The sequence below is a fragment of the Corynebacterium sp. MSK012 genome (assembly GCF_030232435.1).
Classification (GTDB): domain Bacteria; phylum Actinomycetota; class Actinomycetes; order Mycobacteriales; family Mycobacteriaceae; genus Corynebacterium; species Corynebacterium jeikeium_D.
In genome coordinates this window covers 1-57671 of the sequence record NZ_JASPJU010000012.1, presented here as the reverse complement: position 1 = coordinate 57671, position 57671 = coordinate 1, and the positions used below count along the sequence as shown (strand labels likewise).

The 57671-nt window shown below is 58.7% G+C and carries 52 protein-coding genes and 1 pseudogene; 49 read left to right on the top strand and 4 right to left on the bottom strand.

Annotation, left to right across the window (positions count from 1 at the left end; genetic code table 11):
- The first annotated feature begins 88 nt into the window (after nt 1-88).
- The 45 genes from QP977_RS09290 (at nt 89) to QP977_RS09070 (ending at nt 49437) form a co-directional block, all read left to right on the top strand.
- Nucleotides 89-1414: a replication-associated recombination protein A gene (locus QP977_RS09290; RefSeq protein WP_232250888.1), complete on the top strand. Its 1326-nt coding sequence runs from the start codon at nt 89-91 to the stop codon at nt 1412-1414.
- A 128-nt stretch (nt 1415-1542) separates the two neighbouring features.
- Nucleotides 1543-4203, top strand: a complete 2661-nt coding sequence (gene alaS, locus QP977_RS09285; protein WP_101687884.1) for an alanine--tRNA ligase — start codon at nt 1543-1545, stop codon at nt 4201-4203.
- A 37-nt stretch (nt 4204-4240) separates the two neighbouring features.
- Nucleotides 4241-4744: a Holliday junction resolvase RuvX gene (ruvX, locus tag QP977_RS09280; protein WP_070827693.1), complete on the top strand. Its 504-nt coding sequence runs from the start codon at nt 4241-4243 to the stop codon at nt 4742-4744.
- A gap of 260 nt (nt 4745-5004) precedes the next feature.
- The gene (gene mltG, locus QP977_RS09275) at nt 5005-6231 is read left to right on the top strand and encodes an endolytic transglycosylase MltG (protein ID WP_070827695.1); all 1227 of its coding nucleotides are present in this window, start codon (nt 5005-5007) and stop codon (nt 6229-6231) included.
- A gap of 14 nt (nt 6232-6245) precedes the next feature.
- Nucleotides 6246-7061, top strand: a complete 816-nt coding sequence (locus QP977_RS09270; RefSeq protein WP_070601470.1) for a shikimate dehydrogenase — start codon at nt 6246-6248, stop codon at nt 7059-7061.
- A 26-nt stretch (nt 7062-7087) separates the two neighbouring features.
- Nucleotides 7088-7699, top strand: coding sequence for a prepilin peptidase (locus QP977_RS09265; RefSeq protein ID WP_070827697.1), 612 nt, complete (start codon nt 7088-7090; stop codon nt 7697-7699).
- A 94-nt stretch (nt 7700-7793) separates the two neighbouring features.
- Complete coding sequence (gene aroC / locus QP977_RS09260) at nt 7794-8981, top strand: chorismate synthase (RefSeq protein WP_070827699.1); 1188 nt, start codon at nt 7794-7796, stop codon at nt 8979-8981.
- Between the two features lie 40 nt (nt 8982-9021).
- On the top strand, nt 9022-9543 hold the full coding sequence (locus QP977_RS09255; RefSeq protein ID WP_038628898.1) for a shikimate kinase: 522 nt from the start codon (nt 9022-9024) through the stop codon (nt 9541-9543).
- A gap of 87 nt (nt 9544-9630) precedes the next feature.
- Nucleotides 9631-10737, top strand: a complete 1107-nt coding sequence (gene aroB, locus QP977_RS09250; RefSeq protein ID WP_070827701.1) for a 3-dehydroquinate synthase — start codon at nt 9631-9633, stop codon at nt 10735-10737.
- Nucleotides 10737-11213 carry a type II 3-dehydroquinate dehydratase gene (gene aroQ, locus QP977_RS09245; RefSeq protein WP_070601466.1) on the top strand — a complete coding sequence of 159 codons (477 nt, stop codon included), beginning with the start codon at nt 10737-10739 and terminating at the stop codon, nt 11211-11213. Before aroB ends, aroQ begins: the two co-directional genes overlap by 1 nt.
- Entirely contained in the window at nt 11210-12382 is a 1173-nt protein-coding gene (locus QP977_RS09240; protein WP_070827703.1) for a M24 family metallopeptidase, read from the top strand. Before aroQ ends, QP977_RS09240 begins: the two co-directional genes overlap by 4 nt.
- Nucleotides 12383-12469: 87 nt before the next feature.
- The gene (gene efp / locus QP977_RS09235; RefSeq protein WP_016422706.1) at nt 12470-13033 is read left to right on the top strand and encodes an elongation factor P; all 564 of its coding nucleotides are present in this window, start codon (nt 12470-12472) and stop codon (nt 13031-13033) included.
- Nucleotides 13034-13081: 48 nt separating this feature from the next.
- Complete coding sequence (nusB, locus tag QP977_RS09230) at nt 13082-13786, top strand: transcription antitermination factor NusB (RefSeq protein ID WP_016422707.1); 705 nt, start codon at nt 13082-13084, stop codon at nt 13784-13786.
- Between the two features lie 251 nt (nt 13787-14037).
- Nucleotides 14038-14607, top strand: coding sequence for a bifunctional pyr operon transcriptional regulator/uracil phosphoribosyltransferase PyrR (pyrR, locus tag QP977_RS09225; RefSeq protein ID WP_016422708.1), 570 nt, complete (start codon nt 14038-14040; stop codon nt 14605-14607).
- A complete protein-coding gene (locus tag QP977_RS09220) occupies nt 14604-15557 on the top strand; it encodes an aspartate carbamoyltransferase catalytic subunit (protein ID WP_070827705.1) in 954 nt (317 codons plus the stop codon). The genes pyrR and QP977_RS09220 overlap by 4 nt, the downstream gene beginning before the upstream one ends.
- Nucleotides 15558-16919 (top strand): dihydroorotase, encoded by a 1362-nt coding sequence (locus QP977_RS09215; RefSeq protein WP_048731852.1) that lies wholly within the window; start codon nt 15558-15560, stop codon nt 16917-16919.
- 38 nt (nt 16920-16957) lie between these two features.
- Nucleotides 16958-18190 (top strand): glutamine-hydrolyzing carbamoyl-phosphate synthase small subunit, encoded by a 1233-nt coding sequence (carA, locus tag QP977_RS09210; RefSeq protein WP_255465687.1) that lies wholly within the window; start codon nt 16958-16960, stop codon nt 18188-18190.
- A 24-nt stretch (nt 18191-18214) separates the two neighbouring features.
- Nucleotides 18215-21574 (top strand): carbamoyl-phosphate synthase large subunit, encoded by a 3360-nt coding sequence (gene carB / locus QP977_RS09205; RefSeq protein WP_049193726.1) that lies wholly within the window; start codon nt 18215-18217, stop codon nt 21572-21574.
- Nucleotide 21575: 1 nt separating this feature from the next.
- The gene (gene pyrF / locus QP977_RS09200) at nt 21576-22445 is read left to right on the top strand and encodes an orotidine-5'-phosphate decarboxylase (protein WP_070438379.1); all 870 of its coding nucleotides are present in this window, start codon (nt 21576-21578) and stop codon (nt 22443-22445) included.
- Between the two features lie 421 nt (nt 22446-22866).
- On the top strand, nt 22867-23193 hold the full coding sequence (gene mihF, locus QP977_RS09195) for an integration host factor, actinobacterial type (RefSeq protein WP_016422714.1): 327 nt from the start codon (nt 22867-22869) through the stop codon (nt 23191-23193).
- Between the two features lie 5 nt (nt 23194-23198).
- A complete protein-coding gene (gmk, locus tag QP977_RS09190; protein ID WP_070438382.1) occupies nt 23199-23771 on the top strand; it encodes a guanylate kinase in 573 nt (190 codons plus the stop codon).
- A 117-nt stretch (nt 23772-23888) separates the two neighbouring features.
- The gene (gene rpoZ, locus QP977_RS09185) at nt 23889-24167 is read left to right on the top strand and encodes a DNA-directed RNA polymerase subunit omega (protein ID WP_005510796.1); all 279 of its coding nucleotides are present in this window, start codon (nt 23889-23891) and stop codon (nt 24165-24167) included.
- A 27-nt stretch (nt 24168-24194) separates the two neighbouring features.
- The gene (gene coaBC / locus QP977_RS09180; RefSeq protein ID WP_070547083.1) at nt 24195-25475 is read left to right on the top strand and encodes a bifunctional phosphopantothenoylcysteine decarboxylase/phosphopantothenate--cysteine ligase CoaBC; all 1281 of its coding nucleotides are present in this window, start codon (nt 24195-24197) and stop codon (nt 25473-25475) included.
- Between the two features lie 118 nt (nt 25476-25593).
- The gene (gene metK / locus QP977_RS09175; protein ID WP_016422717.1) at nt 25594-26811 is read left to right on the top strand and encodes a methionine adenosyltransferase; all 1218 of its coding nucleotides are present in this window, start codon (nt 25594-25596) and stop codon (nt 26809-26811) included.
- 49 nt (nt 26812-26860) lie between these two features.
- Entirely contained in the window at nt 26861-28897 is a 2037-nt protein-coding gene (locus QP977_RS09170; protein WP_070604551.1) for a primosomal protein N', read from the top strand.
- A gap of 60 nt (nt 28898-28957) precedes the next feature.
- The gene (gene def / locus QP977_RS09165; protein ID WP_016422719.1) at nt 28958-29461 is read left to right on the top strand and encodes a peptide deformylase; all 504 of its coding nucleotides are present in this window, start codon (nt 28958-28960) and stop codon (nt 29459-29461) included.
- Between the two features lie 94 nt (nt 29462-29555).
- Nucleotides 29556-30530 carry a methionyl-tRNA formyltransferase gene (fmt, locus tag QP977_RS09160; protein ID WP_016422720.1) on the top strand — a complete coding sequence of 325 codons (975 nt, stop codon included), beginning with the start codon at nt 29556-29558 and terminating at the stop codon, nt 30528-30530.
- Complete coding sequence (locus QP977_RS09155) at nt 30531-31988, top strand: RsmB/NOP family class I SAM-dependent RNA methyltransferase (protein ID WP_070653102.1); 1458 nt, start codon at nt 30531-30533, stop codon at nt 31986-31988.
- 11 nt (nt 31989-31999) lie between these two features.
- Nucleotides 32000-32668, top strand: coding sequence for a ribulose-phosphate 3-epimerase (gene rpe, locus QP977_RS09150; RefSeq protein ID WP_069358698.1), 669 nt, complete (start codon nt 32000-32002; stop codon nt 32666-32668).
- Between the two features lie 16 nt (nt 32669-32684).
- On the top strand, nt 32685-33737 hold the full coding sequence (gene ribD / locus QP977_RS09145; RefSeq protein ID WP_070653100.1) for a bifunctional diaminohydroxyphosphoribosylaminopyrimidine deaminase/5-amino-6-(5-phosphoribosylamino)uracil reductase RibD: 1053 nt from the start codon (nt 32685-32687) through the stop codon (nt 33735-33737).
- A gap of 69 nt (nt 33738-33806) precedes the next feature.
- Nucleotides 33807-34394 (top strand): riboflavin synthase, encoded by a 588-nt coding sequence (locus QP977_RS09140; RefSeq protein ID WP_070653097.1) that lies wholly within the window; start codon nt 33807-33809, stop codon nt 34392-34394.
- 11 nt (nt 34395-34405) lie between these two features.
- The gene (locus QP977_RS09135) at nt 34406-35668 is read left to right on the top strand and encodes a bifunctional 3,4-dihydroxy-2-butanone-4-phosphate synthase/GTP cyclohydrolase II (RefSeq protein WP_016422725.1); all 1263 of its coding nucleotides are present in this window, start codon (nt 34406-34408) and stop codon (nt 35666-35668) included.
- Nucleotides 35669-36151, top strand: coding sequence for a 6,7-dimethyl-8-ribityllumazine synthase (gene ribH / locus QP977_RS09130; protein WP_070653096.1), 483 nt, complete (start codon nt 35669-35671; stop codon nt 36149-36151).
- Between the two features lie 2 nt (nt 36152-36153).
- Entirely contained in the window at nt 36154-36648 is a 495-nt protein-coding gene (locus QP977_RS09125; RefSeq protein ID WP_070653095.1) for a PH domain-containing protein, read from the top strand.
- A 29-nt stretch (nt 36649-36677) separates the two neighbouring features.
- Complete coding sequence (gene uvrC / locus QP977_RS09120; protein WP_070604564.1) at nt 36678-38726, top strand: excinuclease ABC subunit UvrC; 2049 nt, start codon at nt 36678-36680, stop codon at nt 38724-38726.
- Between the two features lie 112 nt (nt 38727-38838).
- Nucleotides 38839-39729: an RNase adapter RapZ gene (rapZ, locus tag QP977_RS09115; RefSeq protein ID WP_005510809.1), complete on the top strand. Its 891-nt coding sequence runs from the start codon at nt 38839-38841 to the stop codon at nt 39727-39729.
- 23 nt (nt 39730-39752) lie between these two features.
- Nucleotides 39753-40700 carry a gluconeogenesis factor YvcK family protein gene (locus QP977_RS09110; RefSeq protein WP_048731879.1) on the top strand — a complete coding sequence of 316 codons (948 nt, stop codon included), beginning with the start codon at nt 39753-39755 and terminating at the stop codon, nt 40698-40700.
- Nucleotides 40701-40891: 191 nt separating this feature from the next.
- Nucleotides 40892-41890, top strand: a complete 999-nt coding sequence (whiA, locus tag QP977_RS09105) for a DNA-binding protein WhiA (protein ID WP_048731892.1) — start codon at nt 40892-40894, stop codon at nt 41888-41890.
- A 183-nt stretch (nt 41891-42073) separates the two neighbouring features.
- Entirely contained in the window at nt 42074-43078 is a 1005-nt protein-coding gene (gene gap, locus QP977_RS09100) for a type I glyceraldehyde-3-phosphate dehydrogenase (protein ID WP_048731894.1), read from the top strand.
- Between the two features lie 110 nt (nt 43079-43188).
- A complete protein-coding gene (locus tag QP977_RS09095) occupies nt 43189-44400 on the top strand; it encodes a phosphoglycerate kinase (protein WP_016422732.1) in 1212 nt (403 codons plus the stop codon).
- Nucleotides 44401-44469: 69 nt separating this feature from the next.
- Entirely contained in the window at nt 44470-45258 is a 789-nt protein-coding gene (tpiA, locus tag QP977_RS09090; RefSeq protein WP_049193719.1) for a triose-phosphate isomerase, read from the top strand.
- Between the two features lie 202 nt (nt 45259-45460).
- Entirely contained in the window at nt 45461-48289 is a 2829-nt protein-coding gene (gene ppc / locus QP977_RS09085) for a phosphoenolpyruvate carboxylase (RefSeq protein WP_070653094.1), read from the top strand.
- Nucleotides 48290-48390: 101 nt separating this feature from the next.
- Entirely contained in the window at nt 48391-48627 is a 237-nt protein-coding gene (secG, locus tag QP977_RS09080) for a preprotein translocase subunit SecG (protein ID WP_005510775.1), read from the top strand.
- A 148-nt stretch (nt 48628-48775) separates the two neighbouring features.
- Nucleotides 48776-49126 carry a DMT family transporter gene (locus QP977_RS09075; protein WP_035757987.1) on the top strand — a complete coding sequence of 117 codons (351 nt, stop codon included), beginning with the start codon at nt 48776-48778 and terminating at the stop codon, nt 49124-49126.
- Entirely contained in the window at nt 49123-49437 is a 315-nt protein-coding gene (locus QP977_RS09070; protein ID WP_035757985.1) for a DMT family transporter, read from the top strand. The genes QP977_RS09075 and QP977_RS09070 overlap by 4 nt, the downstream gene beginning before the upstream one ends.
- Nucleotides 49438-49440: 3 nt before the next feature.
- Here the strand turns inward: QP977_RS09070 and QP977_RS09065 are convergent.
- Nucleotides 49441-50556: pseudogene (locus QP977_RS09065) on the bottom strand (AMP-binding protein); the annotation flags it as partial.
- A 122-nt stretch (nt 50557-50678) separates the two neighbouring features.
- On the opposite strand from QP977_RS09065, the gene QP977_RS09060 reads away from it, so the two are divergent.
- Complete coding sequence (locus tag QP977_RS09060) at nt 50679-51989, top strand: ISL3 family transposase (RefSeq protein ID WP_070439683.1); 1311 nt, start codon at nt 50679-50681, stop codon at nt 51987-51989.
- A 91-nt stretch (nt 51990-52080) separates the two neighbouring features.
- Here the strand turns inward: QP977_RS09060 and pgl are convergent, their stop codons facing one another.
- Genes pgl through zwf form a run of 3 tightly spaced genes read right to left on the bottom strand, consistent with a single transcriptional unit; the run spans nt 52081 to nt 55516 of the window.
- Nucleotides 52081-52848 carry a 6-phosphogluconolactonase gene (gene pgl, locus QP977_RS09055; protein WP_070653090.1) on the bottom strand — a complete coding sequence of 256 codons (768 nt, stop codon included), beginning with the start codon at nt 52846-52848 and terminating at the stop codon, nt 52081-52083.
- The gene (locus QP977_RS09050) at nt 52845-53861 is read right to left on the bottom strand and encodes a glucose-6-phosphate dehydrogenase assembly protein OpcA (RefSeq protein ID WP_070653088.1); all 1017 of its coding nucleotides are present in this window, start codon (nt 53859-53861) and stop codon (nt 52845-52847) included. Before QP977_RS09050 ends, pgl begins: the two co-directional genes overlap by 4 nt.
- Before the next feature lie 50 nt (nt 53862-53911).
- Nucleotides 53912-55516 carry a glucose-6-phosphate dehydrogenase gene (gene zwf, locus QP977_RS09045; RefSeq protein WP_016422737.1) on the bottom strand — a complete coding sequence of 535 codons (1605 nt, stop codon included), beginning with the start codon at nt 55514-55516 and terminating at the stop codon, nt 53912-53914.
- Nucleotides 55517-55650: 134 nt separating this feature from the next.
- On the opposite strand from zwf, the gene QP977_RS09040 reads away from it, so the two are divergent.
- From QP977_RS09040 to QP977_RS09030, 3 genes are read left to right on the top strand one after another with little or no spacing between them, the layout of a single operon-like run.
- Complete coding sequence (locus tag QP977_RS09040) at nt 55651-56013, top strand: GntR family transcriptional regulator (protein ID WP_070549601.1); 363 nt, start codon at nt 55651-55653, stop codon at nt 56011-56013.
- The gene (locus QP977_RS09035; RefSeq protein WP_049193710.1) at nt 56010-56729 is read left to right on the top strand and encodes an AAA family ATPase; all 720 of its coding nucleotides are present in this window, start codon (nt 56010-56012) and stop codon (nt 56727-56729) included. Before QP977_RS09040 ends, QP977_RS09035 begins: the two co-directional genes overlap by 4 nt.
- Entirely contained in the window at nt 56726-57445 is a 720-nt protein-coding gene (locus QP977_RS09030; protein WP_284847263.1) for a hypothetical protein, read from the top strand. Before QP977_RS09035 ends, QP977_RS09030 begins: the two co-directional genes overlap by 4 nt.
- Nucleotides 57446-57671 lie beyond the last annotated feature (226 nt).

Below are 57671 nucleotides of genomic sequence, written 5' to 3'. Positions count from 1 at the left end.
CGCTCCAGGGCTTTTCGACGAGCCTTCGGTCGCCGGACCTACAGCGGCCAAGAGCCAAGGTCGGAGTGCGGGGCCAGCAAGCACTGGCCTGAACTCCGATGCGAGCGCCTATTTTCACCCAGGTGCACACGCGCCGTTGGCGGTTCGGATGCGACCGCGAAACCTCGATGAAGTCGTTGGTCAAGACCACCTGTTAGCCCCCGGAGCACCGTTGCGCCGTCTGGTCGAAGGTGGCGGCGACACCTCCGTTATTTTGTTTGGCCCTCCCGGAACTGGCAAGACCACTCTCGCCAGTTTGATTTCCGCGGCGACTGGACGACACTTTGAAGCGCTTTCCGCGCTTAATGCCGGGGTAAAGGAAGTGCGTGCGGTTATCGACACTGCTCGTCGCACGCTCGTTAACCAGGGCATTCAAACGGTGCTCTTCATCGACGAGGTGCACCGTTTTTCCAAGACCCAGCAGGATGCCCTGTTGGGTGCCGTGGAAAACCGGATTGTCCTTCTCGTCGCGGCAACGACGGAAAACCCATCCTTCTCAGTGGTGTCCCCGCTGCTCAGTCGGTCACTGCTGTTGCAGTTGCAGCCACTGGACGACGAAGCCGTCGGCACGCTCATTGATCGAGCACTTACCGATGAGCGCGGCCTGAATGGTCGCGTCAGTATGACAGACGATGCACGTAAACAACTCATTGCGCTGGCAGCTGGAGATGCCCGTCGTTCCCTCACGTACCTCGAGGCAGCCGCAGAAGCCGTAGCCGATGGTGAGCAGATTACCGCTGAGTCGCTTGCCAATTCGATCAACAGGGCTGTGGTTCGCTATGACCGCGACGGCGACCAGCATTACGACGTCACCAGCGCGTTTATTAAGTCCGTCCGCGGATCTGATGTCGATGCTGCCCTGCATTACCTGGCGCGGATGATTGAGGGTGGGGAAGACCCTCGGTTTATTGCCCGCCGAATCGTTATTCTGGCCAGCGAAGACATCGGTATGGCCGACCCGACAGCTCTGCAAACCGCCGTCGCCGCGGCGCAGGCAGTTGCCTTGATAGGGATGCCGGAAGCCCGGCTGACGCTGGCGCAGGCCACGATTCACTTGGCAACAGCACCGAAGTCGAATTCGGTCATAAGCGCAATCGACGGGGCATTGAAGGATGTTCGTTCCGGGAAGACCGGACCGGTGCCACCACATTTGCGCGACGGACATTACAGCGGGGCTAAGGACCTTGGTCACGCGGTGGACTATATCTACCCGCACAATGACCCCATGGGTGTCGTCGCCCAACAGTATCCACCAGATCAGTTAGTGGGCACTGATTATTTCGTCCCATCCAATCACGGTCGTGAAAACGGCATGGCTGAATACCTCGGACGCATTCGCCGAATTATCCGGGGGAGCCGCCGGAAATCGAAGTAGGCGAGATCGGTCGGAATCTACGGGGTGCCGGTGGGGTGGTTTTAAAGTTGCTCGAACCGAGCGGGTAGACTGCTAGTTTTGTATTAAACATCTCGGACGCTCGACGTGAAACGAGGAAGTAGAACACCGTGCAGACTCATGAAATTCGAAATCGCTTCATCCAGCATTTCGTAAAGGCGGGACACACCGAGGTCCCCAGTGCCTCCCTGGTTTTGGATGACCCGAACCTGCTGTTCGTTAATGCCGGCATGGTGCCGTTCAAGCCCTACTTCCTCGGCAATGAGACTCCGGACTTCTCCACCGCGACCTCAATTCAGAAGTGCGTGCGCACACTGGACATTGAAGAGGTGGGTATCACCACCCGCCACAACACCTTCTTCCAGATGGCGGGTAACTTCTCCTTCGGAAATTACTTCAAGGAAGGTGCCATCACTCATGCATGGAGCCTTCTGACTGGTGCTGTTGAGGACGGCGGCTTTGGCATCCCGGCTGAGAAGCTGTGGGTGACGGTTTTCCTCGATGACGATGAGGCCCATGACATCTGGCACGAGAAGGTTGGTGTGCCGGAAGAGCGCATTCAGCGCCGAGGCATGGCGGACAACTACTGGTCCATGGGTGTGCCTGGCCCGTGTGGCCCGTGTTCAGAGATTTTCTACGACCGCGGCCCGGAGTACGGTGCTGACGGTGGCCCAGAGGCGGACGAGGATCGCTACATCGAGATTTGGAACCTCGTCTTCATGGAAAACGAGCGTGGCGAAGGAACAGGCAAGGACTCTTTCGAGATTCTTGGCCCGCTGCCGAAGAAGAACATCGATACCGGTATGGGCATCGAGCGCGTTGCTTTTCTGCTGCAGGGTGTCGACAACGTCTACGAAACCGATCTGCTGCGTCCGGTTATCGACGAAGCTGAGCGGCTCACCGGTTCGAAGTACAGCTCCAACCACCAGGACAACATCCGTTTCCGCGTCATCGCTGACCACAGCCGCACCGGCTTGATGCTGATGCTCGACGGTGTCACCCCCTCGAACTCCGATCGTGGCTATATCCTGCGTCGCCTGCTGCGCCGCATCATCCGCTCTGCGCGTCTGCTCGGCGCTAACGGTCCAGTGCTGGAGAAGCTGATTGGTATTGCGGCCGAGACCATGACCCCGTCGTACCCAGAGATCGCGGAGAACTGGAACCGTATTCGCCGCGTCGCCGTCGCCGAGGAAAAGACCTTCACCAAGACTCTGTCCGCCGGTGAGGAGCTGTTCGAACGTGCTGCCACCAAGGCCAAGGCAGAGGGTAAAACCGTTCTATCCGGTCACGACGCCTTCACCCTGCATGACACCCACGGCTTCCCAATCGACCTGACCATCGAGATGGCCGAAGAGGCCGGCCTGACCATCGACCGCGAGGAATTCGATCGCGAGATGGCTGAGCAGCGTGCGCGCGCAAAGGCCGACAGCCAGGCAAAGAAGCAGTCGCACACCGACCTGCATGTCTACCGCGAGTTCATCGATGAACACCCGACGTCCTTCACTGGTTACGATCGGCTTGCCGACGAATCCACGATTCTTGGCATCATTGCCGATGGCCAGAAGCAGTCGTTTGCCGCAGAGGGCGATGAGATTGAGGTTATCCTCGATCGCACTCCGCTCTACGCCGAGGCCGGCGGTCAGCTGGCTGACCGTGGTCGTATCGTGACTGATTCCGGCGCTGTGGTCCACATCAACGATGTTCAAAAGGTGGGCAAGAAACTGTGGCTGCACAAGGGCATTGTCACCGCTGGTGAATTCACTCCGGGTGTCTCTGCTGAAGCTTTGGTCGACGAGCAGTGGCGTCACGGTGCTCGTCAGGCGCACACTGCAACTCACTTGATTCACGGTGCTCTGCGTCAGGTACTGGGGGATACTGCAACTCAGGCTGGTTCCATGAATAAGCCGGGCTACCTCCGTTTCGACTTCAAGTACGGTGAGCAGCTCACACCGGAACAGCTCCGTGAGATTGAGCAGATCACCAATGAGGCTGTCGACAACGACTGGGCTGTCAATACTGCCGAGATGCCTTTGGAAGAGGCCAAGGCAGCTGGTGCCATGGCATTGTTCAACGAGAACTACGGCGACATCGTCCGCGTTGTCGAGGTCGGTGGCCCGTTCTCAATTGAGCTGTGTGGCGGTACCCACGTTTCGCATTCTTCGCAGATTGGTCCGGTAGCTGTGCTGGGCGAGTCCTCTGTCGGATCGGGCGTGCGCCGTATTGAGGCCTACTCGGGTATCGATTCCTTCCGCTACCTGTCCACCGAGCGTCTCCTGGCTGAGCGACTGGCCACTGAATTCAAGGCTCCGTCTGCTGAGCTGCCAGACCGCATTGCAGCACTGGCTGAGAAGCTCAAGGCTGCAGAGAAGCAGCTCGCTGATTTCAAGGCCGGACAGCTGCTGGCCAATGCCGCGTCTCACCTGGAGTCCGCTCGCACCATCGGCGATGTCACCTACCTCGGACTTAAGCTTCCCGACGGTACGGAGATGAAGGACATCCGTTCGCTGGCTAATGACTTGGCGAAGCGCCTTGCGGATCGCCCAAGCGTCATTGCGTTGATCTCCAACGCCGGCGGCAAGGTTCCGTTTGTGGCCTCGGTTTCGGATGAAGCCGTCAATCGCGGTATTAAGGCCGGCGATTTGGTGAAGCTGATGGGCGCTGAGGTCGGCGGCAAGGGCGGCGGTAAACCGGCAATGGCACAGGGCTCCGGCTCTGATGCTTCCGGTATCGACGCAGCATTGGCCGCTGTTGAGGCCGAACTGTCCAAGTAGCCAATTAACGGCTGTGCTATCGGAAGAGCAGTAAACAATGGCTAAGCCCCGCATTGATACCCCCGGCCAGGATGATCCCGGTCGGGGTCGACGGCTCGGAATCGACGTCGGCGATGTCCGCGTTGGTGTCGCAGTCTCTGACCCCGACTGTATCCTGGCGACCCCGGTTGAAACAGTCACTCGAGCAACGGGGCGAAAAGATCCTGACGGGCCGGATATTGACCGGCTCGTGGAACTCGCCACTGAACTTGAGGTCGTCGAGATTGTTGTCGGCATGCCCCTTATGCTCGACGGCACGTTCGGGACTTCTGCGCGGAAAGCTACTGACGTTGGATTCCGGCTGCAGCGCCGACTCGGTGACCGAGTCGTAGTGCATTACGCCGACGAGCGTATGACGACGGTAATGGCTCAATCACGGCTGCACGCAGCAGGTATTGATGTTAAGTCCGGGCGGAAGATTATTGACCAGGCTGCGGCAGTAGAAATTCTACAATCCTGGTTGGACAGACGGGCAAAAGCTTTGGACGAAAGTACCGACTAGGGGGCACACAAAAGTTACCGAAAGGTGACAATTCACCCACCTTTGCGCAATTATTAAGTGTGTAATACCTGAGCACGTTTTCTTCGTGCATGGGATTTGAAAAGTTGAAGTGGCGATTCACACCTACAATGCAACCTAGTGCTACGACTTCGTCGTAAAGCTATGTCGCACCAGTCGTTATCAGTCGCGTGTCGTACCCAAATGGGAGGACTCCTTGCTGATACCGATGGGAGAGTGAGCTGCATTCGAGGAGATTATTGATGAGTAAAGACGCGCAGACTGCGCGCCGCACTGCTAGCGGCCGTGCCGACCGGGACCGCGCTGGTGCTCGTAGCGGTGGGACAAAGCCTCGAGTTCGTCACCGCCAAACGGCAGTGGCAATCAACGTGACTTCTGTGCTGTTATGCGTGTTGGTCCTCGGAGTGATTGGCCTCGTCTGGAATCGTGGCGGCATTGTTGACGATTACGATGGCAAAGCTGAGGGTCCATTGACGATTGTCGAAGTCAGTGAAGGCACGTCACTTACTGATTTGTCCAACCAATTGGTGGAAAGCGGCGTCGTCAAGTCTTCCCGTGCGTTCATCCAGGCCGCGAATGAGAACTCCCATTCAAGTGAATTGCAGCCGGGTTTCTACCGACTCCATCAGCGGATGAAGGCCGCCGAGACCGTCGAGGCTCTTCTGAATGTCGAAAATCAGGTCGGTACCGTTGACATTCCGACTGGCGTCCGTTTCGCCGATACCCGCATTGTGTCCTCATCGGATGTACGTAAGGGAATTTTCTCGCTTATTTCTGAGGCCACTTGTGTTGAGGACAATGACTGCGTGTCCAAGGCCGACCTCGAACGTGCTGCTGGGGAGGCCGATTTGGCCGCGCTCGGTGTTCCAGAATGGGCACGGGACGCGGTAGCTGCGCGCGGCAACGACCCCCGTCGTCTTGAGGGACTCATTACGCCGGGTATTCATCACCTTGACCCGCAGCAGACGCCCGAACAGATGCTGGCAAAATTGGTCAAGGAATCGGTGAAGAACTATGAGGACACGGGCCTCATGGCTTCGGCGGACATGGTTGGTCTATCTCCATACGAGTTGATTACCGCAGCTTCTCTGATTCAGATGGAGTCGCCAGATGGTGACTTCGATAAGGTCGCTCGCGTTATTCTCAACCGTCTCGACGAACCGATGCAGCTGCAGTTCGACTCGACAGTCAATTACGATCTGCCGGATCAGGAAATCGCAACCACGGATGAGGACCGCGCGCGAAAGACCGCATGGAACACCTACGCCAAGGAGGGGCTGCCGGAAACCCCTATTGCTTCGCCCTCCATCGAGGCGATTCGTGCCATGGAAAATCCGGCTGACGGAACCTGGCTGTATTTTGTCACGGTGGACAAGGAAGGGAATACCGTCTTTAGCACGACCTTCGAAGAGCACGAGGCCGCTATTGACGAGTCACGCAGCAATGGCGTGCTGGATTCCAACCGCTAAGAGGTAGAACTCCTATGCCTATAACTCATCGCGCAGCCGTGCTGGGAGATCCGATTGATCACTCGTACTCGCCGGCTATTCACAACGCCGGTTACCGCGCTGCGGGAATGAATGACTGGCACTATGACCGCATTCGGTGCAACGCCGAAGAGCTTGCCGACGTCGTTGGTGGCGCAGACCCCAGTTTCCAGGGGTTTTCCGTCACAATGCCAGGCAAGTTTGCCGCGCTGGACTTCGCCGATGAAGTCAGTGAGCGCGCACGGCTCATTGGTTCAGCGAACACCCTGGTCCGTCGCGATTCGGGCTGGTTTGCCGACAACACTGATGGTGACGGCGTATTGGGAGCACTGCGCGAGATTGACTGCACGAACGCACCACGTGGTCGCGCCGTTGTTGTTGGTGCCGGTGGCACGGCACGACCGGCACTTTGGGCGCTATCGCAGCTGGGTGTCAATCATGTGACTGTAGTAGCGCGCTCCAAGCGCGCATATGACATTGAACCGCTAGCTGCCGCGCTGGGGATGGAATTTGTTTGGGTGACTTTTGATGCTCCAAACCTGGCAGATATTGCTGGCAATGCCGACGTGCTGGTCTCTACGGTGCCGTCAGCCGCAATTGAATCGGTTGCTGGCTACCTCGCTCGAGCACCGAAGATTCTCGATGTCATTTACAATCCCTGGCCAACCCCACTTGTGAAAGCAGCCGAACGCGGAGGGACACAGGCGGTCGGTGGACTGTCCATGCTGCTACATCAAGCGGTGGGACAGTTTGAGCAGTTCACCGGACGCACTCCCGATGTCGAGGCGATGCGTGCAGCGCTGCCGAACTAGCTCACCCCCGTTAGAATCTCAAAGTTATGGGGTGGGACATAATTGAGATAGGGCTGTCTCCAATTGGACAGTACAGGATTGACCCGGTCTACCTTGACCGGGTTTTCTATTATCTAGTCGTGTTGCTTGTTCTCGGCTGGGGCGGTACTGGCTGCTGGTTGGATGTGACCCGGCGAAGACTGCCGAACTGGTGGTTGATGCTAGGGGGAGTGGGCCTGATAGCGATCACTGGAATGGTGCTCCAGCATAAAGGCACCTTGGCTGACAATCTCGTCACTGCGGTCGCAGCCGTAGGAATGGGGATAGGCCTCTGGTTTGGCCTCTATGTAGCAGTCTTTATGTTTAACCCACGCTCTATGGGGGCTGGAGATGTGAAGCTCGCAGCAATTCTCGGTGGCGGTGTCGGTCTGGTATCGGGCGAGCCGGTGGCGGCAGCAATCTGGATTGCAGTGGCAATTCTGTTGGCTGCGGGACTCACTCTCCTCATAGCAGGAGCCACCGCGGGAAAGCGGCGCTTGGGTGACCGTCGTAAAGCAAAAACAGCGCTTGTACCGGCGAGCGTGGCTCATGGGCCTGCGATGCTTGCAGCAACCGCCATTGTGTGGGGGATAAGCGGAGGGCACCTACAAGTCCCCTGAAGCGGTAGACCAGGGGCGATAAAATGGGGCATATTTGATACTTGTATGCCCCCAAATGCACAAGAAGTACGGCAAACGTGACATTATGATACCTATGCTTCGTTGGACTACCGCGGGTGAATCTCACGGCAAAGCGCTTATCGCTCTCGTAGAAGGTGCGCCAGCCGGACTTCCCCTGACTACAGATGACGTATCACGCCACCTCGCACGCCGCCGCCTCGGTTATGGTCGAGGCGCGCGAATGAAGTTTGAGGCTGATGAGGTCACGCTGCTGACTGGCATTCGACATGGTGAGACGCTGGGATCGCCGATTGGCATAATGGTCGGCAACTCCGAATGGCCCAAGTGGACTGAGGTCATGAGCCCGGATTCGGTTGACCCAGCTGTTCTGGATACAGCTCGTGGCGCCACCTTAACCCGCCCGCGCCCGGGGCATGCCGATTTCAACGGCATGCTGAAGTACAACCACACCGATGCTCGAAACATCCTGGAGCGTTCATCGGCTCGTGAGACTGCAGCACGTGTGGCGGCATCGGTTGTGGCCCGCTCAATTCTGCGTGAGACTCTCGGTGTGGAAGTTGTCAGCCACGTTATTTCCATCGGTCGTTCCGAACCCTTCGAGGGGCCACTGCCGACCTTCGCCGATCAGGACAAGATTGACGAGTCGCCAGTGCGTGCATTCTCCGCAGCTGCGGAGGAGTCGATGATTGACGAAATCAAGGCCGCCAAGAAGCAGGGCGACACTCTCGGTGGCATCGTTGAGGTCGTTGTCCACGGTCTGCCGGTGGGCCTGGGATCGCACATTTCCGGTGATGCCCGTCTGGATTCGCAGCTTGCAGGTGCCTTGATGGGAATTCAGTCCGTCAAGGGCGTGGAGATCGGCGACGGTTTTGAGGAAGCCCGTCGCCGTGGCACCGAGGCCCATGACGAAATGGTGCGTACCGACGACGGCGTGGATCGTGAAACTAACCGCGCCGGTGGCCTGGAGGGTGGCATGACTAATGCTCAACCTCTCGTTGTACGTGCTGCGATGAAGCCAATTTCGACCGTCCCGCGTGCGCTGAAGACCGTTGATATGGACAGCGGCGATGCAGCTACCGCAATCCACCAGCGCTCTGATGTCTGCGCGGTCCCGGCCGGTGGTGTTGTCGCAGAGGCAATGGTTGCGCTAGTACTGGCGCGTGCAGTAATGGAGAAGTTCGGCGGCGATAGCCTGGAGGAAACCAAGCGTAACGTTGAGGGCTACTTGGAGCAGACTCGACGTCGCCTTGATTGGAAATAGCGCCACTGTCGCGCACACGAAGAAGGGTAAAACGAGGGGAATGTCCGTTCCTACTATTGTCCTTGTCGGACCGCCCGGATCGGGAAAGTCCACCATCGGTCGTCGACTGTCTCGTGCATTGAGCACAAGACTCACCGATACCGATGAGATGATTGAACAGCGCATGGGCAAGACTTGTGGGGAAGTCTTTTCCGAGCTGGGAGAGCCGGAATTCCGTCGCATCGAGGAACAAGTCGTGGCAGAGGCTCTGACCCACGACGGAATCGTCTCACTTGGCGGTGGTGCCGTGATTTCGCAGGCGACCCGTGACCTGCTGGCAGACCATAACGTCGTCTACCTCGAGATCAGCATTGCAGAGGGCGTCCGCCGTACCGCGGGTAACAATTCGCGCCCGGTACTCCAGGCGGCTGACCCAGAGGCTCATTACCGCGCACTCTATGAGGCTCGCCGAGCTTTCTACGAAGATGCAGCCACTTTCAAGGTGCGTTCCGACGAACGTTCCCCGCAGCGCGTTGTAGCCGAGATCCTCAGCTACCTCGATGAAACCTGCGACGAGGCTTAACTGGCGACTATTAAATGGCGGTAGCTAATCACTGCCGCATAACCAGCAACTCCATACATTTCTTACGCTAACGACTAGGGACTGACAATGAACTCAACCCGCACAATCCGTGTTGAAGGCCCATCCCCGTACACGGTGACCATGGGGCATGGACTCACCGAGCAGATTGCGGAGGCCGCTACCTTTGCCTCCCAGGTTGCGGTGATTCACCAGGGGAGCGTTCAAGAGTTGAGCTTCGGCGTCATCAAGGCACTGGCGGACAAGGGAGTCGATGCCTTCAGCATCCAGATTCCGGATGCGGAGGAGGGTAAGACGCTCACAGTTGCTGAAACAGTTTGGGACACTTTTGGTGAACGCGGTCTGGGCCGGCGTGACGCGGTAATCGCGATTGGCGGCGGTGCAGCCACAGATTTCGGTGGATTCGTCGCCGCCGCGTGGATGCGTGGAGTGAAGGTTATCCAGGTCCCGACAACGCTGCTCGGCATGGTCGACGCAGCTGTCGGCGGTAAGACCGGTATCAACACTGCAGCCGGAAAGAACCTGGTCGGCGCCTTCCACGAGCCTGCCGCGGTGTTCTGTGACCTGGATGTCCTGCGCACCTTGCCGAAGGCTGAACTGATTGCGGGCTCGGCAGAGATCATCAAGGCTGGATTTATCGCGGACACGAAGATTCTCGATCTTTACGAGGCAAACCCGCAGACCTGCCTCGATGTTGACGGTGACTTGCCAGAACTGGTCGAGCGCGCGATTGCTGTCAAGGCACGCGTTGTCGCTGAGGATTTGAAGGAATCTGGCCTCCGCGAGATCCTGAACTATGGCCACACTTTCGGTCATGCCGTTGAGCACTTTGAAAACTACCGCTGGCGCCATGGCCACGCCGTAGCTGTAGGCATGGTTTATGTCGCCGAGCTGGCCAAGATTACCGGACATATTAATCAGGAACTTGTAGACCGCCACCGTCGCATCCTAGAGTCCATTGGGCTGCCAACGACCTACCAGGCGGGTCGTTTTACCGAGCTCTACGATGCTATGACCAGGGATAAGAAGAACCGGGATGGTGCGATCCGATTCGTTATTCTGGAACGCCCCGGTGAAACAGCCCGTCTTGAAGGTCCGGGCATGGATGACCTCGAGCGTGCATACGAACTGCTCTGCAACAATGGGCAGGCCGCATCTGAGGAGTCAACCCGCTAATGACCTCTCTTCGTGCAGCAACGGATGCCACAACGGCGATTCCGACCGTGCTTGTTCTGAACGGCCCGAACCTCGACCGTCTGGGCAAGCGTCAGCCAGAAATTTACGGTGCCACTACTTTGGCCGATGTCGAATCTGAACTTCGCACCCTAGCCAAGGAGCTTGGCGTCGTAGTGGATTGCCGCCAATCCAACTATGAAGGTCAACTCATCGAGTGGGTTCACGAAGCTGCCGATTACGGTTGGCCAGTAATTATCAACCCAGGAGGGTTGACACACACCTCCGTCGCCCTACGGGACGCGCTTGCCGAGATTGCTGACGGCGCGGGCTTCCACGAGGTTCATATTTCAAACATTCACGCCCGGGAGGAGTTTCGGCATCACTCGTATCTTTCGGCGCTTGCCGCGGGCGTTATCGTCGGATGTGGAACTGATGGCTATTCCATGGCACTGAGAAGGGTGAGTACGACACTATGACAGATATCTCCACGAACTACGCCGCCCGCCGAGCCGCTCTTATCGACGCATTGACCGACAACGACTGCGACGGTTTCCTCACAGTCGATCCGACGCATGTTGGTTGGCTTACAGGTTTCCACGGCTCGAATGCTGGTTTGATTGTTGCGGCCAGTGGGGAAGCGCTGCTTTCCACCGACGGCCGCTATACGGTTCAGGCTGGCAAACAGGCACCGGACGTGGAGTTACTCACCGCCCGCAACACCGGCGTGGCACTCGTCGGTCAATGCCGAAAGCTGGATATCTCGCGTCTTGGTGTTGAATCTGAGTTCCTCACTATGGCCGCTTATCAAGAGCTAGAGGATGCCCGGCCACAGGCACTCGAGCTGGTATCGACTACGGGCGTCGTCTCTAAACTGCGGGAGGTCAAGTCCGATACAGAACTCGTCGCTCTGCGCCACGTCGCCGACATCGCGGTCCGCGCATTCGAGGACTTGCTTCACGACGGCATCGTGGTCGCCGGCCGCACGGAGCGCGAAGTCGCCGCAGAGTTGGAGTACCGCATGCGCATGCATGGCGCCGATCGGCCAAGCTTCGACACGATTGTCGCGAGCGGCCCGAATTCCGCCAAGCCACACCACGGAGCGGAAGATCGCGTAATCGAGGCAGGTGACCTGGTCACTATTGACTTTGGCGCCTTTGCCGGGGGCTACAACTCAGATATGACACGTACCCTCTTTGCCGGTGAGGCGGGAACGTCGTCAAGCGAAAACGGTCCGAACAATACGTCGTCAGATTTGGACGGCGCGATTGTTGCCGGGGTGGAGTTCGCAGACGAGAAGGCCCGAGAGATTTACAATGTCGTGCTGGAAGCCCAGCTGGCTGGCGTAAAAGCGGCCGTGCCAGGGGCTGATGTTGTGGCTGTAGACGCAGCATGCCGGGACATTATTGAAAAGGCTGGTTATGGGGAGCACTTCGTTCATTCCACCGGCCACGGAATCGGTATTGAGGTGCATGAGGCTCCATTTGCTGCTCGCACCGGCAAGGGGAAGTTGGCAGCTGGCATGACGTTGACCATCGAGCCTGGTATTTATGTGCCGGGGTTCGGCGGTGTGCGCATCGAAGATACGTTGATTATCACCGACACCGAGCCGGAAATTATTACGCAGCTGCCGAAACCGCGGGCCTAACATCACGGCGTTTTATTTTTCTCTCGATGAGATACGGAGTATCGTGGTTTCGTCAGAGAGCTTTTTAACAATTTCAGGAGAGTTTAGTTGGCTACCACCGCAGATTTTAAAAACGGTCTAGTTATCAAGCACGACAATAAGCTTCAGCAGATCGTGGAGTTCCAGCACGTCAAGCCAGGTAAGGGTCCGGCATTCGTCCGCACCAAGCTGAAGGACGTTCTGACCGGCAAGGTTGTTGACAAGACTTTCAACGCTGGCGTCAAGATTGAGACTGCTACCGTCGACCGTCGCGACATGACGTACCTGTACCACGACGGTGAAGGATACGTCTTCATGGACGACAAGACCTACGACCAGATTTCCATCCTGGACGCTCAGATGCCGGAGGGTGCTAAGTTCCTGCTTCCGGAAACCACCTGCCAGGTGTCCTTCCATGAGGGCAACGTTCTTTTCGCTGAAATGCCTGTTTCGGTTGAACTGAAGGTTGAGCAGACCGACCCGGGTCTGCAGGGCGACCGCTCCACCGGTGGCACCAAGCCGGCAACTTTGGAGACTGGCGCTGAGATTCAGGTGCCGCTGTTCATCGAAACCGGCGACGTACTGAAGGTCGACACCCGTGACGGCTCCTACCTGTCCCGCGTCAACCACTAATTCCCTCATCTAGTTCACCCTTTTGTTGAGAGCGATACATACACATCCATGACTGAAAAGGATCACAAGTCCGTCGAGACCCCGGATGCGCAGGAGTCCGCGAAAGTTCGCGAACCTAACTACAAGCGCCACGGCGCGCGCTACCGTGCGCGCCGTCGTGCGGTAGATCTGCTATTTGAGGCCGAGCAGCGAGGCGTCGACGTCGTCAAGCTTCTTGAAGAGCGGCTGGAAATGGTCCGTAATCCAGATCTGGATGTGAATCCAATTGCGGAGTACACCGAGCAGATCGTGCGCGGTGTAGCTGCCGAAATTATCGGTATCGACTCGACGATTTCCTCGTACCTGACGGAGGAGTGGCCGCTGCGTCGCCTACCGGCAGTCGACCGTGCTATCTTGCGTCTTTCCACCTGGGAGCTGTTCTACAACTCCGACGTGCCTCCGCGTGTGGCCGTGGTGGAAGGCGTTGAGCTGGCATCGGAATACTCCACTGATGTGGCGGCACCGTACATCAACGCAGTTCTCGATGCCGAGGCCAAGATTGCCGACCAGGCACGCCTGGCAGCAGCAGCTGTTAGCACTTCGGTGGGCGAGTCCCAGTTCGACGAGGCTATTCAGGCACAGGCTGCTGCAAATGAGGAAGCTGACAAGGCACTGGCTGACTCCGATGAGATGGCTAAGATTACCGGCCTGGACATGAGCGATATTGCCAAGCTGGTGGCTGAAGACGTGGCTAAGAGCGAGAACGGGTCCTAGCCAATCAAAGCGGCCGGGCTCACTGCGAGCCGATCGCAGTCGGTTCTCGCGGATTGTCTGAAACTCCAAGTCCCTTTTTTGGGGGCTTGGAGTTTTGTTGCATTTAGAGGCAATTTAAGTGTGAGTGCTATTCTGGTCAGCGGAAGTTTGCACCGCGACCGTAGTTGCGGGTCACGCAAACTGATAATCAAATATCCACAATCAAGACATCCTTTAACGGACCGCACTGAGAGGCGGGGAAGGAGGTCACGATGAGCGAAGGAACGCCGCAAACAACCGAGCTGCTCAATGCAGACGAAGTTGCACGTACCATCGCGCGCATCGCGCACCAAATTATTGAAAAAACTGCGCTGGATAGCCCAAATGCTGGGCGCGTAGTTCTCCTCGGCATTCCATCTGGTGGCGTACCGCTGGCGGAGAAGCTAGCCGATTTGATTGAACAGTTCTCCGGCATTCGCCCGGAAACTGGATCGCTTGATATCACCCTGTACAGGGATGACTTGCGCAAGGGCCCGCACCGCGCCCTGCAGCCCACGAACATTCCAAACTCCGGAATCGACGGTACCACCGTTGTTCTCGTAGACGATGTCCTCTTCTCAGGTCGCACAATTCGTGCCGCACTCGACGCTATTGCTGACATCGGTCGCCCGCGAGTAATTCAGCTTGCAGTGCTGGTTGATCGTGGTCATCGTCAACTACCAATTCGCGCCGATTACGTCGGTAAGAATCTGCCAACTTCCCGCGACGAAGACGTCGATGTGCTGGTAGAGGCACTTGACGGCCGTGACGCGGTTATTCTCACCCGGGCGGAGGAACAGTGAAACACCTGATTAGCATTGCGGATTTGACCAAGGATGAAATTGTCGGCCTGATGGATGAGGCCGATCGTTTCAAGGAGGTCATCCGCGGTCGGGAAATTAAGAAGCTGCCGACCCTGCGCGGCCGCACTATTTACAACCTCTTTTACGAGAACTCCACGCGTACCCGCTCTTCTTTTGAGACTGCGGGTAAGTGGATGAGCGCCGATGTTATTAATATCTCGGCTTCCTCTTCCTCTGTGAAGAAAGGCGAAAGTCTGAAAGACACCGCGCTGACTTTGGATGCTATCGGCGGCGATGCCATCGTCGTTAGGCACCCATCGTCGGGCGCGGCACAGCTGATCGCCAAGTGGACTGAGGAATTTGGCAACGGCCCATCGATCATCAACGCGGGTGACGGAAAGCACCAGCACCCGACGCAGGCTCTCCTGGACGCGGTGACGTTGCGTCAGCGCCTCGGTGGAATTGAGGGGCGCAAGGTCGTCATCGTTGGCGATATTTTGCACTCTCGCGTCGCTCGCTCTAACGCCGATCTGCTAAGCAAGCTCGGCGCCGCGGTCGTGTTCGTCGCGCCACCGACGCTGCTGCCGTTTGGCATCGAGACCTGGCCGGTGCGTGTTGCCTACCGCATGGAAGACGAGATCCGCGATGCTGATGCCGTGATGATGCTCCGCGTTCAGCAGGAGCGCATGAACGGAGGCTTCTTCCCATCCCATCGCGAATACGCCACTCGCTACGGGCTGTCGAAGGCTCGCGAGAAGATGCTTCGCGACGACTGCATCGTGATGCACCCAGGTCCGATGCTTCGTGGCATGGAAATTAACGACGCCGTCGCTGATCTGCCGCGCACCGCCGTGCTGCAGCAGGTAGCCAACGGTGTCCACGTCCGCATGGCAGTTCTTTTCACACTGCTGACCTCAGGTGTTTCCGCCAACTTGGAAGGGCAGGCATAAATGTCGAATCGCAATGAGTATGACGAAGCCTCGTACCCCGAGGTAGGACCATTGGCAGCACCCGCACGGGGACAGCTGCTGCTGAAGGGTGTGCGTCCCTACGGTGAAGGCGAAGACGTCGACGTCTTGATCGAAGATGGCGTTATCGCTGAGATTGGAGAAGATCTCACGGCCGAGGACGGGGTAGAGGTCCTGGAGTTCGACTCGCTGGTCCTTCTGCCAGGTCTGGTTGACATCCATGTGCACCTGCGCGAGCCGGGCCGTGAAGATACGGAAACCCTGGCCACTGGTTCCGCTGCCGCAGCACGTGGTGGTTTCACCGCAGTGTTCACTATGGCCAATACCGCGCCGGTAACCGATGACCCCTCGATTGCTGAGTCGGTGTGGCTCAAGGGCCAGGCGCTGAACCTCTGCGACGTTCACCCGGTCGGATCCATTACTAAGGGGCTGAAGGGCGAGACGCTGACTGAGTTCGGCATGATGGCAGACTCGCAGGCGAAGGTACGCATGTTCTCCGATGACGGTAAGTGCGTTGACAATCCGCTGATTATGCGGCGCGCGATTGAATACGCCCGCGGCGAAGACGTATTGCTGGCGCAGCACTGCGAAGATCCGCGTCTGACCGCAGATGCATCGGCTCACGAAGGTCCGACCGCCGCACGACTCGGCCTGACCGGGTGGCCGCGCGTAGCTGAGGAGTCCATCGTGGCCCGAGATGCCATTATGGCTCGCGACTACGGCGGACGCATGCACATCTGCCACGCTTCCACCGAAGGCACGGTTGAGCTGGTCAAGTGGGCAAAGGAGCATGATATTCCGCTGACCGCCGAGGTTACCCCGCATCACCTGATTCTCACCGATGAGAAGTTGGAGACCTACGACGGCGTCTACCGCGTCAATCCGCCGCTGCGTGAGCAGCGCGACACCCTGGCTCTGCGTCAGGCTCTGATTGACGGGATCATTGACTGTGTCGCTACCGACCACGCTCCGCACGGCTCTGAAGAAAAGTGCTGCGAGTTCGAGCACGCTAAGCCCGGCATGCTTGGTCTGGAGACCTCGATGCCAATCATCGCCGAAGAGTTCGTTTTGAAGGGCGATTGTGATTGGCGCTGGCTGGCCAAGGTCATGAGTGAGCGTCCCGCTCAAATCGTGAAGCTACCGGGGCACGGCCGTCCGATTGCTGTCGGTGAGCCTGCCAACCTGACCGTTGTTGACCCGGGCAAAAAGTGGACGGTCCGCGGCGAAGACCTGGCATCGAAGTCTGAGAACACTCCATATGAGGAAATGGAGATGGCCGTGTCCGTGGCAGCTACCGTGCTGCGCGGTAAGGTGACCGCTCTTAACGGAGAGGTCGCTGGATAATATTCATGTCAACGCATAAACATTCACATGCGTCCCGTATGATTAATGTAAATTCCTCGCACGCTACCCAACTGAAAGGCAATAACGTGAGCAACGAGTCGCAGGCCGCGGCCGCTACAGCGGCAGTCCTGGTATTGGCAGATGGCCGAGTGTTCCGCGGACGCGGTTTCGGCGCCACCGGTACAACCCTGGGTGAGGCAGTTTTTACCACCGCTATGACGGGCTACCAGGAAACCCTGACGGACCCGTCCTACCACCGCCAGCTGATTGTGGCTACCGCACCACAGATCGGCAACACCGGTTGGAACGATGAGGACTACGAGTCCCGCGGAAACAAGATTTGGGCAGCTGGCTTTATTATCCGCGATTTGTCGCGCATTCCCTCCAACTGGCGCTCGGAGCGCAGCTTGGAAGATGAACTGAAGGCACAGGGCATCATCGGTATCCGCCAGATTGATACCCGCGCGCTGGTTCGCCATTTGCGCGACAATGGCTCGATTGCCGCTGGTATTTTCTCCGGTGAGGACGCACAGCAGCCCGTCGATAAGCTGGTGGAAATCGTTCGCGCTCAGCCTGCGATGAAGGGCGCGGACCTGGCTCGCGAGGTCAGCACCGATGAGGCCTATGTCGTGGAACCACAGGGGGAGAAGAAGGCACGTGTTGTGGCCTACGACCTGGGCATCAAGTCCAACACCCCGCGTGAGCTGGCTAAGCGTGGCCTGGAAGTCGTAGTTGTTCCGGCTAACACTCCGTACGAAGATATTAAGAAGGAATACCAGCCGGACGGTGTCTTCTTGTCCAACGGCCCGGGTGACCCGGCAACTGCTGATGAAATGGTTGCGGTCGCCAAGGCTGCCCTCGATGACGGCATGCCGCTATTCGGTATCTGCTTCGGTAACCAGATTCTTGGTCGCGCACTCGGCCTGAATACCTACAAGCTGGTCTTCGGTCACCGCGGCGTCAATGTTCCGGTGAAAGACCACCGCACTGGCCGTATTTTTATCACCGCTCAGAACCACGGTTTCGCACTTGAAGGCAAGGCCGGCGAGAGTTTCGATACCCCGTGGGGCGAGGCAGAGGTTACGCACACCTGCCTTAACGACGACGTCGTGGAAGGTGTCGCACTGAAGAACGGCATGGCCTTTTCTGTGCAGTACCACCCGGAGTCCGCAGCCGGCCCGCACGATGCGCACTCTCTCTTTGATGACTTCCTGGCGCTGATCCAGAAGGTCGATTTCAACAAGTCCGCAACCGGAAACTCGAACAAGTAGGAAAGGGCTAAGGGACCTAACACCATGCCACGTCGTACAGACATCAACCACGTACTGGTTATCGGCTCCGGCCCGATTGTTATCGGTCAGGCCTGCGAGTTCGACTACTCCGGCACCCAGGCTTGCCGCGTGCTGCGCGAAGAGGGCCTGAGAGTCACGCTGGTCAACTCCAACCCGGCAACGATTATGACTGACCCGGAGTTCGCAGACTCCACCTATATCGAGCCGATTGAAACCAAGTACATCGAAAAGATTCTGGCCAAGGAAGCTGCAGAGGGCAACCCGATTGACGCTGTCCTGGCAACTCTCGGTGGCCAGACTGCACTGAACGCAGCTATTCAGCTGGACCGCGAGGGCATTCTGGAGAAGTACAATGTCGAGCTGATTGGTGCTGATATTCCGGCCATTCAGCGCGGTGAGGATCGCCAGATGTTCAAGGACATCGTCGCCAAGATTGGTGGCGAATCCGCTCGTTCCCGCGTCTGCCACAACATGGAAGAAGTCCATGAGACTGTTGCAGAGCTCGGTCTTCCGGTCGTTGTTCGCCCTTCGTTCACCATGGGCGGTCTGGGTTCCGGTCTGGCCTTCAACCAGGAAGACCTCGACCGTATTGCAGGTGGCGGCCTGGCCGCATCGCCCGAGGCCAATGTTCTGATCGAGGAGTCCATCCTCGGCTGGAAGGAATTTGAGCTCGAGCTCATGCGCGATGGCGACGACAACGTCGTCGTGGTCTGCTCCATTGAAAACGTTGATGCCCTCGGTGTCCACACTGGTGACTCGGTGACTGTCGCCCCGTCGATGACTCTGACCGACCGCGAGTTCCAGACCATGCGTGACCAAGGCATCGCAATTCTGCGTGAGGTCGGCGTTGACACCGGTGGCTGTAACATCCAGTTCGCCATCAACCCGAATGACGGCCGCATCATCACCATTGAGATGAACCCGCGTGTCTCCCGCTCGTCGGCGCTTGCTTCCAAGGCAACTGGTTTCCCGATTGCAAAGATTGCTGCCAAGCTGGCTATCGGCTACACCCTCGATGAGATCACCAACGACATCACCGGTGAAACCCCGGCAGCGTTTGAGCCGGTGCAGGACTACGTGATTGTCAAGGCTCCACGCTTTGCTTTCGAGAAGTTCCCAGGTGCTGACGATACGCTGACCACCACCATGAAGTCCGTCGGTGAGGCCATGGCTATCGGCCGTAACTACATCGGCGCGCTCGGTAAGGTCATGCGTTCGCTGGAGAACAAGCCAGCTGGTTTCTGGACTGTTCCGGATGAGGACTTCGCAGGTGAGCGCGCAAACGATGTCAACGCTGTCCTTGAGGATCTGAAGCGTCCGACTGAAGGTCGCATCTACGACGTTGAGCTGGCTCAGCGTCTGGGTGCTTCCATCGAGCAGATCCACGAAGCTTCCGGCCTGGATCCGTGGTTTATCGCCGAGATGGAAAACCTGCAGGATATCCGCAAGGAGCTTATCGACGCTCCGGTGCTGACCTCCGACCTGCTGCGTGAGGCTAAGTACTGGGGACTGTCCGACGCCCAGATTGCTGCGCTGCGTCCGGAATTGGCCGGGGAAGACGGCGTGCGCGAGCTGCGCTGGCGCCTGAACATCCACCCCGTATTCAAGACTGTCGATACCTGCTCCGCCGAGTTCGAAGCACAGACTCCGTACCACTACTCGGCATACGAGCTGGACCCGGCTGCTGAGTCCGAGGTCGCCCCGCAGACCGAGAAGGAAAAGGTCATCATCCTCGGTTCCGGTCCTAACCGCATCGGCCAGGGTATTGAGTTCGACTACTCCTGTGTCCACGCGGCGCTCGAGCTCTCCCGGGTTGGGTACGAGACCGTCATGGTCAACTGCAACCCGGAAACGGTTTCCACCGACTACGACACCGCAGATCGCCTCTACTTCGAGCCATTGACCTTCGAGGATGTCCTCGAGGTCTACCACGCTGAGAGCCAGTCCGGAAAGGTCGCAGGCGTCATTGTTCAGCTCGGTGGCCAGACTCCGCTGGGCCTGGCGGAGCGTCTGCAGGCCGCAGGCGTTCCGATTGTCGGCACTAGCCCAGAGGCAATCGACCTGGCTGAGGACCGCGGTGAGTTCGGCAAGGTGCTGGCTGAGGCGAAGCTGCCGGCGCCGGAGTTCGGTACCGCCACCTCCTTCGCAGAAGCTCGCCAGGTTGCCGCTGGTATCGGTTACCCGGTGCTGGTCCGTCCGTCCTACGTCCTCGGCGGCCGTGGCATGGAAATCGTCTACGATGAGGCCACTCTGGAGGACTACATCAACCGCGCTACCGAGCTGTCCAATGAGCACCCGGTACTGGTTGACCGCTTCCTGGACAGCGCCATCGAGATTGATGTTGATGCACTGTGTGATGGGGAAGAGGTCTACCTCGGCGGCGTTATGGAGCACATTGAGGAAGCCGGTATTCACTCCGGCGACTCCGCGTGTGCGCTGCCTCCGATGACTCTGTCTGCAGGCATCATCGACAAGGTGCGTGAATCCACCAAGGCACTGGCACACGGCATCGGTGTCAAGGGCCTGATGAACGTTCAGTACGCACTCAAGGACGAGACGCTCTACGTCATCGAGGCCAACCCGCGTGCATCTCGTACCGTACCGTTTGTCTCCAAGGCAACCTCAGTTCCGCTGGCTAAGGCCGCGTCCCGCGTCATGATGGGCGCTACTATCGCGGAACTGCGCGAAGAGGGCATGATTCCGTCCAACTTCGACGGTGGCTCTCTGCCTGCTGACGCTCCGATTGCGGTTAAGGAAGCCGTCCTGCCGTTCAACCGCTTCCGCGACTTCGAGGGCCGCGCTCTCGACAGCCTGCTGAGCCCGGAGATGAAGTCCACCGGTGAAGTCATGGGCTTGGCAGACAACTTTGGTGCCGCTTTCGCCAAGGGCGAGCTGGCCGGTTTCGGTGAGCTGCCGACCGAGGGCACGATCTTCGTCTCGCTGGCCAACCGCGATAAGCGCACTCTGGTCTTCCCGATCCTCACGCTGGCGGATATGGGCTTCCGCATCCTGGCAACGGAGGGTACGGCCGGTATGCTGCGCCGCAACGGTGTTGAGTGTGAGGTCGTCGCAAAGCGTACGACTGATTCCGATGCGCCGACGGACGAGCGCGACATCGTCGACATGATTCGCGACGGTGAGGTTGACATCATTATCAACACCCCGTCCGGTTCTGCTGGCGCACGCTCTGACGGATATGAGATTCGCGCTGCTGCTGTGAGCCAGGGCGTAACTTGTGTGACCACCGCTCAGGGGGCCGTCGCCGCACTGCAGGGCATTCTGGCACTGCGCAACGGTGAGATGAGCGTTAAGGCTCTGCAGGAACTCCACCCGGCAGAGTTGGCTGCTCAGGAGCAGGCCTAACATGACCGCGAAGGCTGAAGGTTCCGCAGTGCGGACAGTCAAAGGTTTCGGCGATCGCCTCAGCGAGGTTGTCGCCGAGCGCGGTCGGCTCTGCGTGGGCATCGACCCGCACCCGGGGCTGCTGGATGCCTGGCAGTTGCCGCATTCGGCTGACGGTCTAGAGCGTTTTGCCGCCACATGCGTCGAGGCGTTCGGTGACATCGTTGCCGTCGTCAAGCCCCAGGTGGCGTTCTTCGAAGCCTACGGTTCCAAGGGCTTTGCCGTCCTGGAGCGGACGTTGGCGGATCTGAAGGACGCCGGTGCGCTGTCGATTGCAGATGCCAAGCGGGGCGATATCGGTTCGACGATGGCTGCATACGCTGATGCCTGGCTGTCGGATAGCTCGCCGCTAGCCGCCGACGCACTGACGGTATCTCCGTACCTTGGGTTCGGTGCTCTTGATCCGGCGTTTTCGTTGGCGTTGGAGAACGGACGCGGCCTGTTCGTGCTGGCCGCAACGTCCAATCCGGAAGGTGCGTCCGTACAGAAGGCGACGGTTTCGGGTGAGAGTCTGGCTCAGACCATGGTCAACCAGGCAGCCGCTATTAATGCCCGCCAGATTGACGCTGGTGCAAAGGCGGGCAGCATCGGCGTTGTTGTTGGCGCAACGCTTGACGACGCCCCGGTGCTCAGTGACCTGCGTGGTCCCATTCTCATGCCCGGTGTGGGAGCTCAGGGTGGAACCCCGGCCGATGTAGATCGTCTGGCAGGGGAATCCAAGGGGCTTGCACTGCCAAATATTTCGCGTGCAATTCTCTCCGCTGGGCCTGATCCTGCTGCGCTGCGGCGCGCAACTATTGAAGCTGCGGCTCCGTTCCTATCCGAGAGTTAGCAGCGAATCGACAATTTGGCAGAGGCCCGCAGGGCGCACCTCATAGAACAGGTGCCCCTGCGGGCTTCTTCCGTACCTAGCTGCCGAGATTTTCCTAATGAGCCTCAGGTGGCGGCGGAGTAGGTATAGGCAAGTTACTGTGACGATTCCTGGGAGATTTCGTACAAAAACCGTGGTCAATTTCCATTCTCCTGGGCAAACGGTGCTACAATCGCCGGAGTTGGTTGACCACGACCGAAAGGTGGGGCGGATAAAGCCCTGGTGTCATTTTTATCGACACCCCGTCAGCATTTGCCTCAACAACCGGTAAGTGCGGTACGGTCTCCAATCGTTAAGCACGGTGTCGTTGCCTGCCCTTGGTGGACGCGAGGCTCGTGCAAGTAAATAAGAAACTAACCAATCTATTTTTACGGAGGAACACGTGGCCCTTCCGCAGTTGACCCCGGAGCAGCGTGCAGCAGCACTCGAGAAGGCAGCTCAGGCCCGCAAGGTACGCGCAGAGCTCAAGGACAAGCTGAAGCGTGGCGCTATCGACCTGCCAGAGGTTCTCAAGCAGGCTGACGAGAACGAGATCATCGGCAAGATGAAGGTCTCCGCTCTGCTCGAGGCTCTGCCGAAGGTCGGCAAGGTCAAGGCACAGGACATCATGAATGACCTGGAGATTGCTCAGACCCGCCGCCTGCGTGGCCTGGGTGACCGTCAGCGTCGCGCTCTGCTGGAGCGCTTCGGCTACGCAGTGGAGGACTAGTCGCAGTGGCCGGGAATGAAAACGGTCAGCTGGTAGTCCTTGCCGGCCCTGCCGGTGTGGGAAAATCCACTGTTGTCAGTCGGCTCCGTGCCGAGGTTCCCGGACTGTACTTCAGCGTTTCCATGACCACCCGCGCCGCACGGCCGGGTGAGGTCGATGGCCGCGACTATTTCTTCGTGACCCCGGAGAAGTTCCAACAGCATATTGATGCAGGAGAGATGCTCGAGTGGGCTGAAATCCACGGTGGTCTGCAGCGTTCTGGAACGCCGCGTGGCCCGGTGGATAAAGCTCTCGCCGAGGGACGTCCGGTACTCGTTGAGGTGGATCTGGCGGGAGCCCGCTCCATCCGTAAGGTAGCGCCGAATGCTCACCTGCTGTTCTTGGCTCCGCCAAGCTGGGAGATTCTCGTCAGCAGGCTCACTGGTCGTGGCACGGAAACCGAGGCGCAAGTCAAGCGTCGCCTGGAAACCGCGCGAGTGGAAATGGATGCTCAGCACGAATTCGATGAGGTTGTTGTCAACGACAATGTCGATGATGCTGTGGCGGCCATCGCTCAGGCGCTGACTACTGGCAAGTAACAGGGCGACTCCACATCATCGATAGTAGAAATCGTTTCCAAGCAATGGTGTTTCTATTGCTCCGACGGTTTCTATTGTCACCCCAGTAACTCACGTTCTATTGAGGAAAGATTTCTCGTGACCCAGGAAAATACCGCCACCGAGGCAGTGTTCGACCCGCCAATTGGTATTACCAATCCGCCGATCGATGAGCTGCTTGGTAAGGCTTCTTCGAAGTACGCTCTGGCTATCTTCGCTGCCAAGCGTGCACGCCAGATTAATGACTACTACCAGCAGATTGACGAAGGCATGCTGGAGTACGTTGGCCCGCTGGTTACTCCGGGGGTCGCTGAGAAGCCTCTGTCCATCGCTCTTCGTGAAATCAACGCTGGTCTGCTGGACCACACTGAGGGCTAGAGCATTTCCTTAAGGGGAGATATCTGTATGCATGCCGCCGGTAATGCTGACGTATCCGAATGTTTAAAGGTTGTCGTCGGGGTTGCCGGCGGCATCGCTGCATATAAGGCCGCACACGTTGTTCGTGGCTTCAAGGAACTCGGTCACGATGTTCGCGTCGTTCCCACCGAGTCCGCATTGAATTTTGTAGGTGCGGCTACTTTCGAGGCGCTGTCGGGGAACCCGGTGTCGACTACGGTTTTTGACGCAGTCGATGAAGTTCAGCATGTCCGCGTGGGGCAGGAGGCCGACCTCGTCGTCGTGGTTCCCGCGACTGCCGACTTTATGGCGCGTGCCGCACACGGGCGTGCCGACGACCTTCTCACCGCAACTTTGCTTGTGGCGACCTGCCCGGTGGTTCTGGCTCCTGCCATGCACACTGAGATGTGGAACCATCCAGCTACGCGCGATAATGTCGCGATTCTTCGTCGCCATGGCACTATTGTCCTCGATCCGGCCCATGGCCGTTTGACTGGTAAGGACACTGGTCCAGGTCGTCTGCCGGAGCCAGAGCAGATAGTTTCGCTGGCATTAGCGGCAGTCGAGAATCCGCGCCACTTCCGCCGCGACTTCGAGGGCGTGCGCTTCATGATTACTGCCGGTGGCACCCGTGAGGCTATCGACCCGGTACGTTTTATCGGCAACCACTCCTCAGGGCGTCAGGGCTTCGCGCTAGCTGAGATGGCAGCACAGCGTGGCGCTCAGGTCACTGTGGTGGCAGGACATACAGATCAGTTGCCGACACCGCTGGGCGCGAATGTTGTAAAGGTTGATTCCACTTTGGAGATGGCCAAGGCCGCCCACGAACACTCCAAGTTGGCCGATGTCTGCATTTTTGCCGCTGCCGTCGCCGACTTCCGTCCGGCATCGACCGCTGGGGCCAAGATGAAGAAGGGCGTCGCAGACGACGCTTTGAGCAACATCCAGCTCGTAGAAAACCCTGACATTCTGGCTACCACTGTGGAGCGGCGTAAAGCGGGCGAGATTCCGGCAACCACGACGATGGTGGGCTTTGCGGCTGAGACCGGCGACGAGACGACGACGCCACTCGAGCTTGCGAAGCAGAAAATTGTGCGCAAGGGCTGCGATTTGCTCATGTGTAACGACGTCTCAGGTGGGCAAACTTTCGGTGCGACGGACAATGTCGGATGGTTGTTGTCTCTCGATGGCGAGCAGTGGGACGTGCCGCGGGGCTCAAAATTCTCGGTGGCCGGTTCGATTTTGGATGCAGTTTCCGAGCTGCGACAGGAACCTCAGCCAGCGGAGTAGCGGAGGCCTACTACGGCGACTGAACCGCTTGGTCTATAATTATCGAATCAAACGAAAACCCACGCCGCAGCGACACCGCAGGCGTGGGGAAATGATCTAGAAGAAAGTTGTACTGCTCGTGGCCTCTAATCTTCGGCTGTTTTCCAGTGAATCTGTTACCGAGGGGCACCCAGATAAGATTTGCGACTCGATTTCGGACTCCATCCTTGACGCTATGCTCGCGCAGGATTCTGCATCGATGGTCGCCGTTGAGACTGTGGTGACTACCGGTTTAGTCCATGTTGTTGGCGAAGTTCGCACGAAGAGCTACGTTGACATCCCCGGTATTGTCCGGAGTCGACTGAAGGAGATCGGTTTCGATTCTTCTGAAAAGGGCTTTGACGGCAAGACCTGCGGCGTCTCCGTTTCGATCGGTGAGCAGTCCTCAGATATTCACGACGGTGTGCACACTTCTCTGGAAGCACGCAGCTCTGATGGCGAAGTCGAAGCAGAAGATCTCAAGGGCGCTGGCGACCAGGGGCTGATGTTCGGCTACGCTACCAACGAAACTCCGGAGTACATGCCGCTACCGATTGCGCTGGCACACCGCCTGGCTCGCCGCTTGACGCAGGTACGCAAGGAAGGCATCGTCCCATCGCTTCGACCGGATGGTAAGACTCAGGTCACCTTCGCTTACGACGAAGACAATAACCCGGTGTACTTGGACACTGTTGTGGTGTCCACGCAGCACGACCCGGATGTGACCCAGGAGTGGATTACCGAGCAGATTAAGACTCACGTAGTCGATTGGGTGCTCGACGACGCTAACTTGCGCGAGCGCTTTGTTACCGATGAATTGAAGCTGCTGGTCAACCCGTCTGGCCAATTTATTATCGGTGGGCCGATGGGCGATGCCGGCCTGACCGGCCGCAAGATTATCGTCGACACTTATGGCGGTATGGCTCGTCACGGTGGCGGCGCATTCTCGGGTAAGGACCCGTCAAAGGTGGACCGCTCCGGCGCTTATGCCACCCGTTGGGTTGCGAAGAATGCCGTGGCTGCGGGTCTGGCTGACCGCCTGGAGATTCAGGTCGCCTACGCTATCGGCCGCGCTCGCCCGGTAGGCCTTTACGTCGACTCTTTCGGCACCGGTCACGTTTCGGACGACGCCATCCGCGAGGCTATCAACAAGGTCTTCGACCTTCGTCCGGCCGCTATTATTCGTGACCTGGACTTGCTGCGCCCGATTTATGCGCAGACCTCCACCTACGGTCACTTCGGCCGAACTGACTTGGACCTGCCGTGGGAGCAACTCAACCGTGTTGAAGAGCTCCGCGCAGCCGCTGGCCTGGGATAAACACCACCCGCCAGCATGACCCTGGGGTGGGGAAGTAGAGTAAGACTCTATGACCGACGCCCCTTTCGCACCCGCCGCCGCAGCTGAGAAGCTGCCTGTCGCGCGGGTGCTTCCACTTTTGGGGCTGCCGCAGTTGGATCGCCCCTTCGATTACCTGGTTCCGCGCGCGCTAGCGGAGGAAGCGGTTGTCGGTTGCCGGGTGCGGATTCGATTCCACGGCCAATTGGTCAATGCGCTGGTGCTGGAGCGCTGTGCCACGCCCACTCACGACGGCAAACTGTCCTATCTCAAGGATGTCATCAGCACTGAGGTTGTCTATCCGCCACAGCTTCGACGGTTGGTGGATTCTCTGGCGGAGTATTACGGCGCAACACGCTCAAACATCATTCGATCCGCCATCCCAACCCGTCATGCACGGGCCGAACGTGCCCGCAAGGAGAAGATGCCCCCAACGTGGGAGGAATTGGGAAAGCTTGCCACCGAGGATCCGGACCTTTCCGCGTGGGGCAACTATGTCTTCGGCGAATCCTTTGTCGATTCCGTCCGCAAGGGCGCCCCGGCACGCGCAGCGTGGCAGCCAGTTCCAGGGGAACAGGTGGCAGCCATGCTCGCCGCGCTCAGCGTTTTGGTCGCCCGCGATGGTGGCGGTGTTCTCATCATTGTGCCGGACGCACGCACGCAGGCACGCTTCGAGAGCGCTTTTCGCGAGCTCATTTCTGCCCGTCAGCTCACTCTTCTCGGGGCTGGTCTCGGTCCCGAGTCCCGCTATCGCCGCTACCTGGATATCCTGCACGGCCAGGGGCGCATAGTCGTCGGAACGCGCTCGGCAGCGTACGCCCCAGTGCAGAATCTGCGTTTAGCAGTGATTGTCGATGATGGCGATGACAACCTCGTAGACCCCCGCGCACCCTACGTCCACTCTCGCGAGGTGCTGGTCACGCGAAGTGCGCAGGAGGGATGCGCTCTTATTTTTGCATCGTATAGCCGTACAGCAGAGGTGCAGCTGCTGGTCTCCTCAGGTTGGGCGCACAATCTGGTTGCAGGCGCCGACGCCCTCGCTGAATCCATGCCGGAGATGATTGCCTCCACGGACACTTCCGAAGACCCGGATGACGTGAGTAGGGGACGCCTTCCTGCCATCGCTTTTCGACGGGCAAAAGCCGCGCTGCGCGAAGAGCTTCCGATTCTGGTCCAGGTACCCCGCAAGGGATATGTACCGACATTGTCGTGTCGCTCCTGTGGCGCGCCTGCGCGCTGTCGCTGGTGTAACGGTCCACTGGGAATTCCACCGTCCGATAACCCGGACGATCCGGCGCCGCCGACCTGTCGGTGGTGTGGCCGCATCGACATCCACCACCGTTGCCATAGCTGCGGTTCCACCAAGATTCGGCCAGTCGTGGTCGGCAGTGAACGTACGGCGGAAGAGTTTGGTCGTATTTTCAGTCCATTCCCAGTCGTCGCTTCCTCTGGCGAACGGATTGTTGACGACATTCCCGAAGGCCCGAGGGTCGTGGTGGCCACGCCGGGAGCCGAGCCTTATGCGCCGGAGGGCTACGGAGCAGTGATGCTGCTGGACACTTGGGCGATGCTCGGCCGGCAGGACTTGCGCGCTCATGAAGAGGCCTATGCGCATTGGTCTCGAGCTGTCACGCTTGCGCGCCCGCGGGAGCGAGGAGGGGCAGTGGTTATCGATGCGGATGCTGCAGTCCCGACTGTGGCCGATCTTCTGGCATGGGACGCGGTAGGCGCTGCGAACAGGGAATTGGCCGACCGTACAGCCGCCGCTCTGCCTCCGGCCTTTCACGTGGCAGCGGTGGACGGGACTGAAGAGGGCCTGCGTAACTTCATGGAGTCCCTGGAGGTTCCATCGGGCGCGGAAATCCTGGGGCCGGTAGACCTTCCCCGCAACGCCAGACCACCAGCAGGCGTGGAACCGGGTACACCTATTCAGCGGATGTTGGTGCGCTGTGACCGTCGGCAAGCACGGGCGGTGGGAGCGGCGTTGAAGGCAGCACAGGTCGTTCGAGCGACCAGGAAGGACCCGACGCCGGTGCGCGTTGTCGTCGATCCGATTAATTTCGGCTAGCTGCTAAAATGAGCGCGTTATCGCTTGATTCACACCAGTTTTCTTGGAGGCTCTAAGTTCATGGCAGTTCGTGAGGTACGTCTTTTCGGCGATCCGGTGTTGCTGTCCAAGGCGGATACCGTCACTGATTTCGACGCGACGCTGTCGCACCTGATTGATGACATGTTCGACACGATGGACGAGCAACAGGGCGTCGGGCTCGCGGCAAACCAGGTCGGCGTGCTGCAGCGCGTTTTCGTCTACGACTGCAACGGCACCCGCGGGCACATCGTCAATCCGGAATGGGAAGCCATCGGCGACGAGACTGTCCACGAAATCGAAGGATGCCTATCTATCCCGGGTATTAATGGACCCGTGACTCGACACGCACGTGTGCGCGTTACTGGCCAGGATCGCCACGGCACACCGGTGAGCTTCGAAGCTGATGATTTGCTGGCTCGCTGTGTGCAGCATGAAAGCGACCACCTGGATGGTGTGCTGTTTTTGAAGCGTCTCGAGGGCGACGAGCGCAAGACCGCGATGCGTTCTCTGCGTGAGCAGGACTGGTTCCTCAACCGCGGTTAACTCACCTGCGCCTAGACCCCTGGGTGTGGCGCCCCGAGTTTCATCACTAGATTAACTAGAACAACTAGGTCCACCAGGAAGGAATCCACTTACTGTGCGCCTGATTTTTGCCGGAACCCCGGAACCTGCTGTCGTTGCACTGAAGAAGTTGCTCGAAGACTCCCGTCATGAAATCGTCGCTGTTCTCACTCGCCCCGATGCCCGCCGTGGCCGCGGTAAGTCGCTTTCGCCCTCGCCGGTGAAGGCTCTGGCCTTGGAACACGACATTCCCGTGCTCACCCCGACGACCCTGCGCGATGAAGAGATCCAGCAGCAGATCCGCGAATTAAACGCCGACTGCATCCCGGTGGTCGCCTACGGCAATCTCGTGCCGGAGGAATTGCTCGATGTACCGACGCACGGCTGGGTCAATCTGCATTTCTCACTGCTTCCTGCTTGGCGAGGTGCCGCGCCGGTGCAGGCAGCTATCGCTGCCGGCGATGAAGTCACGGGTGCCAGTACTTTCCGGATTGAAAAGGGTCTGGATACCGGACCAGTTTTCGGTACCGTCACCGAAGCGATTCGCCCGACCGATAATGCCGACGACCTTTTGACCCGCCTGGCATACTCCGGCGCGGATCTTCTAGCCGCCACCATGGACGGCATCGAAGCCGGTGCGTTGCGTCCGACCGCTCAGCCAGAACAGGATGTCAGTTACGCCGCTAAGTTCGGGCCGGAGGATGCCCGAATCGTTTGGACTCAGCCGCGACATCTTCTTGACCGCCGCGCTCGTGCATTCACGCCTGCCCCAGGTGCGTGGACAACTCTCGACGGCGCACGTTTGAAGGTCGGAGAGCTCACCCCGCTTTCCGACGAGGACAGCGCCGCGGTCGACGAGGTGCGAAAGGCAGCTGCTCCGGAGGCGGCAGCCGCCACGCCGGGTGAGTTGGTAGTGGAGAAGCACCGGGTATCCGTGCGTTGTGCCGATGGCTATGTGCAGCTGGTGAAGGTGCAGCCACAGGGTAAGAAGATGATGGATGCGTCCGACTGGGCGCGAGGTAGCCAACCCGGCGGAAAGGTCTGCGAGTAAATGGGCAACGACAAACCCCGCCACACCGGTGGCGGACGGCAGCGCGGCAACCGCAGCGGACAGAACCGCAATGACCGCAACCGTAACCGTGACAACCGAGGTGGGGACAATCGCGGTGGCATTGACCAGCCGCGCAAGGTCGCACTGAAGGTACTAGCCGACGTTCGCGAGAATGATGCTTACGCGAACCTGCTGCTGCCCAAGTTGCTGAAGGCACACAAGCTCAAGGGTCGGGATGCTGCTTTTGCAACGGAGCTGACGTACGGCACACTGCGGGCGGAAGGCCTGTTGGATGCCGTGATTGAGGCATCGTCGTCACGCCCGTTAAGCGATATTGCTGGACCGGTGATGGATGTGTTGCGCCTGGGCACGTACCAGCTGCTGCGTACGCGCGTCGACGCCTACGCTGCGGTCGATACCTCGGTGCGGGCAGTGGCGAAGGTGGCGGGACCTGGTGCGCGCGGCTTTGTCAATGCCATTTTGAGGAAGGTTTCCTCGAAGACCGAAAACGAATGGGTGGCTGAGATTGCGCCGGATCCTGCGACCGATCCGATTGGCTACGTAGCGATGAAGCATGCCCACCCGCGCTGGATTGCGATGGAGTTTGCCCGTGCACTCGGTGCACAAGCCGGTGAGCTGCAGCAGGCACTCGCTGCCGACGATGCGCGCCCGGTGGTGCACTTGGTCGCTCGTCCGGGCGAGATTACGGCTGAGGAATTGGCACTGATTACCGGCGGTGAAGAGGGGCCGTGGTCGCCGTACTGCGTGCGCTTGGATTCCGGTGCCCCAGGAGAATTGGATCCGGTCCGACAGGGCTTGGCTGCGGTGCAGGACGAGGGTTCTCAGCTCATTGCGCGTGCCGTCACCATGGCACCCGTTGCCGGTGAAGACAGCGGCCGCTGGTTAGATCTGTGTTCCGGCCCCGGTGGTAAGTCAGCTTTCATCGGCGGCATCGCAGCTATTGAGGGCGCGAAGCTCGACGCTGTTGAGGTATCTGCGACTCGCGCAGAACTGGTGAAGAAGGCCACGGCCGGGCTGCCAGTGACTGTAACCGTTGCGGATGGTCGCGATACCGGGCTGGAGGCAGGCTTTGACCGCATTTTGGTAGACGCGCCGTGCTCTGGTTTGGGCTCGCTTCGCCGTCGCCCGGAAGCGCGCTGGCGGAAGTCGCCGTCCGATCTGAACTCCTTGACTGCGCTGCAGTTTGAACTGCTCAGTGAAGCTGTGCGTCTGGCACGGCTGGGTGGCATCATCGTCTATTCCACGTGTTCTCCGCATCTGCGTGAAACCAGGGGAATTGTCGATAGGGCAGTGACGGAATTGCCGGTGACTGAGCTGAATGCACACGAGTTGGTAGCGCCGATGACCGATGTCGGACCGTATCCATCTGTGCAGATGTGGCCACACCGCCACGGTACCGATGCGATGTTCTTCTCAGTTTTGCGCAAGAACGACTAGGCTCAGAGGTTATGAGCGCACCAATTATTGCCCCGTCCATTCTCGCTGCTGACTTCGCTCGCCTCGACCGCGAGGTTGAGGCTGTAGCCAATGCAGATTGGCTGCATATCGACGTCATGGATGGCCACTTCGTTCCCAACCTGTCCTTCGGCGCTCCGGTGCTGGAGGCCGTAGCTGCGGTGACGGACAAGTACTTGGATGTCCATCTCATGATTGAGAACCCGGAGAAGTGGGTCGACACCTACATTAAGGCGGGGGCGAGCTCCGTTATTTTCCATGTGGAAGCCGTCGACGATGCCATCGCACTGGCACGCCACATTCGTTCCCAGGGCGTGAAGGCCGGGTTCTCGCTGCGCCCGGGTACCCCAATTGAGCCGTGGCTGGATCACCTCGCCGAATTCGACGAGGTGCTGGTCATGAGTGTCGAACCCGGTTTCGGGGGCCAGTCCTTTATGCCGGATCAGCTAACCAAGGTCGAGAAGCTGCGTCAGCGCATTGATGCCGAAGGTCTGGATACTCTGATCGAGATTGACGGTGGTATCTCCGCCAAGACCATCGAATCCGCTGCCGCCGCCGGTTGCGACGCCTTCGTTGCAGGGTCGGCCGTATTCGGCGCTGAGGATCGTGCGGCGGCTGTCGATGAGCTGCGCGCATTGGCCACTACTGCTGCAACTAAGTAGACGGCGGTGAAGCACGGTGGCACAGTTTCCGGATCTCGTCTCCGCACAGCCGCTGACTGACGCTCAAGCTATGGCATTGGCCATAGAAGCCGGCCAGCGAGTTCGGGGCACCACCTATCCCAATCCACCGATTGGTTGCGTCATCCTCGATACCGCAGGGATTGCGGTAGGAGTGGCCGGAACTGAGCCGGTAGGTGGCCGACACGCAGAGCCACAAGCATTGGAAATGGCGGGGGCACGAGCTCAGGGCGGTACTGCAGTGGTCACACTAGAGCCGTGCAATCATATCGGCCGTACACCACCGTGCACCGAGGCACTTGCGGCAGCCGGAGTTTCCCGCGTCATATTTGCGGTCGCCGATCCTAATCCCGTGGCCGCTGGCGGCAGCGAGTGGTTGCGATACAAGGGAATCGACGTGGTCGAGGAGTTCCAACGCAATCGTGTGGCGGATGGCTATCTGCGTCCATGGTTACACTGGCAGCGCACTCGGCGCCCACACATCACGCTGAAGACGGCGGGCACGCTGGATGGTTTCGCCGCCGCTACCGACCGCACCTCGCAGTGGATTACGGGGGAGCAGGCGCGGGCACGGGTACATATCGATCGTGCACGTCGGCAAGCGATTGTCGTCGGAACGGGAACAGTGCTCGCTGACAATCCGCGATTGACCGCGCGCACACCAGACGGCGAGGAGCTGTCAACGCAACCCCTGCGCATCGTGATCGGCACCTCGGAGGTCGCCGCCGATGCGAATATCCGCGGCGATAACTTCCGCCACATTCGCACTCACGATGTGGAAGTGGCGCTGGAGACAATGGCGGATATGGGACTTATTGACGTGCTGGTAGAAGGCGGCCCACGGCTCGCCAGCGCTTTCTTAGAAGCCGATGCTGTCGACGCGATTGAGTCTTACATTGCCCCGGCGTTTCTCAGAGCTGGTCTGCCGGTGACATCGGCCAACCATGAGACCACCATCACTGACATCTCGCGCTTTCGTACCGTCGCGGTCGAGACTCTGGGGGATGACATTTTGATTACGGCTCTCCGCAGTGGCAAAGATCGCGGGTAGACCGGCTAGAGTTAATTTTGTAAAAATCTTTCAATTTATAACAAACGGTAAAGGATTTTCCTGACCACTATGTTTACGGGAATTGTTGAGGAACTCGGCGAAATTCGCGAAATCCACCGCGAAGCCGATTCCATTACTCTGACCATTCGCGCGACCACCGTGCTTGACGACGTGCACCACGGTGATTCCATTGCTGTCAATGGCGTTTGTTTGACCGTCGTGGAGTTTGGCGATGATTTCTTTACCGCTGATCTCATGCAAGAGACTCTGGTTAGGTCGAGCCTCGGCCAGGTTGAGGTCGACTCCAAGGTCAACCTCGAACGTGCAACCGCAGTCGGTCAACGCCTCGGCGGCCATATCGTGCAGGGACATGTCGATGGCACCGGCGAGGTTATTTCGCGCACGCCAGGGGAGCGCTGGGAAGTAGTGCGGATTTCGCTGCCGGAGCATCTCTCCAAGTATGTCGTGGAAAAGGGCTCAATTGCCGTGGATGGTACTTCGTTGACCGTCTCTGCAGTAGGCGAGGGGTTCTTTGAGGTCAGCCTGATACCGACGACGCTGACGGACTCCGTTATTGGTTCGACCGCGGTAGGCGCCAAGGTCAATTTGGAAGTCGATGTGCTAGCCAAGTACGTCGAGAAAATGTTGGAAAGATAAGCTACAAGACTGTGATTAAGTTCGATTCTGTAGAGCGGGCCATTGCGGACATCGCAGCCGGTAAGGCCGTGGTCGTCGTCGACGATGAAGATCGTGAGAACGAGGGCGACATCATCTTCGCCGCCGAGAAGGCAACGCCTGAACTTGTTGCCTTTATGGTTCGCTATTCCTCTGGTTACATCTGCGCGCCGCTGACCGCCGAGGACTGCGAGCGTCTGAATTTGCCACCGATGGTGTCAGAGAATGAGGATGCCCGCGGTACCGCATACACAGTGACCGTGGATGCCAACACCGGTACGACCGGTATTTCCGCCACAGATCGTGCGAACACCATTCGTACTCTCGCTGACCCCACGTCGAGCCCGCACGATTTCACCCGACCAGGACACGTGGTCCCGTTGCGAGCTCGCGATGGTGGCGTCCTCGTCCGTGCCGGCCACACCGAGGCTGCGGTCGATCTCGCCCGCCTGGCAGGGCTTCGTCCTGCCGGCGTGCTGTGTGAGGTTGTCTCCGAGGAAGACCCGACCGGTATGGCGCGCGCGGAGGAACTGCGTCGCTTCTGCGACAAGCACGATTTAGCGCTGATCTCCATTGAGCAGCTGATCGAATACCGTCGCCACAACGAGCACTTGATTGAACGCGTTGTCGAAACCAAGCTGCCGACCGACTACGGCGAGTTCCGTGCCATTGGGTACCGGAGCCTTATCGACGGTGTCGAGCATGTTGCTCTCGTTGTGGGGGATGTTTCTTCCAACGATGGTCAGGACGTCCTCGTGCGTGTGCACTCCGAATGCCTCACCGGCGACGCATTGGGATCTCGCCGCTGCGACTGCGGTCAGCAGCTGCACAACTCCATGCGCATGGTTCACGAAGCGGGGCGCGGCGTCATCCTGTACATGCGCGGGCACGAAGGCCGAGGCATTGGTTTGATGCCGAAGCTGCAGGCCTACCATCTGCAAGATGAAGGCGCTGACACCGTTGATGCCAATCTCGCGCTCGGTTTGCCGTCGGATGCCCGTGAGTACGGCACTGGTGCACAGATCCTGCAGGATCTTGGAGTCACCACTATGGCGCTGCTGACGAACAATCCGACCAAGCGTGCCGGCCTAGGTGGTTATGGACTGGAGATGAGCCGCCGGGTACCGGTGCCAGTTGAGGTCAACGAGGATAACTTGAAATACTTGTTGACAAAGCGCGAACGCATGGGCCATGAGCTCCCTTGGTTGGATGAGTACATGGAGACCCACGGCATTTCGACAGAAGGAGCACAGTAGATGAGTGGCGCAGGTCTTCCTGAAATTTCCGTTCCCGATTCCACTGGTGTGACCGTCGGTTTGGTCACCTCTCACTGGAACGAGGAGATTACTGGGCAGCTTCGTGGTGAAGCGCTGGCCCAGGCCGAGGAGGTCGGCGCTGTAGTTACGGATGTGACTGTCGTCGGTGCTCTGGAGATTCCGGTTGTGGTGCAACAGCTCGCCCGAACTCACGACGCCGTGGTGGCGCTGGGGTGCGTTATCCGCGGTGGTACGCCGCACTTCGACTATGTCTGCGACTCGGTGACTGAGGGCCTGACGCGGATCGCACTGGACTGTGAAACGCCAGTTGGCAATGGTGTGCTGACCTGCAACACTGAACAGCAGGCAATTGATCGTGCCGGCGGTGAGGGCGCCGCGGAGAATAAAGGTCGCGAGGCCATGGCCGCAGCGCTGCACACCGTCGCAGTGTTGAAGTCCCTTCGTGAAGGTGGAGCTGAGTAAGAATGGGTAACTCCGAACGCCACAGCAATTCGACTGCCGTCGACACCGGTAACGAAGACAAATGGCTGTTGGAAATCACCTCGCAAAAGCTGCGTCTGTGGGCGATTATCGCTGCAGTTGTGGTTTTCGCCATCCATATCTTCATGGGTATCGTGGTGGACTTTGGTAACACCGGAGCTTCGGTGACCGCTATCGACCAGCTGGCTTTCCCAATGATTGGTTTGATCATCGCCGGGGTAATCCTGCTGCTGACTCGGGTTCGCGTTCGCGTAAATGCCAGGGGTGTGGAAGTCCGCAATCTACTCAATGCGAAGTTTTACCCGTGGGTCGATATCTACGGCCTGAGTTTTCCAAAGAAGTCCCGCTGGGCTCGCTTGGAGCTGCCTGACTTTGAGTTTGTGCCGATGCTCGCGATCCAGTCGGCCGACGGCAGCCGCGTCGTGGAAGACATCCGCCGGTTCCGTGAACTTGAAGACAAGTTCATGCCGGAGGACTAACCCAAGGACACGTTTTAAGGACACCGTAAGTGACTGACCCTTCTCAGTACCGTCCCGCCCCCGGCACCATTCCCACGGAGCCGGGGGTGTACCGTTTTCTCGATTCAACCGGGCGCGTTCTCTACGTCGGCAAGGCGAAGAATCTCCGTGCGCGTTTGTCTAACTATTTCCAGGACTTAACTCGGCTTCATCCCCGCACCCGCCAGATGGTGCAGTCCGCTTCGAAGGTGACGTGGACTGTCGTCCACAATGAAGTCGAAGCGCTGCAGTTGGAGTACACCTGGATCAAGCGCTTTAATCCGCGGTTCAACGTGATGTACCGCGACGACAAGTCGTATCCGATGTTGGCCGTCAGCGTTGGAGAGCTGTACCCGCGGCTCTTTCTCTACCGAGGACCGCGCCGGAAGGGCGTGCGTTATTTCGGGCCTTATTCACACGCGTGGGCTATCCGAGAAACTCTCGACTTGCTTACACGAGTTTTCCCAGCCCGCACCTGTTCAAAGGGAGTCTTCAACCGGCAGCAAGCCCTGGGGCGGCCCTGTTTGCTCGGCTATATCGACAAATGCTCGGCGCCTTGTGTCGGCCGTGTCAGTGCCGAGGAACACCGCGAAATTGTCCGTGGTTTTACCAGCTTCATGTCGGGAAATACGGGCCCGGTCACGAGGCGCTTAAAGAAGGAAATGGAGGAAGCTGCCGGCGAGTTAGACTTCGAGCGCGCCGCTAGTCTGCGCGACAACCTCGCTGCCATCGACAAGGTCATGGAGCGGCAGTCAGTCGTGCTTTCCGACGCCGCCGATGCCGACTTTATTGCGCTAGCAACCGACGAACTGGAAGCGGCCGTGCAGATTTTCCATGTTCGGGCGGGACGTATTTACGGTCAGCGCGGCTGGGTAGTGGAGAAGTCCGGCGAGTACGCGACTACGGAGTTTCGAGAGGGAGAGACTGACCCCAGCTTGGGTGGGCTGCTAACGCAGTTCCTGACACAGTTCTATGGCGACGCCGCCAAGCACGCGGATGTCGACGGCGATGAATCAACCACTGCCGCCCAGGTTGTGCCACGCGAAATTCTCGTTCAGGCCACGCCCGACGATCTTGACGAGGTTACTGCATTTTTGGCCGATATTCGTGGCACCAATGTAGATATTCGCGTCCCACAACGCGGTGACAAGCGGACGCTCATGGAGACCGTGCAGAAAAATGCAGCTGAAGCGCTACGCCAGCACAAGCTAAAGCGAAGTGGAGATCTAACTACTCGATCGCAGGCTCTCTCCGAACTCCAGGACGCGCTATTTATGGATGAAGCGCCGCTGCGCATCGAGTGCACTGACATCTCGCATATTCAGGGCACCGATGTGGTGGCCTCGTTGGTGGTCTTCGAGGATGGATTGCCCAAGAAGTCCGACTACCGTCGCTACCGAATCAAAGATGCAGCAGGTGACGGTCGCTCGGACGACGTCGGTTCTATCGCTGAGGTGGTGCGCCGTCGTTTTCTGCGCCATAACGAGGACAAGCTCGCCATGCCCGATGATGCAAGCGAGATGTTCGTCGAAGAGACGACTGATGCCGTCGATGAGCAGTCGCGGAGTAACCGCAAGTTTGCCTACCCGCCACAGTTGTTCATCGTCGACGGTGGTGCACCGCAGGTCGCAGCCGCACAGGCGGTCCTCGATGAACTCGGGGTCACCGATGTGACGTTGGTGGGAATTGCCAAGCGCTTAGAAGAGCTGTGGATTCCCGACGATGATGAGCCGCTTATTCTGCCGCGTAATTCGGAAGCGATGTACCTAATCCAGCGAATTCGTGATGAGGCGCACCGCTTTGCCATTAATTATCACCGTCAGCAGCGATCTAAACGCATGCGCTCGTCGGTGCTTGATGGCATTAAGGGGCTGGGGCCAGCACGCCGCAGTGAGTTGGTCAAGCACTTTGGTTCCGTTGCGGCGCTGAAGAAGGCCAGCGTCGAGCAGATCGAAGAAGTGGCTGGTTTCGGGCCGATGCTCGCGAAAACTGTTTACGATTACCTCCATCCAGACGAGAAGTCGTCAGAGCCAAACTCGGATGTCGGTCCGGGAGAGTAGGCGTAGAAGTAGGTAAACAAGTGGCTAAAACCGCACTTGAAACAGTGCTAGGGGGTTTACTTCCGCTAGTAAAACCGAGAGCGGTTGGGCGAAATTGTATTAGAGTGATGGCATGATTACTTCGGGTTATTCCCCTCAGGCTGAAAAGTCACTTGTGTTGATTACCGGCATGTCCGGTTCCGGACGCAATACGGCCGCCAGCGTCTTGGAGGAGATGGGCTGGTATGTCGCAGACAACCTGCCCCCGGAGTTGATTATGCGCATGGTCGAGTTGTCGTTTGAAGCGGACTCTCCAGTAGAGCGCCTCGCTATCGTCACCGACGTGCGCTCGCGCGCGTTCGCCGGCAGTTTGGGGGAGGTGCTCGACGGACTCCGCAATGAGGGGCGCCAGCCCTATGTCATCTTCTTTGATGCCAACGACGACACCCTCATCGCCCGCTACGACTCTGTCCGCCGCACCCATCCGCTGCAGGAAAATGGCACGCTTTCACAGGGTATTGCCGCTGAACGTCAGATGTTGCTGCCAATAAAGGGCATGTCGGATTTAGTAGTGGATACTTCTGACATGAGCGTGCACGATTTGCGCCGTGAGTTAGAGCATCAGTTGTCGGATACCGCTAGTAAGATTCAGCAGATCACCATCGAATCTTTTGGGTTTAAGCACGGTGCACCGCGCGATGCCGACATGCTTTTCGACGTCCGTTTTCTCCCCAATCCCTATTGGGTACCTGAGCTGCGTGCGGGCCGCGGTACCAACAAAGCCGTGGCCGACTACGTGCTGTCCCAACCTGAGTCTCAGGGGTTTTTGGACAACGTCACAAACTTGATTGAATTGGTTTTGCCCGGGTACCGCCGTGAGGGCAAGGGTTTTATGACTATCGCTGTGGGATGCACCGGAGGCCATCACCGAAGTGTGGCCATGTCGGAGGCGCTGGCTAAGAAGCTCGAGGGAGTTTCCGGGATCAACGTCAACGTCGTCCACCGCGATATTGACCGCAACTAGCGGTTTTAGTGGAGGTGTAGAAATTGACATCAATTACCAGTCTGGGTGGCGGTCATGGTCTATTTGCCACGCTGAGAGCTGACCGTCAGGTTGCGGACCATGTCACAGCGGTGGTCACAGTTGCCGACGACGGCGGATCCTCGGGTCGCCTTCGTCGTGAGCTGGGGCAGATTCCCCCTGGAGACCTTCGCATGGCACTCGCCGCGCTTTCCGCAGATACGGAAAAAGGCGATCTGTGGGAAAAGACACTGCAGCACCGCTTTGGCGGAACTGGCGCACTGGCAGGGCATGCGATTGGCAATCTGATTATCGCTGGCCTCACCAGTGTGATGGGAAATGAAGTCGACGCGCTTGACGAAATTGGCCGGTTGCTGCAAATCCGGGGTCGAGTCGTGCCCATGTCGCCGATCCCGCTAGAGATTGAGGCCGAAGTCGTTGGCTTGGAGCAGGATGCTCGCGTTGTGCGCCAGGTCCGTGGCCAGGTCGCAGTGGCCACGACACCTGGCCAGGTGCGCCGAATCCGGCTGATTCCTGAGACTCCGCCGGCATCCGAGGAGGCCATTGAAGCTATCCTCAATGCCGATTTGGTGACGCTGGGTCCGGGTTCGTGGTTTACTTCGGTTCTGCCACATCTTCAGGTGCCCGGGCTGCGGGATGCTCTGCAAGAAACCAATGCCACAACCGTCGTGGTGCTGAATCTTGTCGCCGAGCCGGGGGAGACCGCCGGTTTTTCTTCCGAACGGCACATCCATATGCTCACGCAGCATGCACCTAACTTGAAGCTCAATTACGTGCTTGTCGACGACAACACGCCGCTCGCGGATACCGAACGAGAATACCTGCAGCGAGCGGCGGATAGCCTAGACGCGCAGGTTGTCTTCGCCGATGTGCAAGAAGTTGATGACCACGGAGCTCTGACGGGTCGGCATTCGCCGGAGAAACTAGCTGTCGCACTTCGTCAGTTCCTCTAAAGCGTCCGGCCAGTCGAGGGTTTTAATGCATTCTCCTGCGAGGATGCAATAGACAATCAACTAATTGCCACTCGATTGGTACCGGATACTATCCTTGAGGTTTATTGCTAAAGCTCAAATGGGGTTAATTTTACCTAAATTAACCAGGCCCAAACCCAGCTCGCACACATGAAATGAGGATGGACAGCATCGTGGCATTGACGGCGAAGGTCAAAGACGAACTAGCCCGCGTGTCAGTTTCGCAGGAAAGCGCTCAGGCAGCGGAGATTTCGACCCTGTTCCGCTTCGCAGGAGGACTCCACCTGGTGGCAGGTTCGATTGTGCTGGAGGCTGAGTTGGATTCCGGCGCTGTCGCACGCCGCCTGCGCTCCATGCTGGCCGAACTCTACGATGTCAAAGCCAGCCTCAATGTCTTGTCTCCCGGTGGCTTGCGAAAGACCTCGAAGTACATCGTGCGGGTAACCGATGGCGCGGAACTCGTCGTTAGGCAAACTGGCCTGATCGACTCTGCAGGACGTCCCGTACGTGGGCTACCACGCAAGCTGATCATGGGACAGAAGATCGATCAAGAAGCTGCATGGCGGGGTGCCTTTTTGGCACATGGTTCACTGACTGAGCCGGGGCGTTCCTCAGCTTTGGAAGTCACTGCTCCTTCTGCTGAAGCGGCACTCGCATTGGTGGGATGTGCTCGTAGGCTCGGAATTACGGCTAAGAGCAAGGAGAATAAATCCCGCGGTGGCGATCGCGTAATCATCCGGGAGGGCGATGCAATCGGTGCGCTGCTGACGCGAATGGGAGCCCAGACTACTCGCCTGCAGTGGGAAGAACAGCGTATGCGTCGTGAAGTGCGAGCGACGGCCACTCGTTTGGCAAACTTCGACGATGCCAACCTGCGGCGCTCGGCTCGTGCGGCCGTTATTGCAGCAGCGCGAGTAGAGCGTGCTTTAGAGATTCTCGGTGACGATGTACCAGACCATTTGGTGTCTGCAGGACAGCTGCGCATCGAGCACAAGCAGGCTTCATTGGAAGAACTTGGGCAGCTGGCCAATCCGCCAATGACCAAGGACGCCGTCGCAGGACGCATCCGCCGTTTGCTCTCCATGGCAGACAAAAGAGCAAACGAACTCGGAATTCCCCCCACAACTGCAGTCGTTACAGACGAACTTTTTGACAAAGAAGTTGACGAGTAAAGCACCTGTTATGCCTAGTCAGGTGCGTAATTTTTGATAAATCTCCGTTTATTTGGGATTTTCGCACCAAACCACCGCTGCGCGAATGAAAAACCCAACGTACACTTCTGTAGTGAACCTGTTGGAGCGCAATCAGCGCCCTGACAAGTGGCATCGATTCGCCAATCCATTAAGGAGATTATTGTGACGGTTCGTGTAGGTATTAACGGTTTTGGTCGCATTGGCCGCAACTTCTTCCGCTCCCTGCTCGCTGCGGGCGCTGACCTGGAAGTCGTTGCTGTAAACGACCTCACTGATAACAAGACCCTGGCTCACCTGCTCAAGTACGACTCCATCATGGGCAAGCTTGACGCAGAGGTCACCTACGACGATGAGTCCCTCACCGTCAACGGCAAGCGCATCGCGGCATACGCTGAGCGTGACCCGAAGGACCTGCCGTGGGGCAAGCACGAGGTCGACATCGTCATTGAGTCCACCGGTTTCTTCACCGATGCCAACGCTGCCAAGGCTCACATCGAGGCTGGCGCCAAGAAGGTCATCATCTCCGCTCCGGCTAAGAACGAAGACGCAACCTTCGTTGTCGGTGTCAACCACACTGACTACGACCCGGAGAAGCACAACATCATTTCGAACGCTTCTTGCACCACCAACTGCCTGGCTCCGATGGCTAAGGTCCTGGACGACAAGTTCGGCATCGAGCGCGGTCTCATGACCACCATCCACGCATACACCGGTGACCAGCGTCTGCACGACGCTCCGCACAAGGACCTGCGTCGCGCCCGCGCTGCTGCTCTGAACATTGTTCCGACCTCCACCGGTGCTGCAAAGGCAGTCGCTCTGGTTCTGCCGCAGCTCAAGGGTCTGCTGGACGGCTACGCACTGCGTGTTCCGACTCCGACCGGCTCTGTCACCGACCTGACCTTCACTGCGAAGAGCGAGGTCACCGTCGAGTCCGTTAATGCTGCCATCAAGGAAGCTGCTGAGGGCGAGCTCAAGGGTGTTCTGGGCTACAACGAGGACCCAATCGTTTCCAAGGACATCGAGGGCGACCCGCGTTCCTCTATCTTCGACGCACCGCTGACCAAGGTCATCGGCGATCAGGTCAAGGTTGTCTCCTGGTACGACAACGAGTGGGGCTACTCCAACCGCCTCGTCGACCTGGCTGTCTACGTCGGTGAGCGCCTCTAATAACTCACCTGGTTAATCCCAGACCCCGAACGGGCCGGGGTGGTTGTGCCTGAGTAGGGCACGCCACCCACGGCCCGTTTTTTACACACTTTCACAAGGATTTCATTGAGATGACTGTTAAGACTGTCAAAGACCTGATCAACGAAGGTATTGAAGGCCGTTACGTCCTCGTCCGCTCCGACTTTAACGTTCCGTTGAAGGACGGCGTTATCACCGATCCGGGTCGAATCGATGCTTCGCTGCCCACCCTGTCCGCGCTTGTCGAGGCCGGCGCCAAGGTCGTTGTTATGGCTCACCTGGGTCGCCCGAAGGGCGAGGTTAAGTCCGAGTTCTCCCTGGCCCCGGTCGCTGAGGCGCTGTCTGAGCGCCTGGAGCAGTACGTCGCGCTCGCCGGTGATGTCTCCGGTGAGGACGCGCACGAGCGCGCTAATGGCCTGACCGAGGGCGATGTACTCTTGTTGGAGAACGTCCGCTTCGATCCGCGCGAGACCTCCAAGGACGAGGCAGAGCGCGCCGAGTTCGCAGCCGAGCTGGCTGCACTTGTTCCGGACGGAGCATTTGTTTCTGACGGTTTCGGTGTTGTTCACCGCGCCCAGGCTTCCGTCTTCGACATCGCTAAGAAGCTGCCGCACTACGCCGGCAATCTGGTTCAGGCTGAGCTTGAGGTTCTGCGCAAGGTTGCAGAGACCCCGGAGAAGCCGTACACCGTCGTGCTCGGCGGTTCCAAGGTTTCCGACAAGCTGGGCGTTATTGAGGCTCTCGCGCCGAAGGTTGACTCCCTGGTCATCGGCGGCGGCATGTGCTTCACCTTCCTGGCTGCCAAGGGCTACGCCGTTGGCGCATCCCTGCTGCAGGAAGAGATGATTGACACCTGTAAGGATCTCCTGGACCGCTACGGCGATAAGATCGTTCTGCCAACCGACGTAGTTGTGGCTGACAAGTTCGCTGCAGACGCTGAAAACAAGGTGGTAGACGCCACCGAGATTCCGGAAGGCTGGATGGGCCTGGACATCGGACCGGCTTCCGCCGAGGCATTCGGCAAGGTGCTCGCTGAGTCCAAGACTGTGTTCTGGAACGGCCCGATGGGCGTGTTCGAGATGGAGGCTTTCGCAGCTGGCACCCGCGAGGTTGCACAGGCCATCATCGATGCCACCACTAACAACGGTTGCTTCTCCGTCGTCGGTGGCGGCGACTCCGCAGCGGCAGTACGTACTCTGGGGTTGAACGAGGACGGCTTCAGCCACATCTCCACCGGTGGTGGCGCTTCGCTGGAGTTCCTCGAGGGTAAGACTCTGCCGGGCGTCTCCGTCCTGGAAGACTAAGATTTTTCCACCACCGGATTTTCATCGCTTAAAAATCCGCTAATTGATAGGGAAGTGAATTCCACCACTATGGCACGTACACCATTTATTGCTGGTAACTGGAAGATGAACCTGAACCATCTCGAGGCTATCGGTGTGGTGCAGAAACTCGCGTTCGCTCTGCCGAAGGAGTACTACGACAAGGTTGACGTCGCTGTCATCCCGCCGTTTACCGACCTGCGTTCGGTCCAGACTCTGGTTGAGGGCGATAAGCTCGGCGTCACTTACGGCGCGCAGGATGTCTCAGTCCACGAGTCCGGCGCTTACACCGGCGAGATTTCCGCATCGATGCTGGCAAAGCTCGGCTGCACCTGGGTCGTCGTTGGTCACTCCGAGCGTCGCGATATGCACGCAGAGGACGACGAGCTGGTCGCAAAGAAGGCCAAGGCAGCACTGCGCGAGGGCATGAACCCAATCGTCTGTGTCGGCGAGCCGCTGGAGGTCCGAGAGGTCGAAGAGCACGTCGAGTACGTTGTCTCTCAGGTCAAGGGCTCCCTGGCTAACCTGACCAACGCTGAGCTGGCCAAGACTGTCATCGCTTACGAGCCGGTCTGGGCTATCGGCACCGGTAAGGTCGCATCGGCTGCAGACGCTCAGGAAGTCTGTGCAGCTATCCGCGAGACCATCGCTGAAATTGCGGACGAGAACATCGCAAAGGAAATGCGCATCCTCTACGGTGGTTCCGTCAAGGCCGAGAACGTCGCTGAGATCGTCGGCAAGCCCGACGTCGACGGCGGCCTCGTCGGTGGCGCTTCGCTCGACGGTGAAGCATTCGCGAAGCTCTGCGCACTTGCTGCAGATGCCGCCCAGAACGCCTAAGTGCATATAAATTCAGAACAACTGATAAGATAGGCGCCATGCGCGACCCCGGATTGGTTTTATTGATTCTCATAAAACCGATTCGGGGTTATTGCCTTTAGGCGGACTCAATCCAGGCACACCGACTGGCAATAATTCAGCGCAATACATTTCCCGAGGCTTTCCACTTGGAATGCCCGGCAATTTTCAAAGGACGTGCTCAATGAACGAACAAGTACATGGTGACACTGACCGACACACTGCAAGCAATGAGCAATCCTCATCGACCGCTACCGCGAAGCAGCAGGACTTGCTCTGGGAGGATATTCGCCACCTGGGTCGAATTCTTGGGCAGGTAATCCGCGAGCAAGAGGGTGACGAGGTCTTTAACCTGGTCGAAAATGCTCGCCGTGCAGCCTTCGAACTCCATCGTGGCGATGGCGACATCGAGAAGCTCACCGGCCTCTTCCGCGATATTGACCCTGCCGAGGCAAGCCCTGTCATCCGTGCTTTCACGCACTTCGCACTTTTGGCTAACCTCGCTGAGGATTTGCACGAGGAGCTGGGCATCGAGGCATCTCTCGATGCTGGCGATCCACCGCAGGACTCCACTCTGGAGGCAACATGGCAGAAGCTTCGCGACGCCAAGGTTTCCAGCAGCGCCATTGCGGACATGATGGACCACATTGAGGTCGTCCCGGTTCTGACCGCACACCCAACGGAAACTCGTCGTCGCACAGTGTTCGATGTGCAGAAGCACATCACGGCCGCAATGCGGCGCCGCCACGAGATTCAGGCGGCCCCGATGAATGCGCGCACCGCGGACCGACTCGCTGAGATTGATGCCGATATCCGCCGCCGTATCCTGACGCTGTGGCAAACGGCCCTCATTCGCATGAACCGCCCGGATATTCGCGACGAGGTCGAGGTTGGTCTTCGCTACTACCAGCTTTCTCTGCTGGAAGCTGTGCCACAGATTAACCGAGACGTCGTCAAGCACTTGCGTCAGCTCGGCGGAAACAAGTTGCCGGCTTACCCAACGATTCGCATGGGCTCGTGGATTGGCGGTGACCACGACGGCAACCCATACGTGACAGAGGAAACGCTGCGCTATGCCTCCGATAGGGCGGCGGGTACGATCCTGCGTCACTATTTCTCGCAGCTGCACCTGCTGGAGCGCGAGCTCAGTCTCAGCGACCGCCTGACCAAGGTCACCGTGGATCTGGTCGCTCTGGCCAGCCGCGGCCACAATGACGTACCTAACCGCGAAGATGAGCCGTACCGTCGTGCGGTTCACGGTATCCGCGGTCGCGTGGCGGCAACAGCGGTGAACTTCTTCGACGAGTCCATCATCGAGGGCGACTGGTCGGAATTCACTCCGTATGACAGCGCCGAGGAGCTACTTGAAGAGCTCTCGATTATCGACGACTCACTGCGGTCCAGCCACGATGACCTCATCGCCGATCACCGCCTGCGCGATCTGATTGATTCAGTCGAAGTATTTGGTTTCCACCTGTACTCGATTGATATCCGCCAGAATTCGGACTCTCATGAGGAAATCCTCACCGAGCTGTTCTCCGCTGCCGGTGTGGTGGACAACTACGCGGGATTGAAGGAAGCTGACAAGGTCGAGCTGCTGACCAAGGAACTGCAGTCCTCCCGTCCGCTGGTTTCGACTTCCGCAGATCTTTCCGAAGCTACGGCTCGCGAGCTAGGCATTATGCGTGCGGCATCCCGTGCGGTGCGCAAGTACGGACACGACGCGGTACCGCACTGCATCATTTCGATGTGTACATCGGTCTCCGACCTGCTGGAGCCGATGATTCTGCTCAAGGAAGTCGGTCTGATTCGCCCGAATGGCTCCCAGCCGACCGGTTCTGTTGACGTCATTCCGCTGTTCGAAACCATCGAAGACCTGCAGGCTGGTGCCGACGTGCTGCGTGCTGCGTGGGACATTCCGGTCTACCGCGCATACGTGTCCGCACGCGGAGATCTGCAGGAAGTCATGCTTGGCTACTCCGACTCCAACAAGGACGGCGGGTACTTCGCTGCAAACTGGGCGCTTTACGACGCGGAGGTCGCAATCGTGGCAGCCGCGAAGGACAACGACATTCGCCTGCGTCTCTTCCACGGCCGCGGAGGTACCGTTGGCCGTGGTGGCGGACCGTCCTACGAGGCAATTCTGGCGCAGCCGTCGGGTGCAGTCCAGGGGTCGGTGCGTATCACCGAGCAGGGCGAGATTATCTCTGCCAAGTACGGTCACCCTGCAGCGGCACGCAGGAACCTCGCCGCACTTGTTTCGGCAACGATTGAGTCGACTCTGCTCGACGTCGATGACCTGAAGAACCCAGCTCGCGCCCACGAGATTATGTCGGAGATTTCCGACATGTCTCGCGAGGCCTACTCGAAGCTCATGCACGAGGACCCGGGCTTTATTGACTTCTTCACGTCGTCGACCCCGGTCGATGAGATCGGCAGCCTGAACATCGGTTCGCGTCCGACCTCACGCAAGCAGACCCAGACCATTTCTGACCTGCGCGCAATTCCCTGGGTACTGTCCTGGTCGCAGCAGCGTTCTATGGTGCCGGGCTGGTTTGGTGTCGGCTCTGCACTGCAGGAGTGGATCGGCGAGGACGAAGACGGTTCCCGCCTGGCTGAGCTCCGTCAGCTCAACGAGATTTGGCCGTTCTTCAATTCGGTGCTGTCGAACATGGCGCAGGTCATGTCCAAGGCTGACCTCAACCTTGCGCGCGCCTACGCTAGCCTGTGCCAAGATAAGGCCGACGGTGAGCGCATCTACGGCATCATCAAGGCAGAGTTCGACCTGACTTTGGAGATGTTCCTGAAGGTAACCGGGTACAAGCACCTGCTGGAGGACAACCCGCTGCTCAGGCGCTCGGTGGACATGCGCTTCCCGTACCTTATGCCGCTGAACATCATCCAGCTGGAGATGCTGCGTCGCTACCGTGCCGGCGATAATCGCGACAAGGTGCGTCGGGGCATTCAGCTGACCATGAATGGTTTGGCAACTGCACTGCGCAACTCCGGCTAGGAATTCGCCTAGGGATACGGCTAGGGATACCTAGCCAGCGGAGCAATTGCGCTAGTATAGTTGGAGTTCTTAAAGAAGCGACGTTTCAAAAGGAAGTGCGCGTGTACCTCGCCATTCAGATTGTCCTGGTCATCACATCCATCCTGATGACGCTGTTTATCCTGCTCCACAAGGGTAAGGGTGGCGGACTGTCCAGCCTCTTTGGTGGCGGCATGCAGTCGAATCTGTCCGGTTCGACTGTGGTGGAGAAGAACCTTGACCGCGTCACTATTGTGACCGTGATTATCTGGTTGCTCTGCATTGTCCTGTTGCTGCTGTTCAATACTTTCGGCTGGTAGGTTCCGCACGCAGCACGCCCCACCGCAGGCCTTTAAGGGCTCTTCGGAATTTTGGGTGTAGATGGGTTTGGTGATCGGGGTGTGTTGAAGTGGTCGGACGCGATTGATAGAGTAAGCCCGGACTCATTACGGAAGTTGGAAATCCCACATGCTCAAAAGCTGGCTGTTACTGATCGGGGCGGTTGTTGCCGAGGCGCTTGGCACCATGTGCCTGCGTGCAGCCGTTGATCAACCGCTCTATGCCATCGGGGTGGTCATCGGATACATCATTGCTTTCACCCTCTTGGGACTCGCCCTGGGAAGAGGTATTCCAATCGGCATTGCCTATGGAATTTGGGCAGCAGCCGGAGTTGCCCTGGTCGCGGTTCTGGGTGCCGTGTTATTCCATGAAACGCTCAGCTTAACGGCGATCATCGGCATTGTCACCATCATGGCCGGCGTCTTCATTGTCCAAACCGGCCAGCGCGATCCAGGCAAAGCTGAGGTGTTGGAATCATGAGCTGGCTGTTTCTGTCCTTTTCGATCGTTTCTGAAATTATCGCTACCCTGAGTCTGCGTGCTTCGGATGGCTTTCGGAAGAAAATCTGGATCCTGCCACTCGTGGTGTTCTACGGGCTCGCTTTCTTTTTCTTAGCGGTTACTATCTCCTACGGCATGCCGGTGGCCATTGCCTACGGCATCTGGTCAGCTATCGGTGTCGCGCTCATCGCAGTGCTGGCGCGGATCATCTGGAAAGAGCCGTTAACCCCGCGCATGATCTTGGGACTGGTGCTGATCATGGCGGGGGTGGTGCTCGTCGAACTGGGGTAAGCGCTATTGGGCCCGAGCGGCGCGAACCTGCTGCTGGATAGTCTCCATGACCGAAGCATCGGCCAAGGTTGTGGTATCACCAATCTCGCGGTCTTCGGCGAGATCTTTGAGCAGACGGCGCATAATCTTACCCGAGCGGGTCTTGGGGAGGTCAGTGACCACGGTGATTGATCGCGGTGTCGCAATCGGTCCGATCGCGGCACGAACATGATCACGCAGGACCCCGACGGCGTCGTCGAGTTGCTGAGCGCTTTCGCGCAGAATCACAAACGCCTCGATCGCCTGCCCGGTGGTTTCATCTTGGGCCCCGACCACAGCGGCCTCAGCAACCATCGCATGGGCGACCAACGCCGATTCAATTTCTGCCGTCGACATCCGGTGCCCGGAAACATTGAGCACATCATCGACCCGGCCCAGGACCCAAATATCGCCGTCCTTATCGAATTTCGCGCCGTCACCGGCAAAATATACGCCAGGGTACTGTGACCAGTAGGTTTTCTGATACCGTTCCTCATCGCCCCACAGGGTGCGCAGCATGCCGGGCCACGGTTCGGTGATCACCAGATAGCCACCGTTGCCGGGTTCTACCGGAACGCCGGCTTCGTCATAGATATCGGCCGTAATGCCGGGCAGGGCGCGCATCGCGGCCCCGGGTTTCGTGGCGGTCACCCCGGGTAGCGGGCTGATCAGAATATGGCCGTTTTCGGTCTGCCACCAGGTGTCCACGATCGGTGCGTTATTGCCCCCGATGTGCTCGCGGTACCACATCCACGCTTCGGGGTTGATCGGTTCACCCACGCTGCCCAACAACCGCAGCGACGACAGGTCATATTCGGCCGGGATATCGCGACCCCAGCGCATGAACGTACGGATACTGGTGGGCGCACAGTACAGAATCGTCACGCCGTATTTCTGCACGATCTCCCACCAGCGCCCCCGATGCGGAGTATCCGGGGTGCCCTCATACAGCACCGAGGTGGTCGCATTGGCCAGCGGCCCGTAGACGATATAGGAGTGCCCGGTGACCCAGCCGATATCGGCGGCCGTCCAGTAGATATCGGTTTCGGGTTTGATATCAAAAACCGCCCAGTGGGTGTAGGAAACCCCCACGAGATATCCGGCTCTTCGGAATTTTGGGTGTAGATGGGTTTGGTGATCGGGGTGTGTTGAAGGCGTAAAAAGAGTCGAGGTCTTCCGAAGATGGAAGTGACGAAACCACACATCTGAAGAAAGACCTCGACATGCACCAGCTTACCTTCTCGCGCCCAGATCTTGATGCCTTTTGCCTGCTGAGCAATTCCGGCGTCACCGTGACCGGTCAACACGTCACCGCCGAGCAAGCCGTGCTGGAATGTCGAGTCGTGGAGGCCGATCAGTTCTGTCGGCATTGCGGTGCTGAAGCCACAGTGCGAGGCAGTGTGGTGCGCAAAGTCACGCATGTGCCGGTGGGTTGGCGGCCCACCCACTTGCATGTGCGGTTACGCCGCTACCGGTGCGATACCTGTGCCCGTGTCTGGCAACAAGACACCACATCCGTGGTGGCTCCGGAGGCCAAACTCTCGCATGCTGCCGCGTTGTGGGCGTTGAAATCGGTAGTCATCGACCGGTTATCCATTGCCCGGGTGGCGGCCAATCTGGGCGTGTCCTGGCATACCGCCAACGACGCGGTGCTGACCACGGGTCGGCGGTTGCTCATTGACGATCCCAACCGGCTCAATGGGGTCAGAGTGTTGGGGGTCGATGAGCACGTGTGGCGCCACACCCGCTGGGGTAACCGGTATGTCACCGTGGTCATCGATTTGACCCCCGTGGCAGACCGCACAGGCCCGGCACGGTTATTGGATATGGTCCCGGGCCGGTCCAAACAAACCTTCATCACCTGGTTAGAAGCGCAAACCAGCGCGTTTCGGGCCGGCATTGAGATCGTGGCCATGGATGGGTTCACCGGGTATAAAACCGCAGCAGCTGAAACCCTGCCTGAGGCCACCACGGTCATGGATCCCTTCCATGTGGTGGCCCTGGCCGGTCAGGCCGTGGATAAGGTTCGACAACGCATCCAACAAGCCACCCTGAGCCGGCGTGGTCGCAACGGAGACCCATTGTATGGGATCCGCAAAGTGCTAAAAACCGGCAAAGAGTATCTGACCGAACAACAACAAGCCCGCCGGGATGCCGTGTTTGCCAACCCGGACCATGCCCCGGTCAAGACCACCTATGACATCTACCAAAAGATTGTCGCCGCCTACCGCAACCCCAACAAGAAGCAAGCCAAAAAACGGTTCCGCAAACTCATTGCTTCCATCAGCCACGGGGTCCCCAACACGCTCAAAGAGCTGCAGACGTTGGGCCGGACGATGAAACGCCGGGCTGATGACATCTTGGCCTACTTCGATCATATCGGCACCAGCAACGGTCCCACCGAAGCCATCAACGGCAGAATCGAACACCTGCGCGGTACCGCCCTAGGCTTCCGCAACCTCACCCACTACATCACCAGAGCACTGCTGGACACCGGCGGATTCCGAACCAAAATACACTCATTTTTACGATGAGCCCCTTTAAGCAATAAAAATTCCCGTCGATAGCATTTCGCTTATCGACGGGAATTTGCTGTTTCTGGGCTGTTAGCGGTGAAGCGGAAGCCTAGAGCTGCGCAGCCGCAGCATCGTCAACAAAGACAACGGTTTCCTGAACACCGCGAACCCCGGCCGCCGGCCACTGCGCTGGGTCGTCCTGCTGAGCGATAGCTGCAATTGCCTCAGCCTTTTCGCCGCCCGCTACAAGTAGCCACACACGCTGAGAGCTGGCGATGGCCGGCATCGTCAGCGTGATGCGGGTCGGCGGTGGCTTCGGGCAGTTATGCACGTCCACGACCAAGCGTTCCTGCTCAGCCAGCGCTGCGGTATGTGGGAAAATCGAGTTGATGTGTCCCTCTCCGCCCATACCAAGAAGGTGAAGGTCAAAGCCATTTGGAGCCATCTCCCGAACGATAGCTTCGTAGCTTTCGGCGGCCTCCGTGGTGGTCACGCCGCTGTCGGCAGCGGCAAACTCGAAGATGTTTTCCTCCGGCACGCCGACAGGGGACAAGAGACGCTTACGAGCAGCCAACGCATTGCGATCTGCCGAGTCGGCAGCGACAAAACGTTCATCTCCGAAGAACACCAGGACTCGGTTCCAGTCGATGTCTCCGGAATCGTCGGCAAGCGCACTGAGAAAAGCGGTACCCGCGCCGCCACCGGTGAGAACGACGCGTACGAAACCGTCATCGGTGACCGGAGAGGCGTTGCCATGTAGGACGGCGACAACCGCATCGATGAAGCGCTGACGTGCAGCCTCGACGATACCCGCCTGGTCAGCGGCGCGGTGGAACTGAGGGGCAGGGACGGTATTCGACGCGTTATCGGTGGTCACTTGTCAGAGACTCCTGGTTCGTTAGCGAAGCTAGTTGTTGTGGACGTCGGAGGTTGCATTCCCACCGTGTGAATCTGGCTGAGGCCACGCAGGGCACGTCCGTAGGCAGTATCGTGGTCGAGGTGACGCAGCTCCTCTGCCAAACATTCGGAGCGTGTTGGACGCGATACTGCAACCTTGAACGGGGGCTTTTCTCCGTTGGTGACCGATGCAGTGGTGGCGCTTTCAATATCGATGCGCAAAGTCTGGCCATTTTCACGCTCAAAGGCGACGGAGGTCACCGGTGGCTTGGCGCGGCCCTTTTCGTCCACCGGAATCTTCTTCTCACCGGTGGAGTAACGGTTGACCGGCAGCCCCAGGCGATCTGCCAACCATCCAGCGGCGACCTCGACCGATGGCGAGTCCTGTGGGCCGTAGATGGACACGGAGGTCACCGGCGAGTGCGGCGGCAAGTCGAAAGCGGATGCCAACACACCGCGCCAGTTCGTCAGCCGCGACCAGCTCAGGTCGGAATCGCCGGGCGTGTAGCCCGTACGGCGCGTGTAGATAGCGTTGCTATTCGGGTCACAGAGTGAATCGGTGATACGGCGCTGGGCAATTCGGCCGATTGGTGTCGCCGCTGGGACTTGCGGCGCCTCAGAAGGCCACCACGCCACGACCGGCGTATCCGGCAGCAGCAGGGGAGTCACCACAGAGCTGTGGTGCTGACCAATCTCTCCGGACATGTGCATAACGACGATCTCAGCGGCACCGGCATCACCACCGACGCGGAGCTCCGCGTCAAGGCGATTGTCCAGGCCTGGATCATCGGAGACCAATACCAGCACACGGGATGGGTGCTCGCGGGAAACGGAGTTGACCGTGGAAATAATGTTTTCCAGGTCGTCTTCGCTTTTGGCCAAAACAATCAGGGTGAGGACACGGCCCGTGGTAACGATGCCGCCCTGCTCTCGAAGCTGCACCAACTGACGAGCAATGCTCGCGGTGTCAGTGTCTGGCAAATTGACAATCATGAAAGTGTTCTTTCTGTCAGAAAATTCTTAAGAACTGAGAGGTCGGCGGCCTATGGCCGTCGCCAAGCGCGACCGTCGCGCTCGAGCATGTGGTCAGCGGAGGAAGGCCCCCACGAACCTGCGGGGTAGCCCTCGGGACGACCGCGCTTGGCCCAGTACTCGATGATGGGGTCAAGAATCTTCCAGGACAGCTCGACTTCCTCGTTGGTGGGGAAGAGGCTGGCCTCGTCGAGAAGCGCATCCAGAATCAGGCGCTCGTAGGCCTCTGGCGACTGCTCGGTAAACACCTCGGAGTAGGAGAAGTCCATGTTGACATCGCGCACCTCCATGGCCGAGCCCGGGACCTTCGAGCCGAAGCGCATGAGCACGCCTTCGTCTGGCTGAACACGGATGACCATTGCGTTCTGGCCGAGAGCGGCAGTCATTGTCTCTGCGAAGGGAAGGTGAGGTGCGGACTTAAAGACCAGCGCAATTTCAGTGACGCGGCGGCCGAGGCGCTTGCCGGTGCGCAGGTAGAAGGGGACACCGGCCCAGCGACGGGAGTTGATCTGCAGCGTACAGGCGGCGTAGGTCTCGGTCGTGGATTCGGGGTCGAAGCCTTCCTCATCGCGCAGCCCTGGCACGAAGTTGCTGCCCTGCCAATCCGCCGTGTACTGGCCACGAGCGGTGTATTTCGAAAACGGACGCACTGGCTCGACGGCACGCAGAACCTTGATCTTTTCCGCTTGCAGCTCTTCCGGGGTAAAGGCGATGGGCTCTTCCATTGCCACCAGCGCCAGGAGCTGGAGTAGGTGGTTCTGAATCACGTCACGAGCTGCACCGATACCATCGTAGTAGCCGGCGCGACCGCCCAAACCGATATCCTCGGCCATGGTGATTTGAACGTGGTCAATGTAGTGAGAATTCCACATCGGATCGAACAACTGGTTGGCAAAACGCATGGCCAGAATGTTCTGGACGGTTTCCTTGCCCAGGTAGTGGTCGATGCGGAACACAGCGTCTTCTGGGAAGACCGAGTTCACAATCCGGTTGAGTTCCTGAGCGGAGGCCAGGTCGTGTCCGAATGGCTTCTCAATAATCACGCGACGCCAATAATCCTCGCCCGACTGCGCCAGCCCCGAACGATCGAGCTGATGACAGACATCGGGGAAGTTAGCTGGCGGAATGGACAGGTAGTAGGCCCAGTTGCCAGCGGTGCCGCGGGAGCGATCGAGCTCCTCAAGTTGTGCGGCCAGGCGATCGAAGGCCTCGTCATCGGTGAAGGTACCGGTGACAAAGTGAATGCCCTCAGCCAGGCGCTGCCAGACACTCTCACGGAAGTCTGTGCGGGCGCCCTGTTCCACTGCGGTGCGCACATAATCCTCAAAGTCCTGTTTCGACCATTCGCGACGACCGTAGCCAACTAACGCGAAGGAGGCAGGCAGTAGACCGCGGTTGGCCAGATCATAGATGGCAGGCAGAAGCTTCTTTCGGGCCAGATCGCCCGTCACTCCGAAAATCACCATGCCACCCGGGCCGGCAATACGCGGCAGGCGTTTATCCTGCGGGTCGCGCAGCGGGTTGATGTATCCGTCGTGGTTGGTGCTGTCGTCTCCGTTGTGCGGAGAGCTGGCAGTAGGGGAGTTCGAATCGTTGCGTTGCAGAGAATCACTCACGGTTTACATAATGTCATATCGAGAAAAGTCCGGTGGAATCGTTTCCGATTCCTCCGATGGGGCCTTGACGGACCCCTTTCTTCTGCCATAGGTTTATGACCTAGGTGGTATACCCATAAACCACGGAGGTGGATATGCAGGCGAAGGAGGCGGACCCTCGGCCCATCTACGTCCAGATCGCCGAGGATCTGAAATCAATGATTTTGTCCGGGGAGCTCTCGGCTGAGGATCGTGCCCCTTCAACCAAGGAGCTCTCGGAGTTCTATCAGGTCAACCCAACCACGGCCGCCAAGGCCATGACGGAACTGTCGATGGTGGGGCTTGTGGAGAAGAAAAGAGGACTCGGCATGTTTGTCACTCCAGATGCCCGTGAGCGCATTCGCGCTGAGCGTCGTGAAGCGTTCCAGCGCACCTACATCGAGCCATTAAAAGTGGAGGCCGGCATTCTCGGCCTCACGCTCCACGACATCATCGCCATGCTGGAGGAGGAGAAATGAGCATCTACGGCGTGATTGGCCCCAACGGCGCCGGCAAGACTTACTACCTGCGTACCCTCGCGCAGATGCCTACGGCGGCCCTGGCGAAGGCTGCACCCGACACCCAGGTCTTCGGTGCCACCCCGCGCGAATATTTCCAGATCCTGCGCACCGGCTGGGATCAGCTCGATGTGCCCCACGCGGAGTCCCTCCTCGATTTCCCCGCTGACACCCCTATCAAAAAGCTCAGCCTGGGCCAGCGCCAGCTGCTTATCGCCGCTGCCACCCTGGCATCGGGCAAGGAAGCATTGCTTTTCGACGAGCCCTTCAACGGCCTCGATGTCGAGCACCGCGCCACATTGCGCGGCATGCTTATCGACTCGGCCGAATCGGCCAACCTTGTGGTCACCTCGCAGCACTCCCAGGATCTAGCCGGCCTAGTCGACACCTTGATTGTCATCCACAAGCAGGATGCGTACGGGCCCTATGACGTCGATAAGCTGCGCGCTAGCCATCCGGTGCTGCGCGGCCCTACGGATCTCGTGGCGCAGGTGGCCGGCCCAGTGCTCGCTAAGAAAACCCTCGGCGAGCGCTGCGAGGCAATCCTGTCTACAGAGCTCAGTTCGTCTGCCGCTGCGCATGCCCGCGCCCTCGGCGTTGAGGTGAGCTACCTCGACCCCGCGGCCCTCATCGACCTCGCAAGCACCTCCTCCTACATCGAACGGAGCAAGAAATGAGCACCGGAGCTTTCATCGCGACCAACAAGAAAACCTTCCTCGGTGTTGCCGCCGTGGCCATCCTGTACTCGGCCTTCGGGCGCATGCTCGTAGGCAGCGGAACCGGCAACACCTTGCTTGGCATTATCGCGCTGGGCATCCTCTTCCTCATCACAGCCCGGCGTTCGGTCACCCTGCGTGACTACGGCGTGAGCATCGCCCGCTGGGTACGCTCCGCAATCATCGCAATCTTGGGCACATCGTTGGTGGCTACCGCCTTCATCGTCACGGCGATGGTCATCGAACAGAACAAGTCCGGTTACTACCGCGGATTCGATAGCTTCATTGTCACCTCCGGACCGGCCCTGTTTCCGGACACTAACGGGGAGCTGTACATGATTGAGGATTCCGGGCAGAACTACACCACAGTTCTGCTCACCGCGCTGTGCGTCTTCTTGAGCTGCCTCATGGCTACCGTGGCGAGCACCGCAGTCGGCACCGTCGCCGGCGCGAAGGGCACTCGTGCAGGATCGATCACCATTGGCCTGGCCCTGGTCACGCTCTTCCTCTTCAGCTATCTGCTGGACGTGACCGACTCCGTACCGGGCGCCCCCTGGCCGGCTGTGCCGATCTTTGCCTCAATCATCACCGTAATTTCTGCGTTCGTGATGGCCTGGGCATTAAAGGAAGAGAAACGCCCGCTGCCCACTGTGCGCCCCGCCTTCGCCGCGTCCTAGCTCCATCAAAAAAGCTCCCCTGCGCGGGGAGCTTTTTCATGTCCAACGTTGAAAATGCGGGTTAAGTAACACAACAGGCGAACCGAAACTGACAACCCCAAAAGTTACGGGCTGCAGATGTGAAACTGTGCAAGTTTATGACACCTTCAGGCTATTTTTCGGGCGGTAGGTTCAGGCGGTGAATGCATCACCACTTTCGACCAGGAGAAGTAGTGAAGCAAACCCG

Coding starts and splice junctions, on each gene's coding strand:
- pyrR (WP_016422708.1), top strand. CDS start 14,038: ATGAGCGAAGGAACGCCGCAAACAACCGAGCTGCTCAATGCAGACGAA.
- QP977_RS09075 (WP_035757987.1), top strand. CDS start 48,776: ATGCTCAAAAGCTGGCTGTTACTGATCGGGGCGGTTGTTGCCGAGGCG.
- QP977_RS09040 (WP_070549601.1), top strand. CDS start 55,651: ATGCAGGCGAAGGAGGCGGACCCTCGGCCCATCTACGTCCAGATCGCC.
- QP977_RS09060 (WP_070439683.1), top strand. CDS start 50,679: ATGCACCAGCTTACCTTCTCGCGCCCAGATCTTGATGCCTTTTGCCTG.
- QP977_RS09215 (WP_048731852.1), top strand. CDS start 15,558: ATGTCGAATCGCAATGAGTATGACGAAGCCTCGTACCCCGAGGTAGGA.
- QP977_RS09155 (WP_070653102.1), top strand. CDS start 30,531: ATGGGCAACGACAAACCCCGCCACACCGGTGGCGGACGGCAGCGCGGC.
- QP977_RS09035 (WP_049193710.1), top strand. CDS start 56,010: ATGAGCATCTACGGCGTGATTGGCCCCAACGGCGCCGGCAAGACTTAC.
- rpe (WP_069358698.1), top strand. CDS start 32,000: ATGAGCGCACCAATTATTGCCCCGTCCATTCTCGCTGCTGACTTCGCT.
- mltG (WP_070827695.1), top strand. CDS start 5,005: ATGAGTAAAGACGCGCAGACTGCGCGCCGCACTGCTAGCGGCCGTGCC.
- tpiA (WP_049193719.1), top strand. CDS start 44,470: ATGGCACGTACACCATTTATTGCTGGTAACTGGAAGATGAACCTGAAC.
- rapZ (WP_005510809.1), top strand. CDS start 38,839: ATGATTACTTCGGGTTATTCCCCTCAGGCTGAAAAGTCACTTGTGTTG.
- QP977_RS09270 (WP_070601470.1), top strand. CDS start 6,246: ATGCCTATAACTCATCGCGCAGCCGTGCTGGGAGATCCGATTGATCAC.
- pyrF (WP_070438379.1), top strand. CDS start 21,576: ATGACCGCGAAGGCTGAAGGTTCCGCAGTGCGGACAGTCAAAGGTTTC.
- carB (WP_049193726.1), top strand. CDS start 18,215: ATGCCACGTCGTACAGACATCAACCACGTACTGGTTATCGGCTCCGGC.
- QP977_RS09050 (WP_070653088.1), bottom strand. CDS start 53,861: ATGATTGTCAATTTGCCAGACACTGACACCGCGAGCATTGCTCGTCAG.
- QP977_RS09140 (WP_070653097.1), top strand. CDS start 33,807: ATGTTTACGGGAATTGTTGAGGAACTCGGCGAAATTCGCGAAATCCAC.
- QP977_RS09125 (WP_070653095.1), top strand. CDS start 36,154: ATGGGTAACTCCGAACGCCACAGCAATTCGACTGCCGTCGACACCGGT.
- aroQ (WP_070601466.1), top strand. CDS start 10,737: ATGACCTCTCTTCGTGCAGCAACGGATGCCACAACGGCGATTCCGACC.
- aroB (WP_070827701.1), top strand. CDS start 9,631: ATGAACTCAACCCGCACAATCCGTGTTGAAGGCCCATCCCCGTACACG.
- carA (WP_255465687.1), top strand. CDS start 16,958: ATGATTAATGTAAATTCCTCGCACGCTACCCAACTGAAAGGCAATAAC.
- QP977_RS09095 (WP_016422732.1), top strand. CDS start 43,189: ATGACTGTTAAGACTGTCAAAGACCTGATCAACGAAGGTATTGAAGGC.
- def (WP_016422719.1), top strand. CDS start 28,958: ATGGCAGTTCGTGAGGTACGTCTTTTCGGCGATCCGGTGTTGCTGTCC.
- QP977_RS09265 (WP_070827697.1), top strand. CDS start 7,088: ATGGGGTGGGACATAATTGAGATAGGGCTGTCTCCAATTGGACAGTAC.
- ppc (WP_070653094.1), top strand. CDS start 45,461: ATGAACGAACAAGTACATGGTGACACTGACCGACACACTGCAAGCAAT.
- coaBC (WP_070547083.1), top strand. CDS start 24,195: ATGCATGCCGCCGGTAATGCTGACGTATCCGAATGTTTAAAGGTTGTC.
- QP977_RS09255 (WP_038628898.1), top strand. CDS start 9,022: ATGTCCGTTCCTACTATTGTCCTTGTCGGACCGCCCGGATCGGGAAAG.
- ruvX (WP_070827693.1), top strand. CDS start 4,241: ATGGCTAAGCCCCGCATTGATACCCCCGGCCAGGATGATCCCGGTCGG.
- QP977_RS09070 (WP_035757985.1), top strand. CDS start 49,123: ATGAGCTGGCTGTTTCTGTCCTTTTCGATCGTTTCTGAAATTATCGCT.
- QP977_RS09170 (WP_070604551.1), top strand. CDS start 26,861: ATGACCGACGCCCCTTTCGCACCCGCCGCCGCAGCTGAGAAGCTGCCT.
- ribH (WP_070653096.1), top strand. CDS start 35,669: ATGAGTGGCGCAGGTCTTCCTGAAATTTCCGTTCCCGATTCCACTGGT.
- nusB (WP_016422707.1), top strand. CDS start 13,082: ATGACTGAAAAGGATCACAAGTCCGTCGAGACCCCGGATGCGCAGGAG.
- QP977_RS09030 (WP_284847263.1), top strand. CDS start 56,726: ATGAGCACCGGAGCTTTCATCGCGACCAACAAGAAAACCTTCCTCGGT.
- QP977_RS09240 (WP_070827703.1), top strand. CDS start 11,210: ATGACAGATATCTCCACGAACTACGCCGCCCGCCGAGCCGCTCTTATC.
- aroC (WP_070827699.1), top strand. CDS start 7,794: ATGCTTCGTTGGACTACCGCGGGTGAATCTCACGGCAAAGCGCTTATC.